59 protein-coding genes and 1 other RNA gene (2 of these 60 running past the window's edge) are annotated in these 54,932 nt (G+C 64.7%); 21 read left to right on the top strand and 39 right to left on the bottom strand.

Annotated features, from left to right (window positions below; genetic code table 11):
* The 13 genes from murC to rsmI all read right to left on the bottom strand — a co-directional run.
* Positions 1-1,086 carry the 5' portion of a UDP-N-acetylmuramate--L-alanine ligase gene (murC, locus tag WFQ67_RS08795; protein ID WP_337056608.1) on the bottom strand. It extends 372 nt beyond the left edge of the window, so only the first 1,086 of its 1,458 coding nucleotides appear in the window; it begins with the start codon at positions 1,084-1,086; its stop codon lies beyond the left edge, outside the window.
* Complete coding sequence (gene murG, locus WFQ67_RS08790; RefSeq protein WP_213628581.1) at positions 1,079-2,149, bottom strand: undecaprenyldiphospho-muramoylpentapeptide beta-N-acetylglucosaminyltransferase; 1,071 nt, start codon at positions 2,147-2,149, stop codon at positions 1,079-1,081. Before murG ends, murC begins: the two co-directional genes overlap by 8 nt.
* Entirely contained in the window at positions 2,146-3,354 is a 1,209-nt protein-coding gene (gene ftsW / locus WFQ67_RS08785) for a putative lipid II flippase FtsW (RefSeq protein WP_111262455.1), read from the bottom strand. The genes murG and ftsW overlap by 4 nt, the downstream gene beginning before the upstream one ends.
* Positions 3,354-4,700, bottom strand: a complete 1,347-nt coding sequence (gene murD, locus WFQ67_RS08780) for a UDP-N-acetylmuramoyl-L-alanine--D-glutamate ligase (RefSeq protein ID WP_337056607.1) — start codon at positions 4,698-4,700, stop codon at positions 3,354-3,356. The genes ftsW and murD overlap by 1 nt, the downstream gene beginning before the upstream one ends.
* A gap of 7 nt (positions 4,701-4,707) precedes the next feature.
* Complete coding sequence (gene mraY / locus WFQ67_RS08775; RefSeq protein ID WP_111262457.1) at positions 4,708-5,790, bottom strand: phospho-N-acetylmuramoyl-pentapeptide-transferase; 1,083 nt, start codon at positions 5,788-5,790, stop codon at positions 4,708-4,710.
* A 2-nt stretch (positions 5,791-5,792) separates the two neighbouring features.
* Entirely contained in the window at positions 5,793-7,157 is a 1,365-nt protein-coding gene (locus tag WFQ67_RS08770) for a UDP-N-acetylmuramoyl-tripeptide--D-alanyl-D-alanine ligase (protein ID WP_337056606.1), read from the bottom strand.
* The gene (locus tag WFQ67_RS08765; protein WP_337056605.1) at positions 7,150-8,613 is read right to left on the bottom strand and encodes a UDP-N-acetylmuramoyl-L-alanyl-D-glutamate--2,6-diaminopimelate ligase; all 1,464 of its coding nucleotides are present in this window, start codon (positions 8,611-8,613) and stop codon (positions 7,150-7,152) included. Before WFQ67_RS08765 ends, WFQ67_RS08770 begins: the two co-directional genes overlap by 8 nt.
* The gene (locus tag WFQ67_RS08760; RefSeq protein ID WP_111262460.1) at positions 8,613-10,346 is read right to left on the bottom strand and encodes a peptidoglycan D,D-transpeptidase FtsI family protein; all 1,734 of its coding nucleotides are present in this window, start codon (positions 10,344-10,346) and stop codon (positions 8,613-8,615) included. Before WFQ67_RS08760 ends, WFQ67_RS08765 begins: the two co-directional genes overlap by 1 nt.
* A complete protein-coding gene (gene ftsL / locus WFQ67_RS08755; RefSeq protein ID WP_111262461.1) occupies positions 10,343-10,636 on the bottom strand; it encodes a cell division protein FtsL in 294 nt (97 codons plus the stop codon). Before ftsL ends, WFQ67_RS08760 begins: the two co-directional genes overlap by 4 nt.
* Positions 10,633-11,580, bottom strand: a complete 948-nt coding sequence (gene rsmH, locus WFQ67_RS08750; RefSeq protein WP_111262462.1) for a 16S rRNA (cytosine(1402)-N(4))-methyltransferase RsmH — start codon at positions 11,578-11,580, stop codon at positions 10,633-10,635. The genes ftsL and rsmH overlap by 4 nt, the downstream gene beginning before the upstream one ends.
* Positions 11,577-12,032: a division/cell wall cluster transcriptional repressor MraZ gene (mraZ, locus tag WFQ67_RS08745; protein WP_031287485.1), complete on the bottom strand. Its 456-nt coding sequence runs from the start codon at positions 12,030-12,032 to the stop codon at positions 11,577-11,579. The genes rsmH and mraZ overlap by 4 nt, the downstream gene beginning before the upstream one ends.
* Before the next feature lie 304 nt (positions 12,033-12,336).
* Positions 12,337-12,694: RNase P RNA component class A (gene rnpB / locus WFQ67_RS08740), an RNA gene on the bottom strand.
* 40 nt (positions 12,695-12,734) lie between these two features.
* Positions 12,735-13,577 carry a 16S rRNA (cytidine(1402)-2'-O)-methyltransferase gene (gene rsmI, locus WFQ67_RS08735; RefSeq protein WP_173173585.1) on the bottom strand — a complete coding sequence of 281 codons (843 nt, stop codon included), beginning with the start codon at positions 13,575-13,577 and terminating at the stop codon, positions 12,735-12,737.
* Positions 13,578-13,729: 152 nt separating this feature from the next.
* On the opposite strand from rsmI, the gene WFQ67_RS08730 reads away from it, so the two are divergent.
* From WFQ67_RS08730 to WFQ67_RS08715, 4 genes are read left to right on the top strand one after another with little or no spacing between them, the layout of a single operon-like run.
* The gene (locus WFQ67_RS08730) at positions 13,730-15,541 is read left to right on the top strand and encodes a penicillin-binding protein activator (RefSeq protein WP_337056602.1); all 1,812 of its coding nucleotides are present in this window, start codon (positions 13,730-13,732) and stop codon (positions 15,539-15,541) included.
* Positions 15,538-15,906 carry a YraN family protein gene (locus WFQ67_RS08725; RefSeq protein ID WP_173173154.1) on the top strand — a complete coding sequence of 123 codons (369 nt, stop codon included), beginning with the start codon at positions 15,538-15,540 and terminating at the stop codon, positions 15,904-15,906. Before WFQ67_RS08730 ends, WFQ67_RS08725 begins: the two co-directional genes overlap by 4 nt.
* 28 nt (positions 15,907-15,934) lie before the next feature.
* A complete protein-coding gene (locus tag WFQ67_RS08720; protein ID WP_111262467.1) occupies positions 15,935-16,528 on the top strand; it encodes a phosphoheptose isomerase in 594 nt (197 codons plus the stop codon).
* Positions 16,525-17,055: a BON domain-containing protein gene (locus WFQ67_RS08715; RefSeq protein ID WP_111262468.1), complete on the top strand. Its 531-nt coding sequence runs from the start codon at positions 16,525-16,527 to the stop codon at positions 17,053-17,055. The genes WFQ67_RS08720 and WFQ67_RS08715 overlap by 4 nt, the downstream gene beginning before the upstream one ends.
* Before the next feature lie 48 nt (positions 17,056-17,103).
* Here WFQ67_RS08715 and WFQ67_RS08710 read toward each other — a convergent pair whose 3' ends face one another.
* The 7 genes from WFQ67_RS08710 to rplM all read right to left on the bottom strand — a co-directional run bounded on the left by WFQ67_RS08710 (position 17,104) and on the right by rplM (position 21,919).
* On the bottom strand, positions 17,104-17,526 hold the full coding sequence (locus WFQ67_RS08710) for a ClpXP protease specificity-enhancing factor (RefSeq protein WP_173173159.1): 423 nt from the start codon (positions 17,524-17,526) through the stop codon (positions 17,104-17,106).
* Between the two features lie 13 nt (positions 17,527-17,539).
* Positions 17,540-18,157, bottom strand: coding sequence for a glutathione S-transferase N-terminal domain-containing protein (locus WFQ67_RS08705; RefSeq protein WP_111262470.1), 618 nt, complete (start codon positions 18,155-18,157; stop codon positions 17,540-17,542).
* Between the two features lie 88 nt (positions 18,158-18,245).
* Positions 18,246-19,028 (bottom strand): cytochrome c1, encoded by a 783-nt coding sequence (locus WFQ67_RS08700; protein WP_111262471.1) that lies wholly within the window; start codon positions 19,026-19,028, stop codon positions 18,246-18,248.
* A complete protein-coding gene (locus WFQ67_RS08695) occupies positions 19,028-20,239 on the bottom strand; it encodes a cytochrome b (RefSeq protein WP_173173161.1) in 1,212 nt (403 codons plus the stop codon). Before WFQ67_RS08695 ends, WFQ67_RS08700 begins: the two co-directional genes overlap by 1 nt.
* On the bottom strand, positions 20,239-20,832 hold the full coding sequence (gene petA / locus WFQ67_RS08690; RefSeq protein ID WP_111262473.1) for a ubiquinol-cytochrome c reductase iron-sulfur subunit: 594 nt from the start codon (positions 20,830-20,832) through the stop codon (positions 20,239-20,241). The genes WFQ67_RS08695 and petA overlap by 1 nt, the downstream gene beginning before the upstream one ends.
* 251 nt (positions 20,833-21,083) lie before the next feature.
* The gene (rpsI, locus tag WFQ67_RS08685) at positions 21,084-21,476 is read right to left on the bottom strand and encodes a 30S ribosomal protein S9 (protein ID WP_111262474.1); all 393 of its coding nucleotides are present in this window, start codon (positions 21,474-21,476) and stop codon (positions 21,084-21,086) included.
* A gap of 14 nt (positions 21,477-21,490) precedes the next feature.
* Positions 21,491-21,919 (bottom strand): 50S ribosomal protein L13, encoded by a 429-nt coding sequence (gene rplM, locus WFQ67_RS08680; RefSeq protein ID WP_021217864.1) that lies wholly within the window; start codon positions 21,917-21,919, stop codon positions 21,491-21,493.
* Between the two features lie 273 nt (positions 21,920-22,192).
* Between rplM and WFQ67_RS08675 the strand changes: the two genes are divergently transcribed.
* Complete coding sequence (locus WFQ67_RS08675) at positions 22,193-23,230, top strand: NADP(H)-dependent aldo-keto reductase (RefSeq protein ID WP_337056601.1); 1,038 nt, start codon at positions 22,193-22,195, stop codon at positions 23,228-23,230.
* Position 23,231: 1 nt separating this feature from the next.
* Here the strand turns inward: WFQ67_RS08675 and nfi are convergent, their stop codons facing one another.
* The gene (gene nfi, locus WFQ67_RS08670) at positions 23,232-23,939 is read right to left on the bottom strand and encodes a deoxyribonuclease V (RefSeq protein WP_213628574.1); all 708 of its coding nucleotides are present in this window, start codon (positions 23,937-23,939) and stop codon (positions 23,232-23,234) included.
* Positions 23,940-24,024: 85 nt separating this feature from the next.
* Entirely contained in the window at positions 24,025-25,161 is a 1,137-nt protein-coding gene (locus WFQ67_RS08665; protein ID WP_173173167.1) for an acyl-CoA dehydrogenase family protein, read from the bottom strand.
* A gap of 247 nt (positions 25,162-25,408) precedes the next feature.
* Between WFQ67_RS08665 and WFQ67_RS08660 the strand changes: the two genes are divergently transcribed.
* Complete coding sequence (locus WFQ67_RS08660) at positions 25,409-26,308, top strand: GlxA family transcriptional regulator (RefSeq protein ID WP_178082980.1); 900 nt, start codon at positions 25,409-25,411, stop codon at positions 26,306-26,308.
* A 133-nt stretch (positions 26,309-26,441) separates the two neighbouring features.
* Positions 26,442-27,404 (top strand): hypothetical protein, encoded by a 963-nt coding sequence (locus tag WFQ67_RS08655; protein WP_213628573.1) that lies wholly within the window; start codon positions 26,442-26,444, stop codon positions 27,402-27,404.
* Between the two features lie 104 nt (positions 27,405-27,508).
* Here WFQ67_RS08655 and zapE read toward each other — a convergent pair whose 3' ends face one another.
* From zapE to WFQ67_RS08640, 3 genes are all read right to left on the bottom strand, one after another.
* On the bottom strand, positions 27,509-28,603 hold the full coding sequence (zapE, locus tag WFQ67_RS08650) for a cell division protein ZapE (protein WP_213628572.1): 1,095 nt from the start codon (positions 28,601-28,603) through the stop codon (positions 27,509-27,511).
* A 95-nt stretch (positions 28,604-28,698) separates the two neighbouring features.
* Positions 28,699-30,045, bottom strand: coding sequence for a tryptophan--tRNA ligase (locus WFQ67_RS08645; protein ID WP_337056600.1), 1,347 nt, complete (start codon positions 30,043-30,045; stop codon positions 28,699-28,701).
* Between the two features lie 30 nt (positions 30,046-30,075).
* Positions 30,076-30,705: an alpha/beta hydrolase gene (locus WFQ67_RS08640; protein ID WP_213628570.1), complete on the bottom strand. Its 630-nt coding sequence runs from the start codon at positions 30,703-30,705 to the stop codon at positions 30,076-30,078.
* Between the two features lie 126 nt (positions 30,706-30,831).
* Between WFQ67_RS08640 and WFQ67_RS08635 the strand changes: the two genes are divergently transcribed.
* Entirely contained in the window at positions 30,832-31,272 is a 441-nt protein-coding gene (locus WFQ67_RS08635) for a YhcB family protein (RefSeq protein WP_111262483.1), read from the top strand.
* A 173-nt stretch (positions 31,273-31,445) separates the two neighbouring features.
* On the opposite strand, the gene cysN is transcribed toward WFQ67_RS08635, so the two are convergent.
* From cysN to WFQ67_RS08615, 4 genes are all read right to left on the bottom strand, one after another.
* Positions 31,446-33,344, bottom strand: coding sequence for a sulfate adenylyltransferase subunit CysN (gene cysN, locus WFQ67_RS08630; RefSeq protein WP_213628569.1), 1,899 nt, complete (start codon positions 33,342-33,344; stop codon positions 31,446-31,448).
* Positions 33,345-33,397: 53 nt separating this feature from the next.
* On the bottom strand, positions 33,398-33,739 hold the full coding sequence (locus WFQ67_RS08625; RefSeq protein WP_111262485.1) for a four helix bundle protein: 342 nt from the start codon (positions 33,737-33,739) through the stop codon (positions 33,398-33,400).
* 55 nt (positions 33,740-33,794) lie between these two features.
* Entirely contained in the window at positions 33,795-34,712 is a 918-nt protein-coding gene (gene cysD / locus WFQ67_RS08620; RefSeq protein WP_271660121.1) for a sulfate adenylyltransferase subunit CysD, read from the bottom strand.
* Positions 34,713-34,863: 151 nt separating this feature from the next.
* Positions 34,864-35,622, bottom strand: coding sequence for a Nif3-like dinuclear metal center hexameric protein (locus WFQ67_RS08615; protein ID WP_213628568.1), 759 nt, complete (start codon positions 35,620-35,622; stop codon positions 34,864-34,866).
* 112 nt (positions 35,623-35,734) lie between these two features.
* Here WFQ67_RS08615 and algW point away from each other — a divergent pair, with 112 nt between their 5' ends.
* The 3 genes from algW to WFQ67_RS08600 all read left to right on the top strand — a co-directional run bounded on the left by algW (position 35,735) and on the right by WFQ67_RS08600 (position 39,853).
* Complete coding sequence (gene algW, locus WFQ67_RS08610; RefSeq protein ID WP_173173184.1) at positions 35,735-36,892, top strand: Do family serine endopeptidase AlgW; 1,158 nt, start codon at positions 35,735-35,737, stop codon at positions 36,890-36,892.
* Positions 36,893-37,023: 131 nt separating this feature from the next.
* Positions 37,024-39,111, top strand: coding sequence for a TonB-dependent siderophore receptor (locus WFQ67_RS08605; protein WP_337056599.1), 2,088 nt, complete (start codon positions 37,024-37,026; stop codon positions 39,109-39,111).
* A gap of 13 nt (positions 39,112-39,124) precedes the next feature.
* The gene (locus WFQ67_RS08600; protein ID WP_337056598.1) at positions 39,125-39,853 is read left to right on the top strand and encodes a DUF4198 domain-containing protein; all 729 of its coding nucleotides are present in this window, start codon (positions 39,125-39,127) and stop codon (positions 39,851-39,853) included.
* Between the two features lie 70 nt (positions 39,854-39,923).
* On the opposite strand, the gene hisC is transcribed toward WFQ67_RS08600, so the two are convergent.
* From hisC to WFQ67_RS08550, 10 genes are all read right to left on the bottom strand, one after another.
* Positions 39,924-40,976 carry a histidinol-phosphate transaminase gene (hisC, locus tag WFQ67_RS08595; RefSeq protein ID WP_337056596.1) on the bottom strand — a complete coding sequence of 351 codons (1,053 nt, stop codon included), beginning with the start codon at positions 40,974-40,976 and terminating at the stop codon, positions 39,924-39,926.
* A gap of 2 nt (positions 40,977-40,978) precedes the next feature.
* The gene (hisD, locus tag WFQ67_RS08590; RefSeq protein WP_337056595.1) at positions 40,979-42,292 is read right to left on the bottom strand and encodes a histidinol dehydrogenase; all 1,314 of its coding nucleotides are present in this window, start codon (positions 42,290-42,292) and stop codon (positions 40,979-40,981) included.
* 119 nt (positions 42,293-42,411) lie between these two features.
* The gene (gene hisG / locus WFQ67_RS08585) at positions 42,412-43,047 is read right to left on the bottom strand and encodes an ATP phosphoribosyltransferase (RefSeq protein ID WP_111262492.1); all 636 of its coding nucleotides are present in this window, start codon (positions 43,045-43,047) and stop codon (positions 42,412-42,414) included.
* Between the two features lie 85 nt (positions 43,048-43,132).
* The gene (gene murA, locus WFQ67_RS08580; protein ID WP_043241471.1) at positions 43,133-44,398 is read right to left on the bottom strand and encodes a UDP-N-acetylglucosamine 1-carboxyvinyltransferase; all 1,266 of its coding nucleotides are present in this window, start codon (positions 44,396-44,398) and stop codon (positions 43,133-43,135) included.
* A 23-nt stretch (positions 44,399-44,421) separates the two neighbouring features.
* Positions 44,422-44,661, bottom strand: coding sequence for a BolA family protein (locus tag WFQ67_RS08575; RefSeq protein WP_173173194.1), 240 nt, complete (start codon positions 44,659-44,661; stop codon positions 44,422-44,424).
* A 109-nt stretch (positions 44,662-44,770) separates the two neighbouring features.
* Positions 44,771-45,079, bottom strand: a complete 309-nt coding sequence (locus tag WFQ67_RS08570) for an STAS domain-containing protein (RefSeq protein ID WP_337056593.1) — start codon at positions 45,077-45,079, stop codon at positions 44,771-44,773.
* Complete coding sequence (locus tag WFQ67_RS08565) at positions 45,072-45,719, bottom strand: MlaC/ttg2D family ABC transporter substrate-binding protein (protein ID WP_173173198.1); 648 nt, start codon at positions 45,717-45,719, stop codon at positions 45,072-45,074. Before WFQ67_RS08565 ends, WFQ67_RS08570 begins: the two co-directional genes overlap by 8 nt.
* A gap of 11 nt (positions 45,720-45,730) precedes the next feature.
* Positions 45,731-46,198, bottom strand: coding sequence for an outer membrane lipid asymmetry maintenance protein MlaD (gene mlaD / locus WFQ67_RS08560; protein ID WP_021217841.1), 468 nt, complete (start codon positions 46,196-46,198; stop codon positions 45,731-45,733).
* The gene (mlaE, locus tag WFQ67_RS08555; RefSeq protein ID WP_111262495.1) at positions 46,198-46,995 is read right to left on the bottom strand and encodes a lipid asymmetry maintenance ABC transporter permease subunit MlaE; all 798 of its coding nucleotides are present in this window, start codon (positions 46,993-46,995) and stop codon (positions 46,198-46,200) included. Before mlaE ends, mlaD begins: the two co-directional genes overlap by 1 nt.
* The gene (locus WFQ67_RS08550) at positions 46,995-47,804 is read right to left on the bottom strand and encodes an ATP-binding cassette domain-containing protein (RefSeq protein ID WP_111262496.1); all 810 of its coding nucleotides are present in this window, start codon (positions 47,802-47,804) and stop codon (positions 46,995-46,997) included. Before WFQ67_RS08550 ends, mlaE begins: the two co-directional genes overlap by 1 nt.
* 245 nt (positions 47,805-48,049) lie before the next feature.
* Between WFQ67_RS08550 and WFQ67_RS08545 the strand changes: the two genes are divergently transcribed.
* The 10 genes from WFQ67_RS08545 to WFQ67_RS08500 form a co-directional block, all read left to right on the top strand.
* Entirely contained in the window at positions 48,050-49,024 is a 975-nt protein-coding gene (locus tag WFQ67_RS08545; RefSeq protein ID WP_213628562.1) for a KpsF/GutQ family sugar-phosphate isomerase, read from the top strand.
* Entirely contained in the window at positions 49,025-49,549 is a 525-nt protein-coding gene (locus WFQ67_RS08540) for a KdsC family phosphatase (RefSeq protein WP_213628561.1), read from the top strand.
* Between the two features lie 9 nt (positions 49,550-49,558).
* Positions 49,559-50,131: an LPS export ABC transporter periplasmic protein LptC gene (lptC, locus tag WFQ67_RS08535; RefSeq protein WP_213628560.1), complete on the top strand. Its 573-nt coding sequence runs from the start codon at positions 49,559-49,561 to the stop codon at positions 50,129-50,131.
* The gene (lptA, locus tag WFQ67_RS08530; RefSeq protein ID WP_111262500.1) at positions 50,118-50,663 is read left to right on the top strand and encodes a lipopolysaccharide transport periplasmic protein LptA; all 546 of its coding nucleotides are present in this window, start codon (positions 50,118-50,120) and stop codon (positions 50,661-50,663) included. Before lptC ends, lptA begins: the two co-directional genes overlap by 14 nt.
* Positions 50,663-51,388, top strand: a complete 726-nt coding sequence (gene lptB, locus WFQ67_RS08525; protein ID WP_021217834.1) for an LPS export ABC transporter ATP-binding protein — start codon at positions 50,663-50,665, stop codon at positions 51,386-51,388. The genes lptA and lptB overlap by 1 nt, the downstream gene beginning before the upstream one ends.
* 141 nt (positions 51,389-51,529) lie before the next feature.
* Complete coding sequence (locus tag WFQ67_RS08520) at positions 51,530-53,029, top strand: RNA polymerase factor sigma-54 (protein ID WP_337056592.1); 1,500 nt, start codon at positions 51,530-51,532, stop codon at positions 53,027-53,029.
* An 82-nt stretch (positions 53,030-53,111) separates the two neighbouring features.
* Positions 53,112-53,420: a ribosome hibernation-promoting factor, HPF/YfiA family gene (gene hpf, locus WFQ67_RS08515; protein ID WP_021217832.1), complete on the top strand. Its 309-nt coding sequence runs from the start codon at positions 53,112-53,114 to the stop codon at positions 53,418-53,420.
* Positions 53,421-53,433: 13 nt separating this feature from the next.
* On the top strand, positions 53,434-53,898 hold the full coding sequence (ptsN, locus tag WFQ67_RS08510) for a PTS IIA-like nitrogen regulatory protein PtsN (protein ID WP_111262502.1): 465 nt from the start codon (positions 53,434-53,436) through the stop codon (positions 53,896-53,898).
* 9 nt (positions 53,899-53,907) lie between these two features.
* Complete coding sequence (rapZ, locus tag WFQ67_RS08505) at positions 53,908-54,765, top strand: RNase adapter RapZ (protein WP_173173210.1); 858 nt, start codon at positions 53,908-53,910, stop codon at positions 54,763-54,765.
* A gap of 15 nt (positions 54,766-54,780) precedes the next feature.
* A protein-coding gene (locus tag WFQ67_RS08500; RefSeq protein WP_337056589.1) for an HPr family phosphocarrier protein crosses the window boundary here: on the top strand, positions 54,781-54,932 show its 5' portion. The gene runs 121 nt beyond the window's last position; only the first 152 of its 273 coding nucleotides appear in the window; it begins with the start codon at positions 54,781-54,783; its stop codon lies off the right edge, out of view.

Genomic DNA, 54,932 nt, shown 5'->3' with positions numbered 1-54,932 from the left:
CCAGCCACCACGTACCGCCTTGATCACCGCCGCGACTTCGCGCGGGTGGTGGCCATAGTCGTCGACCAGCATCACGCTGCCGCCTTCGACCTGCAGCTCGCCGTAGACCTGGAAGCGTCGGCCCACGCCCTGGAAGCCCGACAGGCCGCGCACGATGGCGTCGTCGTCGATGCCTTCATCGGTGGCGATGGCGATGGTCGCCAGCGCGTTCAATACGTTGTGGTTGCCCGGCATGTTCACCGAGACGTCCAGCGGCACACGGTCCTTGCGCAGCACGGTGAAGAAAGTCTGCATGCCCTGCTGGCGGACGTTGATGGCGCGCAGGTCGGCATCCTCGGCGAAGCCGTAGGTCACGGTCGGGCGGGCCACCTGAGGGAGGATCTCGCGCACCACCGGGTCATCCACGCAAAGCACCGCCAGCCCGTAGAACGGCAGGTTGTGGAGGAACTCGACGAAGGTCTTCTTCAGCTTGTTGAAGTCGCCGCCATAGGTGCTCATGTGGTCGGCGTCGATGTTGGTGACCACCGCGACCATCGGCTGCAGGTGCAGGAAGCTGGCGTCGCTCTCGTCGGCCTCGGCCACCAGATACCGGCTGGTACCCAGCTGCGCGTTGGTGCCGGCGGCGTTCAGGCGCCCGCCGATGACGAAGGTCGGGTCCAGGCCGCCCGCGGCGAACACCGAGGCGATCAGGCTGGTGGTGGTGGTCTTGCCGTGGGTCCCGGCGACGGCGATGCCGTGGCGGTAGCGCATCAGCTCGGCCAGCATCTCGGCACGCGGCACCACGGGGATACGGCGCTCCAGGGCGACGGCGACCTCCGGGTTGGCCTTGTTCACCGCGCTGGAAACCACCAGCACGTCGGCGTTCTCGGCGTTCTCGGCACGGTGGCCGATGAAGATCTGCGCACCGAAGCTCTCCAGGCGCGCAGTCACGGGCGAGGCCTTGAGGTCGGAACCGGAGACGTTGTAGCCGAGGTTCAGCAGCACTTCGGCGATCCCGCACATGCCCACGCCGCCGATGCCGACGAAGTGGATGCGACGGATGCGGCGCATTTCCGGTTGCGGCATGGCTTTCTGGCTCTCAACCATGGGCCACCTCCAGGCAGATATCGACCACGCTGCGGGTGGCATCGGGCTTGGCCAGACTGCGGGCGATCGCGCCCATGGCCTTGAGTCGTTCGGGTTGCATCAGTACCTCGGTCAGCCGGGCGGCGAGTGCGGCCGCGTCGGTGGCATGTTGCGGGAGAAGGAAGGCCGCGCCCTCCTTCGCCAGATAATCGGCATTGCGCGACTGGTGGTCGTCGATCGCATGGGGCAGCGGCACCAGGAAAGACGGCAACCCGGCGGCAGCGAGTTCGCTGACAGTCAGCGCGCCGGAGCGGCAGATGACCAGATCGGCCCAGGCATAGGCCCGTGCCATATCCTTGATGAAGGGTGCGACCTCCGCTTCGACACCGGCTTCGCGATAACGCTCCGCGGTGACCCCATCGTGATTCTTGCCGGCCTGGTGGAACACCTGCGGGCGAAGTTCGGCAGGCAGCAGCGCGACGGCTGCCGGCAGCAGCTTGTTCAGTGGCTCGGCCCCCAGGCTGCCGCCCAGCACCAGCAGGCGCGGCGTGCGACCGGCCAGGGCGTCGCGCGGGGTTTCCAGGAACAGCTCCTCGCGCACCGGGTTGCCCGTGGTGCGGCGCTTGTCGCTGGACCCGAAGGTATCCGGGAAGGCCTCGCAGACGCGGCTGGCGAACGGCGCCAGGCTGCGGTTGGCGGTGCCGGCGACGGCGTTCTGCTCGTGGATGACCAGCGGTACGCCGGCCAGGCGCGCAGCCAGGCCGCCGGGGCCGGTGACATAGCCACCCATGCCCAGCACGCAGACGGGCTTGAGCTCGCTGACCACGCGCCGCGCCTGGAACAGCGAACGCACCAGGGAGAACGGCGCCTTGAGCAGCGACTTGATGCCCTTGCCGCGCAGGCCGGTGACCTGGATCAGGTGCAGCGGCAGGCCGGCCTGGGGTACCAGTTCGTTCTCGATGCCACGCGGGGTGCCCAGCCAGTGCACGCTGTAGCCACGGGCCTGGAACTCGCGGGCGCAGGCCAGTGCCGGGAAAACGTGGCCGCCGGTGCCACCCGCCATGATCAATACATTGCCGCTCATGGGCGTACCTCCTCTTCGAGGAAGTCGCTCTCGACGAACTCGATGTCTTCGTTGCCCAGGTGCGTGCGGCTTTCCCATTCTATCCGCAGCAGCAGGCCGAGGCAGACGCAGCAGATCACCAGGGAGCTGCCGCCGTAGCTGAGGAACGGCAGGGTCAGGCCCTTGGTGGGCAGCAGGCCGACATTCACACCGATGTTGATCAGGACCTGGCCGATCCACTGGAAGGCCAGACCATAGGCCACGTAGGCCGAGAAATATTGCCGCGCGCGTTCCGCGCAGAGGCCGATGTGCAGCGCCCGGACGCTGACGAACACGAACAGGGCGACCGTGGCCAGCGCCCCGACCATGCCCAGTTCTTCCGCCAGTACGGCGAAGACGAAGTCGGTGTGCGCCTCGGGCAGGTAGAACTGCTTCTGGATGCTGTTGCCCAGGCCGACGCCGAACCATTCGCCACGGCCGAAGGCGATCAGCGCCTGGCTCAACTGGTAGCCGGCGCCGTACTGGTCGGCCCAGGGGTCGATGAAGTTGGTCAGGCGCTGCATGCGGTAGCTCTGGCTGGTCATGACCAGCACCCCGGCACCGAGCACCGCGCCGACCAGCGGGACGAAGCGAACCAGGTTGATGCCACCGAGGAACAGCATGGCGATGCAGGACCCCACCAGTACCACGGTGGCGCCGAAGTCCGGCTCCGCCAGCAGCAGCACGGCGATGGGGCCAAGCACCAGCATCGGCTTGATGAAGCCGGTGAGCTTCTCGCGCACCTCGTCCTGGCGGCGCACCAGGTAGCCGGCGATGAACATGACGGTGAACAGCTTGGCCAGTTCGGACGGCTGCAGGTTGAACAGGCCGAAGCCGATCCAGCGCTTGGCGCCGTTGACCTCGCGGCCGATGCCCGGCAGCAGCACCATGATCAGCAGGACGAAGGCGACCAGCATCAGGCGCGCGCCATAGCGCTGCCAGAAGCTCATGGGCACCTGCAGGGTCAGCACGCAGGCGACCCCGCCGATGGCCAGGTAAATGAGGTGGCGGATGCTGTGGTAGAGCGGGTTGCCGGACAGCGCGGCGGCCACTTCCGAGGACGCCGAGGTGATCATCACCAGCCCCAGGCCGAGCAGCGCCAGGCAACCCGCCAGCAGCGGGAAGTCCATGTCGAGGCCACGGCGACTGCGCAGCGGCGACTGCAGGGCGAACAGGCGGGCCAGCATCAGGTGAGCCCCTCCACGGCCTGGGCGAAGAGGCGTCCGCGCTCTTCGAAGTTCTTGAACATGTCGAGGCTGGCGCACGCGGGCGACAGCAGCACGGCGTCCCCCCGGACGGCCAGTTCGGCGGCACGGCTCACGGCCTCGTCCAGAGTCCGCACGCGCACCAGCGGCACGGCATCGCCCAGGGCCTGGGCGATCAGTTCGGCGTCACGCCCCAGCAGCACCACGGCGCGGCAGAAACCCGCCACCGGCTCGCGCATCCCGGAAAAATCGGCGCCCTTGCCATCACCACCGGCGATCAGCACCAGCTTGCCGTCGATGTCCGCACCCAGGCCTTCGATGGCGGCCAGCGCCGCACCGACATTGGTGGCCTTGGAGTCGTCGTAGTACGCCACGCCTTCGCGCTCGCGCACCCACTGGCAGCGATGGGCGAGGCCGGTGAAGGTCTTGAGGGTCTCCAGCATCGGCTCCATGGGCAGGCCGACGGCGTGCCCCAGGGCCAGGGCCGCCAGGGCATTGGCCTGGTTGTGGGCGCCACGGACCTTGAGTTCGCGCACGGGCAGCAGCTTCTCGAACTGGAACGCGAGGTACTTCTCGCCCTCTTCCTCGATCAGGCCGAAGCCCCTGAAGTCCGGCTTGTTCAGGCCGAAGGTCCAGCAGGGTAGCTGGTCGGCGACCAGGGGCCGGGACAGCGCATCGCCACGGTTGACCACCACCTGCCGGGCGCCGCGGAAGATGCGGTGCTTGGCCAGGTGATAGGCCTGCATGTCGGCGTAGCGGTCCATGTGGTCTTCGCTGACGTTGAGCACGGTGGCCACTTCGGCGTTCAGGCGATCGGTGGTCTCCAGCTGGAAGCTGGACAGCTCCATCACGTAAAGCTCGATGTCATCGGCCAGCAGGTCGAGCGCCGGGGTCCCCAGGTTGCCACCGACGGCGACCCTGCGACCGGCCGCCTGCGCCATCTCGCCCACCAGGGTGGTGACGGTGCTCTTGGCGTTGGAGCCGCTGATGGCGACGATGGGCGCCTTGGCGTGACGGGCGAACAGCTCGATATCGCCGGACAGCTTGACGCCGCGCTTGGCCGCCTCCTGCAGCGCCGGCGTGGCGATGGCTAGGCCGGGGCTCACGTAGAGCTCGCTGGCGCGGCAGAGGAAATCGACGTCGAGTTCACCACAGCGCACTTCCACCTCCGGGTACTGGGCACGCAGGGTGGCCAGTTCGGGCGGGTTCTCGCGCGTGTCGGCCACGGCGAAGCGCACGCCCTGGCGCGCCAGGAAGCGCACCAAGGACATGCCGCTCTTGCCGAGGCCGACAACGATGCGGAACTGGTCGGAAGCGATCAGGCTCATGGTCTCCTCAACGCAGCTTCAGGGTGGCGAGGCCGATCAGCACGAGGATCACGGTGATGATCCAGAAACGTACGATCACGCGGGGCTCGGGCCAGCCTTTCAGTTCGAAGTGGTGGTGGATAGGGGCCATGCGGAATACACGACGGCCGGTCAATTTGAACGAGGCGACCTGGATCATCACCGACAGCGTCTCCATGACGAACACGCCCCCCATGATGAACAGCACCACTTCCTGGCGCACGATCACGGCGATGGTGCCCAGGGCAGCGCCGAGCGCCAGCGCGCCGACGTCACCCATGAAGACCTGGGCCGGGTAGGTGTTGAACCAGAGGAAGCCGAGGCCGGCGCCCACCAGGGCGGCGCAGAACACGATCAGTTCACCGGCGCCCGGCACATAGGGGATGAACAGGTATTCGGCGAATTTGATGTTGCCCGACAGGTAGCAGAAGATCCCCAACGCGCCGCCGACCATCACGGTCGGCATGATGGCCAGGCCATCCAGCCCGTCGGTCAGGTTGACCGCGTTGCTGGAGCCGACGATCACGAAATAGGTCAGCACGATGAAGCCGACACCCAGCGGGATCCCGACATCCTTGACCATCGGCAGGATCAGGGTGGTCTCCACCGGGCTGGTCGCGGTCATATAAAGGAAGACCGCAGCGCCGATGCCGAACACCGACTGCCAGAAATACTTCCAGCGGCTCGGCAGCCCACGGGAGTTCTTCTCGATCACCTTGCGATAGTCGTCGACCCAACCGATGGCGCCGAACAGCAGCGTCACGCCCAGCACCACCCAGACGTAGCGGTTGGACAGGTCGGCCCAGAGCAGGGTGCTGATGCCGATGGCGGTAAGAATCAGCGCGCCACCCATGGTCGGCGTACCGGACTTGGAGAGGTGCGATTGCGGCCCGTCGTTGCGCACGGACTGGCCGATCTGGCGCACCTGCAGGGTGCGGATCATCCAGGGCCCGAGCCAGAGCGACAGCGACAGCGCCGTAAGGACGCCGAGAATCCCGCGCAGGGTCAGGTACTGGAACACCCCGAACCCCTTATGGAACTGTTGCAGGTACTCAGCGAGCAGCAGCAGCATGATTAGTGAGCCTCCCCCGTTCCGCAGATGGCCGCGACGACCTTGTCCATCGCCGCGCTGCGGGAACCTTTGATCAGAATGGTTGTGTTGGCGTCCTGCTCATCGACCAGGGCCTGGATCAGGCTGGACTGATCGGCGAAATGGCGGCCATCGTCGCCGAAAGCGGCGACTGCATGAGCCATCTGAGGACCGACTGCATAGAGCGCGCTGACCTTGCCGCGGGCGTGGAGCCCCACGTCGCGGTGGCCTTGCTCGGCCCACTCGCCCAGCTCGCCCATATCCCCGAGCACCAGGACGGTGCGGCCGGAAAAGCCGGCGAGTATATCAACGGCCGCGATCATCGAAGCCGGGTTGGCGTTGTAGCTATCGTCGATCACCCGCATGCCACTGGGCGCCAACTGCGCTACGGTGCGGCCCTTGACCGGTTGCAGGTTCTGCAGGCCGTCGCGAATACCGACCAGCGGTACGCCCAGCGCGTGGGCGGCAGCGGCGGCGGCCAATGCATTGGCGACGTTATGCAGGCCCAGCAGGTTGAGCTGGATGTTGGCTTCACCAGCCACGCCCTTGAGGATGAAGGCCATGCAGCCACGAGCATCACGCACGATGGACTCGGCGCGCAGGTCGGCATCGGCGGCATCGAGGCCGAAGCTCAGTACCCGGCGGGCGCCATTGCGCTGGCGCCAGGTATCGAATGCCTTGTCGTCGCGGTTGAGCACGGCGATACCGTTGTCGGCCAGGCCTTCGAGGATCTCGCCCTTGGCCAGGACGATCTTCTCCGGGCCGCCGAACTCGCCCACGTGGGCAGTGCCGGCGTTGTTGATGATCGCAACCTGGGGCCGGGTCAGGCCGACGGTGTAGGCGATCTCGCCCACCCGGGAAGCGCCCAGTTCGATCACGGCGCTGCGGTGCTCCGGCGCCAGTTCGAGCAGGGTGAGCGGCGCGCCCAGGTCGTTGTTGAGGTTGCCGCGGGTAGCCAGGACGGGGCCCTGGGTGCGCAGGATGCTGGCGAGCATCTCCTTGACCGTGGTCTTGCCGCTGGACCCGGTAACCGCGGCCACCTTGCCGGTGAAGGCGTCACGGTTGAGCGCGCCGAGCCGACCAAGGGCGAGGCGGGTATCGGCCACCAGCAACTGCGGCAGCGGCGTGCCCGGGACCTCGCGCTGCACGAGCGCGGCGACGGCCCCTTTGGCGGCGACGTCGGCCAGGTAGTCATGGCCATCGAAATTCGGTCCGACCAGCGCGATGAACAGTTGCCCGGGCTCGACGCGCCGGCTGTCGGTGGACACCGCCGAGAATGCGGCATCCGCCCCGATCAAGCGGGCCTGCAACGGAGCCAGCAGGGCGGAAAGACGCATCGGTTCAAGCATGGCTGGCTCCCCAGGCGCCCAGGGCGGCCTCGGCTTCCTGCAGATCGGAGAACGGCAGGCGCTCGCCGTTGATTTCCTGGTAATCCTCATGCCCCTTGCCGGCCAGCAACACCACGTCGTCGACGCCAGCGGTGGCGATCAGGCGGGCGATGGCGACGCCACGACCGTGGACGAACTCGGCCCTTGCCGCATCGGCGAAGCCAGGGCGGATGTCGTCGAAGATCTGCGCCGGGTCCTCGCTGCGCGGGTTGTCGTCGGTGACCAGTACATGGTCGGCCAGGCGCTCGGCCAAGGCCGCCATCAGCGGGCGCTTGCCACGGTCGCGATCACCGCCGCAGCCGAACAGGCACAGCAGGCGGCCCCGAGCGTGGGGGCGCAGGGCTTCGAGTACCTTTTCCAGGGCGTCGGGGGTGTGGGCGTAATCCACGACCACCAGCGGCTTGTCACCACCGCCCAGGCGCTGCATGCGGCCGGCCGGCCCCTGGAGGCCGGGCAGCGCGCGAAGGATTTCGTCCAGCGGGTAGCCCATGCCCAGCAGGGCACCGACCACCGCCAGCAGGTTGCTGAGGTTGAAACGCCCGAGCAGCGGGCTGCGCAGCAGGCCTTCGCCTTGCGGCGTAACCAGGCTCGCACGCACGCCATCGTCATCGAAATGTGCTTCGCGGCAATAGATGAAGGCGGACGCGTCTTCCTGGCTGTAGCCGATGAGACGGGACTCATGGGTACGCGAGGCGAGTTCGCGGCCGAACGCATCGTCGAGGTTGATCACCCGGCAACGCAGCTCGGGCCAGTCGAACAGGCGAGCCTTGGCAGCGCCATAGGCCTCCATCGAACCGTGGTAGTCGAGATGATCGCGGGACAGGTTGGTGAACACCGCGACATCGAAGGCGAGTGCGGCCACGCGCCCCTGCTCCAGTCCATGGGAGGAAACCTCCATCGCCACGGCGCGGGCACCGGCCTGCTTGAGGTTTGCCAGGGTGGCCTGCACCGCCAACGGGTCGGGGGTCGTATGGCGGCCGCTCTCCAGCTCGCCGTGGAAGCCTGTCCCCAGGGTCCCGACGATGCCGCAACGCTCGCCGAGCAGGTCCAGGGCCTGGGCGATCAGTTGGCTGACGCTGGTCTTGCCATTGGTTCCGGTGACGCCCACGAGATTCAGGCCGCGGCTGGGCTCGCCATAGAAGCGCCCGGCGATGGCCGAGAGCTGGCCAGCCAATCCCTTGATGGCCAACAGTTCGGCACCGCTGGCATCGACAGCCGGGGCGCCTTCCGCTTCGTACGCGACAGCACTGGCGCCGCGAGCGATGGCATCGGCGATATGGTCGCGGCCGTCGTGCTGGGCGCCGGGAACCGCCAGGAACAGGTCACCCGGGCGCACCTTGCGGCTGTCCAGGGTCAGTTCACGGATCAGGGTGGCGCTTTCGGCCTGGGGCAACAATTGATTCAGTGGCATGGGCATCAGATCCGCCCTCCTTTGCCGGTAGCCGCTTCCGCGGTCTGTTGTTCCTCGGTGGGCAGGTTGTCCGGTGCGATGTTCATCAGGCGCAACGCGCCAGCCATGACCCTGCCGAATACGGGTGCCGAGACCAGGCCACCGAAGTAGCCGGCCTTGCTGGGTTCATCGATCACCACCACCATCGCCAGACGCGGATTGGTGGACGGACCGAAGCCCGCGAAGAGCGAGCGGTAGGCGTTCTGGGTGTAGCCCTTGGCACCGACAGTGGCCTTGCGCGCCGTGCCGCTCTTGCCGGAAACGTGATAGCCCGGCACCTGGGCGCGGAACACGCCGCGCGGCGCCTCGACCACTTGCTGGAGCATGCCCTGCATGGTCTTGGCGACATCCCCGGGGATCACCTGGGTCCCGACAGGCAGGCTGTCGACCCGGGTCATCGAAAGGGGCACGGCCTGGCCGTTGTTGGCCAGCGTGGCGTAGGCATGGACCATCTGGATGGCGGTCACCGAGAGGCCGTAGCCATAGGACAGGGTCGCGGTCTCGGCCTTGCGCCACTCACGGTGGTTGGGCAGGTTGCCCACGCGCTCGCCGGGGAAGCCGAGGCCGGTATCCTGGCCGAGGCCCAGCTGGCGCATGGTCTCGTAGATGGTCTCGCCGCCGATGTCGAAGGCGATCTTGCTCATGCCGACGTTGCTGGAATTGATCAGGATGCCGGTCAGGTCGAGGATCGGGCCCTCGGTCTTGGAGACGTCCTTGATGGTGTAGCGGCCGATCTGCAGCGAACCGGGGTAGACCTCGACCTTGTCCTCGGGCTTCCAGCGCCCGCTCTGCAAGGCGGCGGACATGGAGATCGGCTTGACCGTCGAACCCGGCTCGAACACGTCGATCATGGCGCGGTTGCGCATGGCCGCCGGCTGCAGGTTGCGGCGGTTGTTCGGGTTGTAGGTGGGCTGGTTGGCCATGGCCAGCACTTCGCCAGTCTTGACGTCGACGATCACCAGGCTGCCGGCCTTGGCACCGTTCTCCACCAGCGCGTTGCGCAGCTCGCGGTGGGCGAGGTACTGCAGGCGCAGGTCGATGGACAGGGCCAGGGTCTTGCCAGGCTTGGCGTTCTTGGCGACCTGGACGTCCTTGATCAGGCGACCACGGCGATCCTTGAGCACCTGGCGCTTGCCGGGTACGCCGGCCAGCCACTGGTCGAAGGACAGCTCGACGCCCTCGCGACCGCGATCGTCGACGTCGGTGAAGCCGACCACATGGGCGGTCACCTCGCCGGCCGGGTAGAAGCGACGGAACTCTTCGATGGCGTACACGCCCGGCAGCTTGCGGGCAAGGATCGCCTGCCCCTGCTCAGGCGTCAGGCCACGAGCGAGATAGAGGAATTCGCGACCGGCGTTCTGCTCGATGCGCTCGGCGAAGATCTTCGGGTCCTGCCCCAGGGTCGCAGCGATGACCGGCCATTGGTCACGCACGGCCATCAGGTCCTTGGGGTTGGTCCAGAGGGTGGTGACCGGGGTGCTGACTGCCAGCGGCTCACCGTTGCGATCGGTGATCAGGCCACGGTGTGCCGGAATCGGGATGTGCCGCACGCTGCGCGCATCGCCCTGCCCCTTGAGGAAGTCGCGATCAATCACGTGCAGGTCCACGATACGCCAGGAGATGGCCGCGACCATGAGGGCGAGCAGCACCAGGACCACCCGGAAGCGCCAGGGGTAGAGCGCCCCCTCAAGGTTGATCATGGCGCCACCATGCGGATTTCCGCAGGTTCGGGGATACGCATCTTCAATTGCTCGCTGGCCAGCGACTCGATGCGGTTGTGCGCAGTCCAGGTGCTCTGCTCCAGCACCAGGCGGCCCCACTCGGCCTGCGCCTTGTCGCGCACGCTGAGTTCGGTATAGAGCTTGTTGAGCAACTGCCTGTTCCAGTGCGCGCTGTAGGACACGCCGATGGCGGAAACCAGCACGGCGATGAACAGCAACAGCATCAGGAAGCTGCCGCCCGGCAGGGGCTTGGCGTAGATACGGCTCATCTGAGCTTCTCCGCCACACGCATGACGGCGCTGCGCGAACGCGGGTTGGCCTTCAGCTCTTCTTCGGATGCGAACTGCGGCTTGCCCAGCAGCTTCAGCCGGGGATCGAAGGCCGGGGGACGGATCGGCAGGTTGCGCGGCAGTTTGTCTGCCTCGCCTTTCGCATGCTTGCGCATGAACAGCTTGACGATGCGGTCTTCCAGGGAGTGGAAGCTGATAACGACCAGTCGGCCGCCAACGGCGAGATTCTCCAGGGCAGCCTCGAGGCCACGCTCCAGATCACCCAGCTCGTTGTTCACATGGATGCGAATGCCCTGGAAAGCACGGGTAGCCGGATTCTTGCCTTTTTCCCAGGCGGGATTGGCCACCGTGAGCACGGCAGCGAGGTCGGCGGTGCGCTCGAAGGGCTTCTCGGCCCGGCGCTGCACAACGGCACGCGCCATGCGCTTGGCGAAGCGTTCCTCGCCATATTCCTTGAGCACGCGGGCGATCTCATCCTCGGGCGCGGTGGCGATCCATTGCGCGGCACTGACGCCGCGAGTGGGGTCCATGCGCATATCGAGGGGACCGTCGTTGAGGAAGCTGAAGCCACGCTCGGCGTCATCCAGCTGCGGCGAGGAGACACCGAGATCGAGCAGGACGCCATCGACCTTGCCGGCCAGGCCTCGCTCGGCGAGCTCGCCCGCCATCTCGGCGAAACTGCGCTGCACAATGACAAAGCGGCCGTCTTCGGCCGCCAGCGCTTGCCCTGTAGCTATGGCTTGGGGGTCCTTGTCGAAACCGAGCAGCCGGCCCTCCTCACCAAGATGCCGGAGGATCAACCGACTGTGCCCCCCGCGACCGAAGGTGCCGTCCAGGTAGCAGCCGTCCGCACGCACGGCGAGGCTGTCTACGGCCTCGTCGAGCAGGACGGTGATGTGGCGGAAGCTGCTTTCGGTACTCACAGGATAAGGTCACGCAGTTCGTCCGGCAGGCCGCCGGGTTGTTTGATTGCCATCAGGTCCGCATCGGAAATCGCGTTCCAGGCGTCTTCGTCCCATATCTGGAACTTGTTCAACTGGCCAACCAGCATCGCCTTCTTGTCCAGGCCCGCGTACTCGCGCAAGCGCGGCGGGACCAGGAAACGACCGTTGCCGTCCAACTCGAGGTCGACGGCGTTACCGATCAGGAGGCGTTGCAGGCGGCGGGTTTCTTCACGCAGGGACGGCAGCTCGCGAAGCTTGGCTTCGATGAGCTCCCATTCGGGGAGCGGGTAGAGGGTCAGACAGCGGTCGACGGCATCGATGGTGACGATGAGCTGGCCATCACAACGCGAAAAAAGCTCATCACGATACCGACTCGGCATCGCGATGCGCCCTTTGGCGTCGAGACTGATGGCATTTGCTCCGCGAAACACGGCTGCGCTTCCCCTGTTTTAGGCTTCCCGTACCAATTGATCCCACTTTGTCCCACTTTGCACCACTTCCGCACACTATAGAAATGCGCGCGCCCCACCGTCAAGGCGGGCAAAGACGGAAAATTCCTTACAGGACGGAGATTTAGCGAGCTTTTGGGAGGGGGCGGGAGAGATATTGCAGCGGATTTCAGGCACAAAAATAAGACGCACCAGAGAGCTGAAGCGCGAACTTAAAGTAATTTCTCAAGAGTAAGATTTTTTCGGTATTTCAGACGTGGAGCAAATAAAGCGGAAGTGGGGAGAAGTGGAGAGTCGATCTGTAAGCCGGGTTCTGTCGTGGACAGTCATTCATCTACGGCTGCCATCACTGACAGCCTTTAGCAACCTACCCGAATCCGACGCGGGCCACGCCAAGGATTCCTATTTGGTCTTGCTCCGAGTGGGGTTTACCTAGCCACGAACTGTTGCCAGTCGCGCGGTGCGCTCTTACCGCACCTTTTCACCCTTACCGGCGCTTGCGCGCTTAGGCGGTTATTTTCTGTGGCACTTTCCGTAGGCTTTCGCCTCCCAGGCGTTACCTGGCACTCTGCCCTGCGGAGCCCGGACTTTCCTCCCTCTCAAAATCGCGAACGAAATGAGACAGCGACTGTCCGATCGACTCTCCGCCGCCAAGGGTAGCGGCAGGCCAGCAGAAGAACAAGCTCAAGAATCGCGCTGGCGCTCCAGCGCAGCCTGGTAGAGCAGGTTCTTGCGCACCCCGGTTATTTCCGCAGCCAGCGCCGCCGCTCGCTTCAGGGGTAGTTCGGCAAGCAGCAGATCGAGCACACGCAACGCTTCACCACTGATCGCATCTTCGCCCTCGGGCGCCTGCCAGCCAGCCACCAGCAGCACACACTCACCCCGCTGCTGATTGCTATCACTCGCAACCCAATCGCGCAGCGCGGCCAGCGGGCTGCCCTTCAGCGTTTCGAACGTCTTGGTCAACTCGCGCGCAAGCACCGCCTGACGCTCTGCCCCGAAGATCGAAACCATGTCCTCCAGGCATTCGAGTATCCGATGCGGAGCCTCGTAGAAGATGAGGGTGCGCGACTCCTCCTTTACCGACTCCAGGCGCGAGCGACGGCCGGCCGTCTTCGCGGGAAGAAAGCCCTCGAATATGAAGCGATCCGAGGGGAGGCCCGCCGCAGAAAGCGCCGCGATCAGGGCGCTGGGCCCCGGCACAGGCACCACGGCGATGCCGGCCGCCCGAACCTGCCGCACCAGGTGATAGCCAGGATCGGATATCAGCGGGGTACCAGCATCGGAAATCAACGCGACATCCTCGCCAGCCTGCAGGCGCGCCAGAAAACGGCCGCCCTCCTCGCGCTCGTTGTGATCATGGCAGGCCGCCAACGGCGTATCGATGCCGAAGTGCTGAAGCAGGCGCATGGAGTGCCGGGTGTCCTCGGCGGCGATGAGGGACACCTCGCGCAGCACTCGCAGCGCACGAGCACTGATGTCATCGAGATTCCCGATGGGCGTGGCCACCACGTAAAGCTTGCCCAAGGTGGCAACAGAGCCTGGGGAAACGGTCACAAGACACCTCGGAATTCACTTAAAGGCGCGCATTGTAGCCCGTTTCTGACCTCCAACATCGCACCCCGGGCGGGCCTTGGGTACAATCCGACGCTTCTTTGATCGAGTACCGGGATCGTTAAATGATCGCTTGCCTGCGCCCGCTTTCCGCACTCTGCCTCGTCGGCCTGCTGGCCGCCTGTGGCAGTTCGCCCACCTCAACTCTCGGCGAACTGCCCCGCACGCCCCAGGCCAGCATCGAGCAGATGCTTCAGCAAGCGAACGACAGCAAGCCGGAGCAGGCTGCCCTCCTGCGCCTTGCCGCTGCCGACCTGGCGTACAAGCAGCAGGATATAGGCCGCTCGGCCCGCATTCTCGAACAGGTCCCGCTGGACGGCCTCAAGCCCGCCCAGCAGGTATACGCCAGCACCCTGGCGGCCGAACTCGCCATGGCACGCAACCAGCCCAAGAGCGCCCTCAAGGCCCTGAGCCATCCGAGCCTGGAGCGTCTGGCCGAGCTGCCGGTGGAACAGCAGGTCCGCACCCAACTGATCCGCGCCCGCGCCCTGGAGGCCGACGGCCAGAACCTCGCCGCCGCACGTGAGCGCGTATTCATCGCCCCGCTGCTCAACGGCGAAGCCGAGAAGACCAACCACGAAGCGATCTGGGCCCTGGTGTCCAACCTGCCAGCCGACCAGTTGCAGGCCGGCGGCGATGCCGATCTCGCCGGCTGGATGGAACTGGCGCGCGTGACCAAGAGCGCCGGCACCCTGGAGCAACAACAGGCGGCCATCGAAACCTGGCGCACCCAGAATCCGCAACACCCAGTTGCCGAGCAGCTCCCTGCCCCCCTTCTCAAACTGAAGGAACTGGCCAACCAGCCCCTGACCAAGATCGCCCTGCTGCTGCCCCAGGAAGGCCCGCTCGCCTCGGTGGCCCGCGCCCTTCGAGACGGCTTCCTCGCCGCTCACTACCAGGCTCAGCAGGCCGGCCAGAACCCGCCGGCCATCCAGCTCTACGACAGCTCGCACCTCAGCTCCCTTGATGACTTCTATCGCCAGGCACAGGCCGACGGCGTACAACTCGTGGTCGGGCCGCTGGAGAAACCGCTGGTCAAGCAGATGAGCGACCGCGAGCAACTGCCCATCACCACGCTTGCCCTCAACTACAGCGACGCCGGCCAGGAAGGCCCCGCCCAGTTGTTCCAGTTCGGTCTTGCCGCCGAGGACGAAGCCCGTGAAGTGGCCCGCCGCGCCTGGGGTGACGGCATGCGTCGCGCCGTGGCACTGGTGCCGCGTGGCGAATGGGGCGACCGTGTACTCAATGCATTCCGCCAGAACTGGGAACAGTCCGGCGGCAGCCTGATCGCCGCCGAGCACGTCGATCAGCCGGTGGAACTGGCCCAGCAGATCGCCGACCTCTTCCAACTGCGCCAGAGCGAATCGCGCGCCAAGCGCTTGCAGAGCACCCTCGGCACGCAGGTCGCCGCTCAACCCTCGCGCCGCCAGGATGTCGACTTCATCTTCCTCGCCGCCACGCCGCAGCAGGCCCAGCAGATCAAACCCACCCTGGCCTTCCAATACGCCGGCGACGTGCCCGTGTATGCCACCTCCCACCTGTACACCGGCAGCAACGACCAGGCCCAGTACCTGGACCTGAACGGCATCCGCTTCTGCGAAACCCCCTGGCTGCTCAACAGCAACGACCCGCTGCGCCAGCAGGTCGATCGCCAGTGGCCGCAAGCCGGGGGCAGCCTGGGCCGCCTCTACGCCATGGGCGTGGACGCCTATCGCCTCGCCCCGCGCCTCAACCAGCTCAAGGCCCTGCCGGAAAGTCGTGTCGACGGCCTCTCCGGCAGCCTGAGCCTGAACCCCGCTCAACGCATCGAGCGCCAACTGCCCTGGGCCGAATTCCGCGACGGCCAGGTGCAGCGTCTCCCCGACAGCGATTCTTGAACCAGCGACAGAGCAGCGGGCAAGCGGCAGAAGCCCTTGCCCGCACCCACCTCGAAGGTCATGGCTTGCGCCTGCTGGCCAGCAACTGGCGGTGCCCGCGAGGCGAGCTCGATCTGGTCATGCTGGACGGCGATACAGTAGTATTCGTCGAAGTACGCTACCGACGGCATGCCGCCTGGGGCGGCGCCCTGGAGAGCGTCGATGCGCGCAAGCGCGCCAAGCTGATCACCGCAGCCCAGCACTTCCTCCAGAAGGAATCCCGCTGGTCTCGATACCCGTGCCGATTTGACGTGGTCGCCATCAACTCGATGGATGGCGACTCACCCCCGCGACTGACATGGCTGCAGAACGCCTTTGATACCTGAGCAGTCGCTCCCACTTAAGGTCAACCCGATGGACATGCAACCCCGAATCCGCCAGCTCTTCCAGGCCAGCATCGACACCAAGCTGCTCGCCATGGAGATGCTCGCTCCGCACATCGAGCATGCGAGCATGGTGATGGTCAACGCGCTGCTCAACGAGGGCAAGATACTCTCGTGTGGCAATGGCGGCTCCGCCGGCGACGCCCAGCACTTCTCCTCGGAGCTGCTCAATCGCTTCGAGCGCGAACGCCCCAGCCTGCCCGCGCTGGCGCTGACCACCGACAGCTCGACCATCACCTCCATCGCCAACGACTACAGCTACAACGAGATCTTCTCCAAGCAGATCCGCGCCCTGGGCCAACCCGGCGACATCCTGCTGGCGATCTCAACCAGCGGGAACTCCGCGAACATCATCCAGGCCATCCAGGCCGCACATGACCGCGAAATGATTGTCGTAGCCCTGACCGGCCGCGACGGCGGCGGCATGGCCTCGCTGCTGCTGCCCGAAGATGTCGAGATCCGTGTACCCGCCAAGTCCACGGCGCGTATCCAGGAAGTTCATCTGCTGGCCATCCATTGCCTTTGTGACCTGATCGATCGTCAACTGTTTGGGAGTGAAGAATGACGCGTTCCCCCCTGATCCTCGCCTGCCTCGCCGTCACCCTGGTTCTGGGTGGCTGCGGTGGCCGTACCATCGGCAAGACCATCGACGACCAGTCCACGCCCTCCAAGGTGCGGGCCAAGATCGAAGCGGCGAACCCTGATCTCAAGACCAATTCGCACATCGTCGTGACCAGCTACAACGGCGTCGTGCTGCTGGCCGGACAGACCCCCAACGACAACCTCAAGGCCCAGGCCGAACAGGCCGCGCGTACCGCACAGGGCGTGAAGAAGGTGCACAACGAACTGCATGTCGGGCAGAACTCCTCGACCCTGGCCCGCATGAACGACAGCACCATCACCACCAAGATCACCACCCAGCTACTGGCCGACAGCCAGATTCCCAGCTCGCAGATCAAAGTCGTGACCGAGAACGGCATCGTCTACCTGCTCGGCCTGGTGACCCGCCAGGAAGCAGCCAAGGCCACCAGCGTGGTCCAGGGCGTCTCCGGCGTACAGCGCATCGTCAAGCTGTTCGAGTACACCAACTGACCGAACTGCGGACACAAAAAAGGCGATCCAACCGGATCGCCTTTTTTATTACTTGACCACCTTGAGGCTGGGGCGCCCGCTGGGTCGCGGCGAGCCTCCGGACGGATCGCCGCCGGAAGGGCCATCATCCTCGGGCCCCAGGTCCTCGTCGTCTACCACCGGCGGCTCCAGATCGAAGACCATGCCCTGCCCGTTCTCCCGCGCATAGATGGCCATGATCGCCGGCGCAGGAATGTAGAGGGTGTGGGCGACGCCCCCAAAACGCCCCTCGAAGCTCACCGCCTCGTTATCCATGTGCAGGTGACGCACGGCACTGGGAGAAACGTTGAGCACGATCTGGCCATCGTTGGCATAACCGGCCGGCACCTGAACACCGGCATGCTCCGCATTGACCAGCAGGTGCGGGGTGCAATTGTTGTCGACTATCCACTCGTAGAGCGCACGGACAAGGTAGGGACGACTGGAGTTCATCAGGTGCTCCTCATCAGCGCATGTCGCGCTCGACGGCTGACAGACTGGCCTGGAAGCCGTCGCGTACGAACAGGCGCTCCATGTAGTCCAGCAGCGGCTTGGCAGGGCGAGGCAACTCGATTCCCAGCACCGGCAGGCGCCAGAGGATCGGCAGCAGACAGCAGTCTACAAGACTGAGGTCTTCGCTCAGGAAAAATGGCTTGTCGGCGAACAGTGGCGATACACCGGTGAGACTCTCGCGCAGCTCCTTGCGAGCGACGGCCTTGGCAGCCTCCTTCACCCGGGAGTCGAGAATCTGGTCCACCAGGCTGCACCAATCACGCTGAACGCGGTGCATGAGGAGACGGGTGTTGCCCCGCGCAACCGGATAGACCGGCATGAGCGGCGGGTGCGGATAGCGTTCCTCGAGGTATTCCATGACCACGGTGGGCTCATAGAGCGCCAGGTCACGATCAACCAGGGTCGGCACACTGCCGTAGGGGTTGACCTCGGCCAGCCTGGGCGGACAGCGCCCCGGCTCGACATCGATGATGTCCGCAGCGACACCCTTCTCGGCGAGCACGATGCGTACACGATGGGAATAGTGGTCTGCGGGGTCGGAGTAACAGGCCAACCTGTTGGTCACGGCCATGGCGCCCTCCTCGCTTGAAGTTATGCAGTAGTAGAAAAACGCGCGCGCCCATTAAGGGCGCGCGAGTATACAACGATGGAGCCAGCTATCAGTGCACGTCTTTCCAGTATTCGCGCTTGAGCAGGTAGGCGAACACGAAGAAGAAGGCCAGGTACAGCAGAACGTAGGTGCCGATGCGCTGCATGTGCAGCTTGTTCGGGTCAGCGGAGTAGGCCAGGAAGGTCACAAGATTCTGCACCTTCTGGTCGAACTCGGCTTCGCTCAGCTTGCCGGTCTTCGGCACGATGGTCAGCTGGTCGCACGCTTCATGGGTGATGGGAGCGCCCGTCAGCGGATCGTACTGCTTCTTGCCTTCCTCGACCGCCTGGACCTGCTTGCAACCCACGACCTGGCGACCCTGCAGGCCGACCAGCACGTTGGGCATGCCGACGTTCGGGAAGATCTTGTTGTTCACGCCCCAGGGACGCGCCGGATCTTCGTAGAAGTTGCGCAGGTAGCTGTACAGCCAATCGGTACCACGAACACGGGCGACCAGGGTCAGGTCCGGCGGCGCGGCGCCGAACCAGGTCTTGGCATCGCTCGGCTTCATGCCGATCTGCATGTGGTCGCCGATCTTGGCACCGGTGAACACCAGGTTTTCCAGCATCAGCTCTTCGGGAATGCCCAGGTCCTTGGCCACGCGCTCATAGCGCTGGAACTTGGCACTGTGGCAGCCCATGCAGTAGTTGGCGAAGGTACGAGCGCCGTCCTGCAGTGCAGCCTTGTCGGTCAGGTCGATATCGACATGATCCAGTTCTACATCATGGCCACCGGCGGCGAAGGTCAAGGCCGGCAGTGCAGCGATAACAAATGCAGCGAATAGCTTTTTCATCAGCCTGTCACCCTTTCCGGAACCGGTTTGGTTTTTTCCATCCTGGTGTAGAAGGGCATCAGGATGAAGTACGCGAAGTACAGGATGGTGCACACCTGCGACAGCAGCGTACGGCCCGGGGTCGGCGCAAGAACACCCAGCACGCCGAGGATGACGAAGGACACGCAGAAGACCAGCAGCCAGATCTTGCTCAGCCAGCCCTTGTAGCGCATCGACTTGACGGGGCTGCGATCCAGCCACGGCAGGACGAAGAGCACAGCAATGGCAGCGCCCATGGCGATGACGCCCATCAGCTTGTCCGGAACCGCGCGGAGAATCGCGTAGAACGGGGTGAAGTACCACACCGGCGCGATGTGCTCAGGGGTCTTGAACGGGTTCGCCTGTTCGAAGTTCGGCTTCTCGAGGAAGTAGCCGCCCATCTCCGGGAAGAAGAACACCACGAAGCAGAACACGAAGAGGAAGACCACCACACCGACGATGTCTTTCACGGTGTAGTAGGGGTGGAAGGCGATGCCGTCGAGCGGAATGCCGTTCTCGTCCTTCTTCTTCTTGATGTCCACGCCATCGGGGTTGTTCGAACCCACTTCGTGCAGGGCAAGGATGTGCAGCACGACCAGGCCGAGGATCACGATCGGCAGGGCGATCACGTGCAGCGCGAAGAAGCGGTTCAGGGTGATGCCGGAGATCAGGTAGTCACCGCGGATCCACTGGGTCAGGTCACCACCGATGACGGGGATGGCACCGAACAGCGAGATGATCACCTGGGCACCCCAGTAGGACATCTGGCCCCAGGGCAGCAGGTAGCCCATGAAGGCCTCGGCCATCAGGGCGAGGTAGATCAGCATGCCGAAGATCCAAACCAGCTCACGCGGCTTCTGGTAGGAGCCGTAGAGCAGGCCGCGGAACATGTGCATGTAGACCACGATGAAGAACGCCGAGGCGCCGGTGGAGTGCAGGTAGCGAATGATCGCCCCGTACTCGACGTCGCGCATGATGTACTCGACGGAGGCGAAGGCTTCTTCCGCGGACGGCGTGAAGCTCATGGTCAGCCAGATGCCGGTGAGGATCTGGTTCACCAGGACCAGCAGGGCCAGGGAGCCGAAGAAATAGAAGAAGTTGAAGTTCTTCGGAGCGTAGTACTTGCTCAGATGGTCTTCCCACATCTTGGTCGCGGGGAAGCGCGCATCGATCCATTCCATGAATTTGCTCATTAGGCCTTCTCCTGGTCCACACCGATGACGATGACATCATCCGACTCGTAGGAGTGGGGCGGCACCGGCAGGTTCAAGGGAGCGGGCTGCGCCTTGTAGACACGGCCAGCGAGGTCGTAGCGCGAACCGTGGCAGGGGCAGAAATAGCCACCCACCCACTCGGCGCCCAGGTCGGCAGGCGCAACTTCCGGACGGAAGGAGGGCGAGCAGCCGAGGTGGGTGCAGAGACCGACCAGAACCAGGATCTCCGGCTTGATCGAGCGGTTATGCGGATCGACATAGGTCGGCTGCACGGATGCTTCGGACTTCGGGTCAGCCATGCGCTCGTCGATCTTGCCCAGGTTGCCGAGGATCTCCTCGGTACGGCGAACGATGAATACCGGCTGACCGCGCCATTCAGCAATCATCTGCTGACCTGCTTCGATCTTGCTGATATTCACCTTCACCGGTGCCCCTGCGGCCTTGGCCTTCGCACTGGGCTGCCATGACCCCACGAACGGGATCGCAGCACCCACCGCTCCTGCAGCACCCACCACGGATGTGGCTGCTACGAGGAAGCGACGCCGGCCTGCATTCACGCCGTCATTGCTCATTCAGTCGTCTCCCATCAGCTTTTGTGGCCTGTTGTTCAGGCCTCTACTAAGTAAAAATCGAGCCGCGCAAAAAATTCGCCAAATGGTAAAGAAAACCCCCTCTCCTGACAAGGTAATAGCCGGATACAAAACTGCTGAAAGCCTTGAGAGATAAGGGTTACGCGCGTGCGACAAGCTGTCGCAGGGCGTTTTCGCGGGCATAAAAAAACGCCCAGATCCACAAGGGCCTGGGCGTTTTTCGAAGCGTCGTATTAACGCTTGGAGTACTGCGGACGCTTACGCGCTTTACGCAGACCGACCTTCTTACGCTCGACTTCGCGGGCATCGCGAGTCACGTAGCCGGCCTTGCGCAGCGGGCTGCGCAGGGCTTCGTCGTAGCTGATCAGGGCACGGGTGATACCGTGACGGATCGCACCGGCCTGACCGCTGACACCACCACCGAGCACGGTGACGTAGATGTCGAACTTCTCGACGGTCTCGGTCAGCTCCAGCGGCTGACGCACGACCATGCGAGCGGTTTCGCGGCCGAAGAACTGATCCAGGCTGCGGTTGTTGATGGAAATCTTGCCAGTACCCGGACGCAGGAATACGCGTGCGGTTGCAGTCTTACGACGGCCAGTGCCGTAGTTTTGAGTCGCCGACATAATGAACTATCCCGTTAAATCTTCAGTTCTTGGGGCTGCTGAGCGGTGTGCGGGTGAGCAGAACCCTTGTACACCTTCAGCTTGCGATACATGTCGCGACCCAGCGGGTTCTTCGGCAGCATGCCTTTGACCGCGGTCTCGATCACGCGCTCAGGGGCCTTGGCAATCAGCTTCTCGAAGTTGATTTCCTTGATGCCGCCCGGGAAGCCGGAGTGCGAGTAGTACATTTTGTCGGTAGTCTTGGCACCGGTCACACGTACCTGCTCGGCGTTGATCACGACGATGTAGTCGCCGGTGTCAACGTGCGGGGTGTATTCCGGCTTGTGCTTGCCGCGCAGGCGGCTAGCAATTTCGGTGGCCAGACGACCCAGGGTCTGACCGGCAGCGTCGACGACATACCAGTCGCGCTTAACAGTTTCCGGTTTTGCAGTAAAAGTCTTCATTCGCTATAGCCTCAGGGGCCGCCCTGAAAATAAGACGGCGGATCTTACTGAATAGTGCTCGCCCTGGCAACACAGGGCAGCCGGAAACAGACGCTATCGGGGGCTCGGGTCAGCGCGTCCGCACACGGCATGGGGGTTTCGGCGGGCTAGGCATCCCCACCTTCCTTCTTCGCGAGCTAGGCATCCCCGCAAAGAAAGCCGCGGAATTATGCCGATTGCGTGGAAAATTTCAACCTGATTTGATAGCTATCTTTGCCACCAGAGGAGCGCTGCATGGAATTCCGCCAACTCGGCAACACCGATATCAAGGTCAGCAGCCTGTGCCTGGGCACCATGACCTGGGGCGAACAGAACACCGAGGCAGAAGCATTCTCGCAGATCGAGCGTGCCAAATCCTACGGCATCAACTTCCTGGACACCGCCGAGATGTACCCGGTCCCGCCCCGCGCGGAAACCGACGCTGCGACCGAAACCATCATCGGCAACTGGTTCGCCAGGAACAGGGACCGCGCCGACTGGGTGCTCGCCAGCAAGGTGGCCGGGCCGGGCAACGGCATCACCCATATCCGCGACGGCAACCTCAAGCACAACCGCCAGCACATCACCGCGGCACTGGATGCCAGCCTCAAGCGCCTGCAGACCGACTGGATCGACCTCTACCAGTTGCACTGGCCAGAGCGCAGCACCAACTTCTTCGGCCAGCTGGGCTACCAGCACCGCGACGAAGACTTCACCCCGCTCCAGGAAACCCTCGAAGTCCTCGCCGAACAGGTGAAGGCCGGCAAGATCCGCCATGTCGGCCTGTCCAACGAAACGCCCTGGGGCACGATGAAGTTCCTGCAACTGGCCGATCAGCTTGGCCTGCCCCGCGCCGCCTCCATCCAGAACCCCTACAACCTGCTCAACCGCAGTTTCGAAGTGGGCCTGGCGGAAGTGGCGATCCGCGAGCGCTGCGGCCTGCTGGCCTATTCACCGCTGGCGTTCGGCATGCTCTCCGGCAAGTACGAGAACGGCGCGCGCCCGGCCAACGCCCGCATCAGCCTGTTCAGCCGCTTCGCCCGCTACACCAACCCGCAGGCCCAGGCCGCCTGCTCGCGCTACGTGGCGCTGGCCCGTGGACATGGCCTGGACCCTGCACAGATGGCCCTGGCCTTCGTCACCGCGCAGCCTTTCGTCACCAGCAACATCATTGGCGCCACCACCCTGGAGCAACTGGAGAGCAACCTCGCCAGCAGCCAGCTGACGCTGCCAGGTGCGGTACTTGAAGGCATCGCCGAGATCCATCGGAGCCAGCCCAACCCCGCCCCCTGACCTAGTCGAACAGACCCGGCGCGACATCCCGTGCAATCGGCATGTCGCCCCGCCGGGAGGCCAGCCGATCCGCCAGCCGGGTCGGCTCAGGCAGCCGATAGCCGCAGCAACTGCGCAGCACCAGCTCCAGTGCGCTGCGCATGGATACACGATGCCCCGGCGAAACCACCAGCGGCGCGACCCGATCGCGACTGCGCAGCATCCAGCCGATCTGCTCGCCGTCGTGCTCCAGCGGCACATGATCGCCACGCATGAGTCCCGGCTCCTCGTGATGCCCCACCAGCACCTTCTTCGCGACCCCGATGGTCGGCAGCCCGGTGACCACGCCCAGGTGCGAAGCGATGCCGAGTCGGCGCGGATGGGCGATGCCCTGCCCGTCGCAGAACACCAGGTCCGGCCGCTGCGGCAGCCCGGCCAGCGCCTCCAGCAGAGCAGGCAGCTCACGGAAGGACAACAGCCCCGGCACGTAGGGCATGGACGTCGGCACCCGCGCCACCACCTGGCCCAGCAGGCGGTAGCCATCGGCATCCAGCAACACGGCGGCGGCCCGGGTGATCTGGCCACCCTCCTCGAAGCCGACATCGAAGCCCGCCACCACCTTCAGCGGCGAGAAATCGTCGACCAGCAGCACCCGCGCTGCCAGATCGCCCTGCAGGCGCTTGGCGTGGCGGACGCTGCCGTCCCAGTCATCGAAGGGGGAAGAACTCATGGGCAGGCTCCGAAAGAACGACATAAGGTAGACCCGGAGCCCGCAGGAAGGGTCCGCCGCGTAGCCCGGCGGCGGACCAGGGGACTTACAGCGAGCGCGCGATGATCTCTTTCATGATCTCGTTGGTGCCCGCATAGATGCGCTGCACACGGGCATCGGCCCAGGCGCGCGCCACTGGGTACTCCCACATGAAGCCGTAACCGCCGTGCAGCTGGACGCATTCGTCCAGCACCTTGCATTGCAGGTCGGTGCCCCAGTACTTGAGCATCGCCGCAGTGGGCACATCCAGCTTGCGCTGCAGGTGCAGCTCCAGGCAGCGGTCGACGAACACGCGGCCTACCTGGATCTCGGTCGCCATCTCCGCGAGCTTGAAGCGGGTGTTCTGGAACTCGGCGATGGCCTTGCCGAAGGCCTTGCGATCGCGGGTGTAGTCGAGGGTCCACTTCAGCGCCGCCTCGGCCGAGGCCAGCGCGCCGATACCGACGGTCAGGCGCTCCTGGGGCAGTTCCTGCATCAGGTAGGCGAAGCCCATGCCGGCCTGGCCCAGCAGGTTCTCCTTGGGTACGCGCACGTCCTGGAAGAACAGCTCGGAAGTGTCCTGGGCCTTCATGCCCACCTTCTCCAGGCGCTTGCCCTTGGAGAAGCCCGGCGTGCCCGCCTCAACCAGGAACAGGCTGGTGCCCTTCGCGCCGGCCTTGGGATCGGTCTTGGCGACCACGATCACCAGGTCGGCCAGGTAGCCATTGGTGATGAAGGTCTTGGAGCCGTTGATCACGTATTCGTCGCCGTCCAGCACCGCAGTTGTCTTCACGCCCTGCAGGTCCGAGCCCGCGCCAGGCTCGGTCATGGCGATGGCGGTGACCAGCTCGCCGGTCACCATGCGCGGCAGGTACTTCTGCTTCAGCGCCTCGGAGCCGTAGTGGAGGACATAGGGTGCGACGATGTCCGAATGCAGCGAGAAGCCGATACCGGTCAGACCCAAGCGACCGATCTCCTCGATCACCACCGTGCTGTAGAGGAAGTCGGCGCCCATGCCGCCGTACTCCTCGGGGATGTGCGAGCAGAGCATCCCGGCCTCCCCCGCCTTGTTCCACAACGCGCGGTCGATGTAACCGTCCTTCTCCCACTGGTGATGGAAGGGCACCGCCTCCTGTTCGAGGAACTTGCGCACGCTGTCGCGGAAGAGTTCGTGATCGGAGCTGAACAGGGTTCTGGGGATCATGCGGTCACCTTGGCGGATGCGTCTGGGTTCGAAGTTGGAAGGCCAGAGACTGTAGGACAGTCGCACCAGACGCACACTGGACAGTTGCGACAAAAAATAAGACGATCCAGCCGGCTAATGACCGCTTTCCCCTTATAAGAACAAGACCATGACCAACCAGCAGTCCCCCATCCTAAGGCGGGTGAGCATCCTCGCCACCGAAGGTGTCTTCGCTTCCACCCTGATGCAGGCCAAGGATTTCTTCCACATGGCCAGCCTCCGCTACAGCAAGCTCCAGGGCCTCGGCCTCAAGCCCGCGTTCGAGATCCACCTGGTCAGCCCGGACGGCCTGCCCGTGCGCAGCTTCAGCGACGTGATCATGCCGGTCGACGGTGCGCTGGACGAGGCCGACATCATCATCCTTCCAGCCTTCTGGGACGACTTCGACGCCCTCTGCGAGCGCCACCCGCAGGTCCTGCAATGGCTGCGCGAGCGCCATGCCGCCGGCAGTTCCATCTGCGGCGAGGCCACCGGCGTGTTCTGGATGGCCCAGGCCGGGCTGCTCGATGGCAAGGAAGCGACCACCTACTGGCGCTTCTTCCGCGAGTTCGGCGAACGCTTCCCCAAGGTGCTGCTCAACCAGGAAAAGCACCTGTCGGATGCCGACAACCTCTACTGCGCCGGCGGCGTCACCTCCGCCTGCGACCTGTACATCTACCTGATCGAACGCTTCTGCGGCGCCAGCATCGCCCAGGCCGTCTCCCGCGACATCCTCTACGAAGTGCAGCGCAGCTACGCCCCCGGGCGCATCGGCTTCGGCGGGCAGAAGCTGCACCAGGACGTGACCATCCTGCAGATCCAGCACTGGCTCGAGGAGCACTTCGCCGACAAGTTCCGCTTCGAGGACGTCGCCCGCGACCACGGCATGAGCATCCGCAACTTCATGCGGCGCTTCCAGGCCGCCACCGGCGACAAACCCCTGCACTACCTGCAACGGTTACGCATCGAAACAGCCAAGGGCCTCCTTTCGGCGACCCGCAAGAGCATCAAGACCATCAGCTACGAAGTGGGTTACGACGACGCCAGCTTCTTCGCCCGACTGTTTCGCCAGCACACCAATCTCTCCCCCAACCAGTACCGCAGGCAGTTCCAGCACAAGGGCGACTGAGGCGGCCATCCCAAGGATGGGTTGGCCGGTGGCGGCAGCGAATTATGATCCGGGCATGGTCCCCAGAGGGGTGTCCGAACCTTTTCCGTCAGCGGTACGGCGGATGAAGAACAACAATAAAAGGTACTCAACCATGCGCCGTTACCTGCTTGCCCTGCTGGCTGCCGCCAGCTTCACAGCCGTCGCAGACGACTGGAAACCCTTCCCCTACGACCAGGCCGCCTACGACTACTCCGGCGACAAGCTGCGCCAGGCCTGGCCCCAGCTGACCCGTGGCTTCGGCCCTGACTACCCCTTCCCGGATGCCGACTGGGTGGTGACCATGGCCACCCAGAACCCCAAGGCGCTGGAAATGACCGTGACCGGCAACACCGGCTTCACCGGCAAGCCCGAGGAAGCCGAGGCCTATGCCGCCAGGCTGCAGGATGTGTGGCGCCTGATGTTCAAGGGCGATTTCGCCGAAGCCAAGAAGCAGGGCCTGGCGCTGGGCGTCGGCGGCCAGGTACCGGCGATGTTCGCGCAGGTGATCTACGCGATGTTCCTCGCCCCCAACCAGGAGGAGAAGCACCGCCTGCTGGAGGAAGTGATCAAGTACACCGACGAGGCCGGCGAACTGGTACAGGCCGATACCGTGGCCCAGTTCGGCCGCGTCTACGCCAAGGCCCGCCTGGGTGAAGAGCTGTCGGTACCGGTGGTACTCAAGCGCGGCTACACCAGCCAGATCCCCGAGGAACTGGACGCCCTGCTGCAGAAGCAGCCGCGCCAGCCCTTCGCCCTCGCGCTCTACGGCGGCTACGAAGCCGGCGTGATCCGCAAGGTCGGCAAACTGGTCGGGAAAATGACCTATGGGGTCAGCTCGGACAAGATGGAGCAGTACTTCACCCGCTCCTTCAGCGCCAGGGATGACCTGCCGATCGGCCACTACGAGTACGCCAATGCACTCGTCTACGTCTACGGCGACGACGAAGAGCAGAAGGTCATGGAGCACCTGAAGAAAGCCGTGGCGATCAAGCCGATCAACGCCATGGAAGCCCTGGAAGTGGCCCATGCACAGCAACTGCTGAAGCAGTTTGAGAAGGAAGTGGCGCAGCGCTAAAGCAGCAAGCTGCAAGCTGCAAGCTGCAAGACAGGGTGCGGACCGGTTGAATCGGTCCGCACTTTTTCTTGAGGCTTGAAACTTGCGGCTTGCCGCTTATGCCCTCAAGGCTTATGCGGCCGCGAGAGGAATTCGTGGGACTGCATCTCCAGCAATCGGCTGAGGGTGCGCTGGAACTCGAAGGTCAGGCGACCACCGGTGTACAGGTCCTTCAGCTCCACTTCGGCGGAGATGATGAGCTTGACGTTGCGGTCGTAGAATTCATCCACCAGGTTGATGAAGCGCCTCGCCATGTCGTCCTTGGCCACGCCCATCTGCTCGACGTTGGCCAGGATCACCGCGTGGAAGATCTTGCCCAGCTCGATGTAGTCGTTCTGGCTGCGCGGGCCATCGCAAAGCTCGCGGAACTCGAACCAGGCGACGTCCTCGCACACGCGGATCGCACGGATCTCGCGGTTCTCGATCATCAGCGCCTCGTTCTCCTGGGCCTGGGTGCAGTCGGGCAGCAGGCTCCTAAAGCTCTTCTTCAGGCTGGCCTCGGCCTCGTCGCCCAGAGGCCAGTGGAACAGTTCGGCCTGCTCGAGGGCGCGCAACCGGTAGTCCACGCCACTGTCGACGTTGACGATGTCGGTGTGCTGCTTGAGCAAGGCGATGGCCGGCAGGAAGCGAGCGCGCTGCAGGCCGTCCTTGTACAGGCCATCCGGGACGATGTTGGAGGTCGCCACCAGGCTCACGCCGTTCTTGAACAGCTCATCCAGCAAGGTGGCGAGGATCATCGCGTCGGTGATGTCGGAGACGAAGAACTCGTCGAAGCAGATCACCCGGGCCTCGTCGGCGAAGCGCTTGCCGATGATGGTCAGCGGGTTCTTCTCGCCCTTGAGAGTACGCATCTCTTCGTGCACGCGCTTCATGAAGCGGTGGAAGTGGGTGCGCATCTTCTCCTTGAACGGCAGGGCATCGAAGAAGGTGTCGACCAGGTAGGTCTTGCCGCGCCCTACGCCGCCCCAGAAGTACAGGCCCTTGACCGGCCCCTGGCGCTTCTTGGCGAACAGGCTGCCAAACAGGCCGGGCTTGCTCTGGCTGTCGGCGATCAGGTCGTCGTACAGGCGCTGCAGATGGCGGACGGCAGTTTCCTGCGCGGCGTCGTGGAAGAAGTCCGGCCGCTTGAGATCGGCCTGGTAACGCTCGAGGGGGGTCATGATCGGTAGCAAGGCAACGAAAAACGGGGTCGTCACTTTAGCGACGGCCCCGTTTCTTGGCAATCGGCCAGCTACGCCGGCCGTAAGAAAGCGCCTTACTCCTGGGGAGCAAGGGCCTCACGCAAACGCTGCACGGCGGCGTCACGGGCATCGGAATCAGCGAACTCGCCGCCCTGCCCCACAACCTCGCCATCGAGCCACAGGCCGTAGCTGGAGCCTTCGGCGCGGATATCCAGGACGCTGCCGTCCTGCAGGCGCTTGGTCACCAGGCCCGAGGACTTGCCATCGGCGAAGGTCCGGGACAGCAGCAACTGCTCGCCATCGGCAGCCAGCAGGCGGAAGCGGAAGCTGCCGTCGTCTTCGCGGAAGCTCACGAAGCGCGCACTCTTGGCCGCTTTCTTCTTGCCGGCATCGGCGCTCTGCACGTTGCTGCGGAAGGAGCGCAAACCGACCGCCTCGCGCAGCTCGTTGAGGAAGGGCGTCGCGGTCTTGCGGGCCTTGGCTGCACCGGCAAGGAGGATGTCTTCCAGATCGGCCGGGCGCTCGATAAGCGCGTGATAACGCTCGCGGGCTTCACCCAGCTCGTTGTCCAGCAGCTGGAACAGACGCTGCTTGGCTTCGCCCCAGGCCAGGCCATCGAGCAGCTCGGCACGGAAGGCCGCCAGCTGGGCCGGCGTGGAGAAGGCCTGGTAGAGGGTGTACAGGTGGGAGCTGTCCGGGTCCTTTGGCTCGCCGGGGGCGCGCGAGTCGGTGACGATGCGGGCGATGGCGTCCTTCAGCTGCTTGGCGCTGCCGAACAGCGGGATGGTGTTGTCGTAGCTCTTGGACATCTTGCGACCGTCCAGGCCCGGCAGGGTCGCCACCTCTTCCTCGATCACCGCCTCCGGCAGGGTGAAGAGCTCGCGCCCGGCGCCGAACAGGTGGTTGAAGCGCTGGCCGATGTCGCGGGCCATTTCCACGTGCTGGATCTGGTCACGGCCGACCGGCACCTTGTGGGCGTTGAACATGAGGATGTCCGCCGCCATCAGCACCGGGTAGCTGTACAGGCCCATGGTGACACCGGCATCCGGGTCCTCGCCGTTCTCCACGTTCTTGTCCACCGACGCCTTGTAGGCGTGTGCGCGGTTGAGCAGGCCCTTGGCCGCGACGCAGGTGAGCAGCCAGGTGAGCTCGGGGATCTCGGGAATGTCCGACTGGCGGTAGAAGGTCGCCTTGTCGGTGTCCAGGCCGCAGGCCAGCCAGGTGGCGGCGATCTCCAGGCGCGAGCGCTGGATACGCGCCGGGTCGTCGCACTTGATCAGCGCGTGGTAGTCGGCCAGGAAGTAGAAGGAATCGACGTCGGCATCACGGCTGGCGACGATGGCAGGACGGATGGCGCCGGCGTAGTTGCCGAGGTGCGGGGTACCGGTGGTGGTGATGCCGGTGAGGATACGAGTGGTCATGGGGGATCGCTTGTCGGACGGCTGTCGGGGTCAGAGGCGCGGCAGGACCAGATCCTTCAGATCGGTCAGCTTGCCATGAAAGAAGTGCCCGCATTCTGCCACTTTCAGCAGCTCATGGGAGCGTTGCAGGGATGCAGACCAGTCATACACCGCCTGCGGCTCGACGACCTCGTCGGTGTCCGGCTGGATCACCGTCAGCTCGCCATGCGCGGGCAGCGGCGTCTCGACGGTCAGGCGCTTCACCGCTGGCGCCACCATGAACAACCGGGGCACGTCGATGCCCTGCCGTTCCAGGCGGCCGGCCAGGCTCGCCGCGACGAAACCGCCGAAGGAAAAACCGAACAGCGTCAGCGCCAGTTCCGGACGCTGGGCGCGGAACCAGTGGGCGGCCGCTTCGGCGTCATCCACCTCACCGGTGTTCATGTCATGGCTGCCGGCGCTGGCGCCGACGCCGCGGTAATTGAAGCGCAGGGTGCTGTAGCCGGCATCGCGGGCGGTGCGCTGCAGGGTGGAGACGACCTTGTTGAGCATGGTCCCGCCCTGGATCGGGTTCGGGTGGCAGATCAGCGCCAGCCCCTTGGCATCGGGCAGGTCGAGATGAAGCGCTTCCAGCTGGCCACTTGGCCCCTGGAGCAGAATGGGATTTTCACGATTGGACAACGGGAACTCCGTGACCCCGGACCGGGTCGACTCGTCTTGGTTAAGCACCACAGGGCTTGCGTCGCGGTATACAGCGCGGATTCGAGCCGTTAACGTAATGCAAAGCTGCTTATAGAGGAAGGACTCGTGGAACAGTCGCTCACGGCCTGGTTGTTGCCAGCACTCGCTCTGCTCGCCGGTATCGGCATCGGTTTTCTGGTCGCCCGACTGCTGCCCGGCACCGCGCCGAACCGCACGCAGCGGCAACTGGATGACCTGCAGGCACGCTTCGATACCTATCAGAGTGAAGTGGTCACCCACTTCAACACCACCGCCAGCCTGGTGAAGAAACTCACCCAGAGCTACCAGGAAGTGCAGGAACACCTGTCCGATGGCGCCAGCCGCCTGGCCCTGGACGAACTGACCCGCCAGCGCCTGCTCGCCGCCCTGCACACGGACGACGCCCCCGGCCCGCGCGAACGCCTGACCCCGCCGCGCAGCCACGAGGCGCCCAAGGACTACGCGCCCAAGTCGCCGGATGGCCCGGGCACCCTGGATGAGAACTTCGGCCTCAAGGGCAAGTACTGATCCCTGGATGCGTCGAAAGAAGCCCCGCCCCGGCGGGGCTTCTTCATTTCAGCACCAGCCCGTTTCCCCGGACTGAAGTCCGGGCACATCCGAGCCACCTGGGCGGAAATTGCGGCCCTGGATGGCGCAAAGAAAAAGCCCCGCATCAGCGGGGCTTTCTCATTGCGGTGCGATCAGATCGCGCCGCGACTGCGCAGCAGGTCGAGTACCGCCTTGACGCCCTCTTCCACCGACTGGCTCTGGGTATCGATCACCAGGTCGGCATTCAGCGGCACGTCGTAGGGGAAGGACTCGCCCGGGATGTTGTCCTGGTCGGCCGCGTAGAGCCCTTGCGGGTCACGCTCGCGGCAGACCTGCGGGGAGGCCTGGACGTATACGGTGATCAGGCGATCGCTGCCGATCAGCACCTTGGCCTGTTCACGTCCCTCGGCGTCCGGCGCGACGAAGGCGGCCAGGGTCAGCAGGCCGGCTTCGTTGAACTGGCGCGCCACATGGGCGGCACGGCGCCAATTCTCGGTGCGCCCGGCGCGATCCTGCGGCAGGCCCTTGTTCAGGTCGTGACGCAGGTTCTGGCCATCGAGGACGTAGACCGCGCGGCCCATGTCGAACAGCTTGCGCTCGACGGCATAGGCCAGGGTGCTCTTGCCGGCGCCGGAGAGGCCGCTGAACAGCACGGTGGCCGGTTTCTGGCCGAAGCGCGCGGCACGCTCCTCGGTGGAAACGTGGGCAGACTCGCCATGAATGCCCTGGCCACCGGCAGCAACCGGCGCGGCGATGATCATGCCGGCGCCGACGGTGCCGTTGGTGAGGCGGTCGATGACGATGAAAGCGCCGGTGGTGCGATTGCGCTCATAGCCGTCGAGGGCGATGGGCGCATCCAGGCTGACCTTGACCTTGGCGATCTCGTTCAGTTGCAGGTCACTGGCGGCCCCCTCTTCCAGGGTGTTCACGTCCACCTTGTGGGTGATGCTGGCGATGGAGCCCGGCACATAGCTGGTGGCGCGCTTGATGTCGTATTTCTTGCCCGGGAGCATCGGTTCCTCGGACATCCACACCAACATGGCCTCGAAGCCGTCGGTGACCTGCGGACGGTTGTCGGCATGCACCAGCATGTCGCCACGGGATACGTCGATCTCGTCTTCCAGGGTCAGCGTGATGGCCTGGCCGGGGCCGGCCTGCTCCAGCTCGCCTTCGAAGGTGACGATGGACTTGATCTTGCTGCCCTTGCCCGAGGGCAGCACGACGACCTCGTCGCCCTTGTGCACGATGCCGCTGGCCAGGGTGCCGGCGAAGCCGCGGAAGTTCAGGTTGGGGCGGTTGACGTACTGCACCGGGAAGCGCATGTCGTCGAAGTTGCGATCACCGGAAACCTCGACGGTCTCGAGGATTTCCATCAGCGACTGGCCGGTGTACCAGGGCGAACGCTCGCTCTTGTTCACCACGTTGTCGCCCTTCAGCGCCGACATCGGCACGAAGTGGATGGAGGTCGGGTTGAGCTTGATGCGCTCGGCGAACTGCAGGTAGTCGGCCTTGATCGACTCGAACACGCCCTGATCGAAATCCTTCAGGTCCATCTTGTTGATGGCGACGACGATGTGCTTGATGCCCAGCAAGGACGCGATATAGCTGTGGCGGCGGGTCTGGGTCTGCACGCCGTAGCGGGCATCGACCAGGATGATCGCCAGGTCGCAGGTGGACGCGCCGGTGGCCATGTTGCGCGTGTACTGCTCATGGCCGGGGGTGTCGGCGATGATGAACTTGCGCTTGGCGGTGGAGAAGTAGCGGTAGGCGACATCGATGGTGATGCCCTGCTCGCGCTCGGCCTGCAGGCCATCCACCAGCAGCGCCAGGTCCACTTCGTCACCCGTGGTGCCGACCTTCTTGGAATCGCGGGTGATGGCTTCCAGATGGTCTTCGTAGATCATCTTGGAGTCGTGCAGCAGGCGCCCGATCAGGGTGCTCTTGCCGTCGTCGACGTTGCCGCAGGTGAGGAAGCGCAGGAGTTCCTTGCGCTCGTGCTGGGCCAGGTACGCGAGGATGTCCTGGCTGATCAGATCGGATTGATGGCTCATTTCACTCAAGCTCCAAGCTGCAAGCCTCAAGCGGCAAGCTCGTCGGCGTCCAGCTAGACAGAAATTTTGTTGATCAACCCCGTGAGCATTCTCGACAGCTCGCGGGTTTCGACTACCCAATCAGCGGCAAGCGATTCCGCTATGTACCCGATTTCAGCTCCGATCATCAGCTGGGTTCGCAGCTCACCGCAGGATGCCTTGGCTATCCACAGATACCGGCATTTCTCCTTGGCGCTTCCGCGTTCCATACCCTCGGCGATATTGCTGGGTACGGACAGCGCCGAACGGGTTACCTGATCCTTGAACCCGGCATCGCGGCACTCCGCGAACGCCCTGTAGATGCTTACCGTGAGCTGCTTGGATCTTCGCCAGACATCGAGTCGCTCGAAATCCATTCGAACTCCAATCTTCCCTGCTTGAAGCTTGTCGCTTGCTGCTTGCAACCGCTTTCTAGAAATACCCCTGCCGCTTTTTCTCTTCCATCGAACCGGCGCCGTCATGGTCGATGACGCGGCCCTGGCGTTCGGAAGTCCGGGTCAGGAGCATTTCCTGGATGATGTCGGTGAGGCTGGTGGCCTCCGACTCGACCGCACCGGTCAGCGGGTAGCAGCCCAGGGTGCGGAAACGCACCATGCGCTTCTCGATGCGTGCCTTCTCTTCGTCCGAGAGGTGCTCGAGGATGCGGTCGTCGTCGATCATGATCAGCGTGCCGTTCTTCTCGATGACTTCGCGCTCGGCGGCGAAGTACAGCGGCACGATCGGGATCTGCTCCAGGTAGATGTATTGCCAGATGTCCAGCTCGGTCCAGTTGGAGAGCGGGAACACGCGGATCGACTCGCCCTTCTTGACCTTGCCGTTGTAGACGCTCCACAGCTCGGGGCGCTGGTTCTTCGGGTCCCAGCGGTGCTTGCTGTCGCGGAAGGAGTACACGCGCTCCTTGGCGCGGGATTTCTCCTCGTCGCGGCGGGCGCCACCGAAGGCCGCATCGAAGCCGTACTTGTCCAGGGCCTGCTTGAGGCCCTCGGTCTTCATGATGTCGGTGTGTTTGGCACTGCCGTGGGTGAAGGGGTTGATGCCCTGTGCCTTGCCCTCGGGGTTCACGTGGGTGATCAGCTCGAGGCCCAGGTCGGCGACCATCTTGTCGCGGAACCGGTACATCTCCTGGAACTTCCACTGGGTATCGACGTGCATCACCGGGAACGGCAGCTTGCCCGGGAAGAAGGCCTTGCGCGCCAGGTGCAGCATGACGGCGGAGTCCTTGCCGATGGAGTACAGCATCACCGGGTTATCGAATTCGGCGGCCACCTCACGAATGATGTGGATACTTTCCGCCTCCAGCTGTTTCAGGTGCGTCAGTTTGTCGAGCATGGCTACTCACGGATTTCTTATCTGATACGACGGCCTGCGGGCCGTGGACGAGGGCGCACTCTAGCACAGCGCCTTCTTCTATTCAGGGGCCCGCTTAGAACGAAACGATCTAGCTTTATACCTGCCGGAATGGGCGTTCCGGGGCGGCTTTCTAGATGGGATTGGGGCAATCGATGAACAGGTGTTCGATGGCGAAACGCCGCGCCAGGTAGTCCCCCAGCGCCTGCACGCCATAGCGCTCGGTGGCGTGGTGGCCGGCGGCGATGAAGCTGATGCCGTTTTCCCGCGCACTGTGGAAGGTCTGCTCCGAAGCCTCGCCGGTCAGGTAGAGATCGACGCCGGCGGCGATGGCCGTGTCGATGTAGCCCTGGCCGCCGCCGGTGCACCAGCCGATGCGGCGGATCATCTCCGGGCCCTCCACCAGCAGCGGTTCGCGACCGAGCACATCCTGCACGCGGCGGGCGAAGTCGCGTGCGGTGAGGGGCTCGGCCAGGGAGCCGACGAGGCCGACGGTGCGAGGGTTGTCCGACTCCAGCGGACCTTCGACGACGATGTCCAGCTGGCGGGCGAGCTGCACGTTGTTGCCCACTTCCGGGTGCACGTCCAACGGCAGGTGGTAGGCCAGCAGGCTGATGTCGTTGGCCAGAAGGGTCTTCAGGCGCCGCTGCTTGATGCCGACTACGCAGGGGTTCTCCCCCTTCCAGAAATAGCCATGGTGCACCAGCACCACATCGGCCTCGGCTTCCACCGCCGCATCCAGCAATGCCTGGCTCGCGGTCACCCCGCTGACGATGCGTCGAACCTGCGGCCGCCCCTCGACCTGGAGGCCGTTTGGGCAGTAGTCCGAGATCCGCGAAGCCCCGAGAAAACGCTCCGCTTCCTCCACCAGGGTGGTCAGTGCAATGGCCATCTGCCTCTCCTCACAAGCTGTTGCGAGCGGCTATTTTATTGGCGGCCGCCCCGTATAATGGCGCCACCTTAAGGGGCACCCTCGCCCCTCGCAACCCTCAGGATTCCCCTCGATGCTCAAGGCCCTGCGTTTCTTCGGCTGGCCCCTGCTTGTCGGCGTACTCGTAGCACTGCTGATCATCCAGCAATACCCCGAGCTGGTGGGCCTGCCCCGCCAACAGGTGCACCTGCAGGAAGCGCCCAAGTACAGTTTCTCGCGCCAGGGGCCGGAGTCCTACGCGGAGGCGGTCAACAGCGCCTCCCCCGCCGTGGTCAACCTCTACACCACCAAGGTGGTGAGCAAGCCGGCCCATCCGCTGTTCGAGGACCCGCAGTTCCGCCGCTTCTTCGGTGACAACCTGCCCCGCCAGCGGCGCATGGAATCCAGCCTGGGCTCGGCGGTGATCATGAGTCCCGAGGGCTACCTGCTGACCAACAACCACGTCACCGCCGGTGCCGACCAGATCGTGGTCGCCCTCAAGGACGGCCGCGAGACCCTCGCCCGCCTGGTGGGCAGCGACCCCGAGACCGACCTCGCGGTGCTCAAGATCGACCTCGACAACCTGCCCGCCATCACCCTCGGGCGCTCCGACAACATCCGCATCGGCGACGTCGCCCTGGCCATCGGCAACCCCTTCGGCTTTGGCCAGACCGTGACCATGGGCATCATCAGCGCCACCGGCCGCAACCAGCTCGGCCTCAATACCTACGAGGACTTCATCCAGACCGACGCCGCCATCAACCCGGGCAACTCCGGCGGCGCGCTGGTGGATGCCGGCGGCAACCTGATCGGCATCAACACCGCGATCTTCTCCAAGTCCGGCGGCTCCCAGGGCATCGGCTTCGCCATCCCCGCCAAGCTCGCCCTCGACGTGATGAAGGCCATCATCGAGCACGGCCAGGTGATCCGGGGCTGGCTCGGCATCGAAGTGCAGCCCTTGACGCCCGAACTGGCCGAATCCTTCGGTCTCGAAGGCCGCCCGGGCATCGTCATCGCCGGCATCTACCGCGACACCCCCGCGCAGCGCGCCAACCTGCAGCCGGGCGACATCATCCTCAGCATCGACGGCGAGCCCGCCGGCGACGGTCGCCGCTCCATGAACCAGGTGGCGCGTACCAAGCCGGGCGAAAAGGTCAGTGTCGAGGTGATGCGCAACGGCAAGATCATCGAGCTTTCCGCCGAGGTTGGCCTTAGGCCCCCGCAACAGACCGCACCTGCGGACAACGACTGACCCGAACGGCGCCTGATGGCGCCGTTCTTGTTTCTGCCCCCCAACGCCCTCTCCCTCGAACGCAGCAGATGAAAGATGAAAAAATAAAATGTTATGTTATTACATATTTAACGCCCTGAGACCCACCGACAATGAAGTCACGCAGCATCGCCTCGGTCGCCGGACTGGCCCTTGGCCTGGCCAGCGGCAGCGCCCATGCCACCCCGCTTGAACTCGAAGAAATCACCATCGAATCACGCCACGAACGCGCCGACGGCCCCGTCACCGGCTATCGCGCCACCCGCTCGGCGAGCGCCACACGAACCGACACCGACCTGCGCGACGTCCCCCAATCCGTCGCCGTCGTCCCCGCCCAGGTGCTGGACGATCTCGGCACCACCCGCATCGACCGCGCGCTGGATTTCGCCAGCGGCGTCTCCCGGCAGAACAACTTCGGCGGCCTGACCTTCCTCAACTACAGCGTGCGCGGCTTCACCACCGGCGAGCTGTACAAGAACGGCTTCGCCATCAACCGCGGAAGCTACAGCTCGCCGGACGCCAGCGGCATCGAGCGCATCGAGGTGCTCAAGGGCCCGGCGGCGAGCCTCTATGGGCGTGGCGACCCGGGTGGCCTGGTCAACATCGTCACCAAGAAGCCCGAGGAGGAAGCCTTCGCCCGCTTCCAAGCCAGCGCAGGCAGTTGGGATCGCTACCGCAGCAGCCTCGACGTCAACACGCCGCTGGATGACGCCGGCACCCTGTTGTCGCGCATCAACCTCGCGGTGGATGACAACCAGAGCTTCCGCGACCACGTCGGCAGCGAGCGCCTGGTGATCAGCCCATCCCTGAGCTGGCAGCTGAGCCCGGACACGCGCCTGCTGATCGAGAGCGAGTTCGTGCGCCATGAATCGGTGTTCGATCGCGGCATCCCCGCCCCTGGCAACCAGCTCGGCACGGTCAAGCGCTCCACCTTCCTCGGCGAGCCCAACGACGGCGAGATCCGCAACCGCAACCAGATGCTGCAGGTCAGCCTCGAGCACTACCTGAACGACGACTGGAAGCTGCGCCTGGCCAACCACTACGCCCAAGGCCACCTCGCCGGAGACTCCTCGGAGACTTCGCGCCTGTCCGGCGACCTCGCCAGCCGCTTCTACCGCCAGCGCGATTTCGAGTGGAACACCAGCATCACCCAGGCCGAGCTGCACGGCAGCTTCGCCACCGGCACCTGGCAGCACCAGACCCTGATCGGGCTCGAGTACGAGAACTACCGCAACAGCCAGAAGTACCCCCAGAGCGACACCCTGTTCAGCTACGGCGTGGATATCCACAACCCCATCTACGGCCAGCCCAAGCCCGCGCTCACCCGCAAGAACGACTTCTTCGAGCGGGTGGAAAGCCATTCTCTGAACCTGCAGGACCAGATCGCCATCACCGATCGGTTGCGCGGGCTGGCCGGCGTGCGCCTCGAACGCTTCGGGCAGGCGGCGCTGGATCGCTCCACGCGCATCCGCAACGCCCAGCACAAGGATGTCGTCACCCCGCGTCTCGGGTTGCTCTACCAGCTCACCCCGGAAGTCGGCGTGTTCGCCAACGCCTCCACCTCGGTCAAGCCCAACGCCATCAGCAGCCAGGGCACGGTGTTCAAGCCGGAGAAAGGCGTCGGCTATGAGAGCGGGGTCAAGCTGGACCTGCTCGAGAGCCGCCTTGGCGCCACGATCGCGCTCTTCCATATCGAGAAGGAGAACGTGCTGACCGCCGACCCCAGCGACCCGGGCCAGAACATCGCCGCCGGCAAGGCACGCAGCCAGGGCCTGGACATGCAGGTCGCCGGCCAGCTCACCGACGCCGTCCGCCTGATCGGCGCCTACGCCTATATCGATGCCGAGGTGACCGAGGACAACACCCTCCCCAAAGGCAGCCGCCTGCTCGGTATCGCCAGGCACAGTGGCAGCCTGATGGGCGTCTACGAGTTCCAGGACGGCTGGCTGCGCGGCGCGGATGTCGGCGCGGCCGCCAATCATGTCGGCGATCGCTCCGGCCAGGCCGGCAGCCAGTTCAAACTGCCCGCCTACAGCACCCTCGACCTGCTCGCCCACTACAAGGCCAGCGATGACCTCAGCATCGGCCTGAACCTCAACAACGTCTTCGATCGCAAGTACTACGAGCGCTCCTACAACAGCGTCTGGGTACTGCCCGGCGACCCGCGCAACCTGACCCTCAGCCTTACCCTCAACCTCTGACAAGGACTCCCCCATGCGACTCCACAGCAAACTGCTGCTCACTGCCGCCCTCGGTGCCCTGCTCGCCGGCCAGGCACAGGCCCACGGCCTCTGGACCGAACAGCGGCGCGGCAACATCGAAGTGATCTACGGGCACGGCGCCGAGGACGACGCCTTCAAGGCCGAAAAGGTCAGCGGCGCCTGGGCCTATGACGCGGCCGGCAAGATGATTCCCGTCACCATCCAGCGCCTGGACGACCACGCCCGCCTGCAACCGCTGACACCGCCTGCCAGCCTCACCGTGGCGCTGGACAACGGCGCCTGGTCGCAGACCGCCTACAAGCAGTGGATCAACAAGGGCCGCGACCAGGTGAAAGACGCCGTCGCCTCCATCCACACCTGGAAGTACAGCCTGGCGATCTACCGTGAAGGCGCGAAGCTGCCGACGCTGGAGCGCCTGCGACTGGTCATCGTGCCGCAGGTCGACCCGCTTGCCGTCGGCCCGGGCAAACCGCTGCCCGTGCAGGTACTGATGGACGGCAAGCCAGCGGCGGGCATCGAGCTGTTCGGCGACTACCGCAGCGATCCGCACACCGTCAGCGCCACCACCGATGCCCAGGGCAAGGCCAAGGTACTGGTGCGCAACGCCGGCCTCAACGTGATCGCCGCCCAGGCCACGATGAAGAGCGACAAGGACCCGGAGGCGGAGGAGCACGGCTTCTTCACCTCGCTGACCTTCGTCGGCGAAGCGCATCACGAGTGACGGCCGCACCCGCCCATGAAAAAAGCCGAGGCGGTGTCCCGTCTCGGCTTTCTTGTTCACAGCGCCGTAATCAACCGGCGTCGAGCGCGTCCAGCAATGCCTGGTTCTGCTCCGGCGTGCCGATGGTGATGCGCAGGAACTGGGCGATGCGCGCCTGCTTGAAGTGACGCACGATCACGCCCTTCTCGCGCAGGCCGGCGGCGATGCCCGCCGCGTCCTTGTCCGGGTGGCGGGCGAAGACGAAGTTGGCCGCAGAAGGCAGCACCTCGAAACCACGCTTGGCCAACTCGCTCACCACCCACTCGCGGCTGTCGATGACCTTGCGGCAGGTGTGCTCGAAGTAGGGCCTGTCTTCGAAGGCGACGGTGGCGCCGGCGATGGCCATGCGATCCAGCGGGTAGGAGTTGAAGCTGTTCTTGATGCGCTCCAGGGCCTCGATCAGGTCCGGGTGCCCCACCGCCAGGCCCACGCGCAGGCCAGCCAGGGAACGGGACTTGGACAGGGTCTGGGTGACCAGCAGGTTCGGGTAGCGATCCACCAGGGCGATGGCACTCTGGCCGCCGAAGTCGATGTAGGCCTCGTCGACCACCACCACCGAATCCGGGCTGCCCTGCAGCAGCTTCTCCACGGCCTCCAGCGCCAGCAGGCAGCCGGTGGGGGCGTTCGGGTTGGGGAAGATGATGCCGGCATTGGGGCGCGCGTAGTCCTCGACGCGGATCTGGAACTGCTCGTCCAGCGGCAGCGCCTCGAAGGGGATGCCGTAGAGGCCGCAATAGACCGGGTAGAAGCTGTAGGTCACGTCCGGGAACAGCAGCGGGCGGCCGTGCTGGAACAGGCCGTGGAAGATGTGCGCCAGCACCTCGTCCGAGCCGTTGCCGACGAACACCTGGGCGGTCGTCACGCCGTAGTGCTCGGCCACCGCCTGCTTGAGGCGGTCGCTGTTCGGGTCCGGGTACAGGCGCAGGCTGTCACCCAGTTCCGCCTGCATGGCGGCGATGGCCTTCGGCGACGGACCGTAGGGGTTCTCGTTGGTGTTCAGCTTCACCAGGTTGGCGATCTTCGGCTGCTCGCCCGGAACGTAGGGCACCAGCTCCTTGACGAAGGGACTCCAGAATTTGCTCATCGTCATTCTCCCTTGATCCGGTATTCGGCGCTGCGGGCGTGGGCGGTCAGCGACTCGCCACGGGCCAGCACGGACGCGGTCTTGCCCAGCTCGGAGGCACCGTCTGCAGAGCAGAAGATGATCGACGAGCGCTTCTGGAAGTCATACACGCCCAGCGGCGAGGAGAAGCGCGCGGTGCCGGAGGTGGGCAGCACGTGGTTCGGGCCGGCGCAGTAGTCGCCCAGCGCCTCGGCGGTGTAGCGGCCCATGAAGATGGCGCCGGCATGGCGGATCTGCGGCAGCCAGGCCTGCGGGTCGGCAACCGACAGCTCAAGGTGCTCGGGAGCGATGCGGTTGGCGACGGTGATCGCCTGTTGCATGTCGGCGACCTGGATCAGCGCGCCACGGCCGGTGAGGGAGGTGCGGATGATCTCGGCACGTTCCATGGTCGGCAGCAGTTTTGCGATGCTGGCGGCCACCTTGTCGAGGAACTCGGCATCGGGGCTGACCAGGATGGACTGGGCGTCTTCGTCGTGCTCGGCCTGGGAAAACAGGTCCATGGCGATCCAGTCCGGGTCGGTCTGGCCGTCGCAGACGACGAGGATCTCCGAGGGACCGGCGATCATGTCGATGCCCACCTGGCCGAAGACGTGGCGCTTGGCGGTGGCGACATAGATGTTGCCGGGGCCGACGATCTTGTCCACCTGGGGCACGCTCTCGGTGCCATAGGCCAGCGCGGCCACGGCCTGGGCGCCGCCGATGGTGAAGACGCGATCGACGCCGGCCACGCAGGCGGCGGCGAGGACGATCTCGTTGATCTCGCCACGCGGGGTCGGCACCACCATCACCACTTCGGCGACGCCTGCGACCTTCGCGGGGATGGCGTTCATCAGCACGGACGACGGGTAGGACGCCTTGCCGCCCGGCACGTAGAGGCCGGCACGGTCCAGCGGGGTGACCTGCTGGCCCAGCACGGTGCCATCGGCCTCGGTGTAGGTCCAGGAATCCTGTTTCTGTTTCTCGTGGTAGAGGCGCACGCGCTCGGCGGCGGTCTCCAGGGCCTGGCGCTGCTCGGCGGTGATGCGGGTCAGGGCCAGTTCCAGGCGCTCGCGCGGCAGGATCAGGTCGGCCATGGAGTCGACGGCCAGGCCATCGAAACGCTGGGTGAACTCGACCAGGGCGGCATCGCCGCGCTTGCGCACGGCCTTGATGATGTCGAGGACGCGCTGGTTGACCGACTCGTCGGATACGCTTTCCCAGCTCAGCAGATGATCCAGATGACGGGCGAAGTCCGGATCAGCGGCATTGAGTCGGCGAACAGCGGTTTGAACGGTCATAGCGGGCCTCATTATTGGCAAATGCTCGGGCGCCGCTAGAGTAGCAAGCCCACCGTGCGGGCACCCGAGATTATTGGCTATGACACGGATAGGCGGGTGCGGCCGGGGCCGCACGGGTGTCAGTCGTGGTGTCGCGACTCGACCGCCTGGCGCAGGGTGTCGATCAGCGCCTGGATACGGGCGTGCTGCATCTTCATCGAGGCCTTGTTGACCACCAGGCGGGAGCTGATGGTGGCGATCAGTTCCTGGGGTTCCAGGCCATTGGCGCGCAGGGTGTTGCCGGTGTCGACCACGTCGATGATCTTGTCGGCCAGGCCGACCAGCGGGGCCAGCTCCATGGAGCCGTAGAGCTTGATCACTTCGACCTGGCGACCCTGTTCGGCGTAGTAGCGCTTGGCGACGTTGACGAACTTGGTGGCCACGCGCAGGCGCCCCTTGGGTTCGGGCACGCCGACCGCGCCGGCGGTCATCAGCTTGCAACGGGCGATGCGCAGGTCCAGGGGCTCGTAAAGGCCCTGGCCGCCGTACTCCATCAGCACATCCTTGCCGGCCACGCCGAGGTCCGCCGCGCCATGCTCGACATAGGTCGGCACGTCGGTGGCACGGACGATCAGTAGGCGCACGTCATCCTGGGTGGTGGGGATGATCAGCTTGCGGCTCTTGTCCGGGTTCTCGGTGGGGACGATGCCCGCTTCCGCCAGCAGCGGCAGGGTGTCGTCGAGGATGCGGCCCTTGGATAACGCGATGGTGAGCATGGAACTGGATGTCCTTGGCTTCGGCCCTCTGCGGGCCCTTGAGGGAGCATGCGGGCCGACCGGCAGCGGTCGGCCCGAGCGTCACCTAACCCGGCACGCGGCGGATCTTGGCGCCGAGCAGCTGCAGTTTTTCCTCGATGCACTCGTAACCACGGTCGATGTGGTAGATGCGGTCGATCAGGGTGTCGCCCTCGGCGACCAGGCCGGCGATGACCAGGCTGGCGGACGCCCGCAGGTCGGTGGCCATGACAGGAGCGCCCTTGAGCTGCGGAACGCCGGTGACGATGGCGGTGTTGCCCTCGACCAGGATCTGCGCACCCATGCGGTTCATCTCATAGACGTGCATGAAGCGGTTTTCGAACACGGTCTCGATGACCGCGCCAGTGCCTTCGGCCACGGCGTTCATGGAAATGAACTGGGCCTGCATGTCGGTGGGGAACGCCGGGTACGGCGCGGTGCGCACATTGACCGCTTTGGGGCGGTTGCCCTTCATGTCCAGCTCGATCCAGTTGTTGCCGGTGCTGATGTGGGCCCCGGCCTCTTCCAGCTTCAGCAGCACGGATTCGAGGATGGTCGGATCGGTGTCCTTGAGCTTGACGCGGCCACCGGTGGAAGCGGCGGCCACCAGGTAGGTGCCGGTCTCGATGCGGTCGGGCATCACGCTGTAGCGCGCGCCGCCGAGGCGCTTCACGCCGTCGATGATGATGGTGTCGGTACCGGCGCCCTGGATCTGCGCGCCCATGGCGATCAGGCAGTTGGCCAGGTCGACCACTTCCGGCTCGCGAGCGGCGTTTTCCAGCACGGTACGGCCGTTGGCCAGGGTGGCGGCCATCATGATGTTCTCGGTACCGGTCACGCTGACGGTATCGAAGAAGAAGTGCGCGCCACGCAGGCCACCGGCCGGTGCGCGGGCCTTGATGTAGCCGCCGTCGACGTCGATCAGCGCGCCCATGGCCTCGAGGCCGCGGATGTGCAGGTCGACCGGGCGGGAACCGATGGCGCAGCCGCCGGGCAGCGCCACTTCGGCTTCACCGAAGCGCGCGACCATCGGGCCGAGCACCAGGATCGAGGCGCGCATGGTCTTCACCAGCTCGTAGGGCGCGACCAGGGTCTTGATGGTGCTGGCGTCGACTTCGACGCTGAGCTTCTCGTCGATCACCGGCTGCACGCCCATGCGACCGAAGAGTTCGATCATGGTGGTGATGTCGTGCAGGTGCGGCAGGTTGCACACGGTGACCGGGGTATCGGCCAGCAGGGTGGCCGCGAGGATCGGCAGGGCCGAGTTCTTGGCGCCCGAAATACGGATTTCGCCATCGAGGCGTTGGCCGCCGGTAATAATCAGTTTGTCCATTTGGAATCTCGTCGCCCGTAGGCTCAGGAACGCTCGGCCCAGCCAGCGAGGCTGAAGAATTTCATGGTGACCGCGTGGATGCTGCCATCGGCGATCCAGGCGTTCAGATGGGCATAAACCTGCTGCTGGCGCTTGACCGGGCTCATGCCGGCCAGCTCGTCGCTGATCAGATTCAACTGGAAGTTGCAGCCTTCCCCTTCAACTACCACCTCGGTTCCGGGCAGCTTCGCCTCCAGGAGGCTTTTCACTTCTACGGCCTGCATGCTCAACCTCAATCGGCGCCCTACGCGCGCGGGTCGGCCATGATACAAAAAAGCCCTCCGCCTGCGAACCCCGCGCGAGCAAGGTCTGACGGAGGGCTTTCGACGTCTTTCACACTTCCAGCGGCAGCAGCTCGTCGAGCCCGGAGACGCCGGCGATCTGCCGCATGTCCTCGGGCAAGGCGCGGATGCTCAGCGTCTTGCCGGCCTTGCGTGCATCCCGCATGAAGGCCAGCAGCAGCGACAGGCCGACGCTGCTGGACTTCTCGACGCCAGAGCAGTCCAGCACCAGGTCGCTCAGGCCGTGCTCGCGGATCAGCCGAGCGCCGGTCTCGCGCAATTCGGGGCCGCTACGGAAGTCCAGCACGCCGGAGAGCTTCAACTCCCCGCCAGTGCCGGCGCTGAGGGTTGCGTCACTCATGACCGGCGGCCTTCTGGCCTTCCTCGGTCTGCTTGGCCTTGGCCACCACCTCGGCCCAGCCGTCGATGGTCTTGTCCAGGTCGTTGCCGTTCTTCTGCATGGTGTCGGCGAACTGGTCGCGGAACAGCTTGCCGATGTTGATGCCGTTGATGATCACGTTGCGCAGCATCCACTGGCCATCGAGGTTGACCATGGTGTAGGACACCGGATAGACCGTGCCCTTGCTGTCCTTCACTTCCATGCCGACGCTGGTGCGCTCGGGATCTTCCTGCTTGGCGGGCAGCACGCGGATGTCCTGGTTGTCGTACTCCAGGAGGGCGTTGCCGTAGAACTGCATCAGGCTGCGCTTGAAGTTCTCCTGGAAGCGGGTCATCTGCTCCGGGGTCGCCTTGCGCGAGTATTTGACCGTCATGATGCTGCGGGAGATGCCATCGGCATCCACCACCGGACCGAGGATATTGTTCAGCGCATCGTAGAAGGCGCCCGGGTTGCTGCGGTACTGCTGCTTGTTGGCCTTGAGGTCGCTGAGCAGCTTGTCGGTGGTCTGCTGCACCACATCGCGCGCGCTCGGCGCCGCGTTGGCCAGCAGGGGCAGCGCGGCGAGCAGAACCAGCAGGCCGTTACGCATTGCTTTGATCATGTCGAAGGTCCTCACTTGCTTTCCTTATTCACCGTGTTGAGCAGGAACTTGCCGATCAGGTCTTCCAGCACCAGCGCGGACTGGGTGTCGCGGATGGTGCCGCCGTCCTTCAGCAACTGGTCGTCGCCACCGACGCTGATGCCGATGTACTTCTCGCCCAGCAGGCCGGCAGTGAGGATGGAAGCGGTGGAATCGGTCGGCAGGTTGTCGACGCGCTTCTCCAGTTCCATGGTGACCCTGCCGGTGTAGCTTTCGCGGTCCAGATCGATGGCGGTGACCTTGCCGATGGTCACACCGGCCATGGTCACTTTTGCTCTGACAGTCAAACCGGCGATATTGTCGAAATGCGCATAGACCTTATAGGTTTCGCTGGCGCCACCGACCGACAGGCCGCTCACGCGCAACGCCAGGAGCAGCAGGGCGAGCAACCCGGCCAGGAGGAACAGGCCGACACCAATTTCCAGGGTGCGGATTTGCATCAGAAATCTCCAAACATCAAGGCGGTCAGGATGAAGTCGAGCCCCAGCACGGCCAGCGAGGCATAGACCACGGTTTTAGTCGTTGCGCGGCTGATCCCTTCGGAGGTCGGCTCGCAGTCATAACCCTGGAACACGGCGATCCAGGTCACCACGAAGGCGAAGACCACGCTTTTCAGCACGCCATTCAGCACATCTTCGGTGAATTCGACACTGTTCTGCATGTTGGCCCAGAAGGAGCCATCGTAGACCCCCAGCCAATCGACGGCGACCATCGCACCGCCCCAGATTCCCACCACGCTGAAGATCATCGCCAGCAACGGCATGGAGATGAAGCCGGCCCAGAGCCGCGGGGCGATGATGTACTTGAGCGGGTCGACGCCGATCATCTCCAGGCTGGAGAGCTGCTCGGTGGACTTCATGTTGCCGATCTCGGCCGCCAGCGCGGAACCGGCACGCCCGGCGAACAGCAGCGCGGTGACCACGGGTCCCAGCTCACGCAGCAAGGTCAGCGCGACCATCTGGCCGACCGCCTGCTCGGAGCCGTACTCCACCAGGATGTTGTAGCCCTGCAAGGCCAGCACCATGCCGATGAAGACACCGGACACGACGATGATCGGCAGCGACAGCACGCCGACGAAATACAGTTGCTTGACCAGCAGCTGGAAACCCGCGCCGGTGCCGGTACGGCCGAACAGCGCACGCAGCAGGAACAGGGTGGAACGGCCCAGCGCCTCGACGACGTCCAGGCCGGCACGCCCGAGCAGGCGGATGCGCTCGAGCGGAGACTTCTTGCGCATCAACGCTCTCCCAGCAAATCGTTGCGGTAATCGGGTGCCGGGAAGTGAAAGGGCACCGGCCCGTCGGGGATGCCTTTCATGAACTGGCGGATCCTCGGGTTATCCGACTCCATGAGCTCGGCGGGGGTCCCCTGCCCCAGCACCTGGGCATCCCCCACCACATAGATGTAGTCGGCGATGCTGGCGGTTTCCGCCAGGTCATGGGAGACCACGATGCTGGTGATGCCCAGGGCATCGTTGAGGAGGCGGATGAGCCGCACCAGTACGCCCATGGCGATGGGGTCCTGACCGACGAAAGGCTCGTCGTACATGAGGATCTGTGGGTCAAGTGCGATGGCGCGGGCCAGGGCCACACGGCGCTTCATGCCACCGGAGAGTTCGTCGGGCATCAGGTCGATGGCGCCGCGCAGGCCGACCGCCTGCAGCTTCATCAGGACAATGTCACGAATCATTTCCTCGGGCAGCTTGGTATGCACCCGAAGCGGGAAGGCGACGTTCTCGAACACATCGAGATCGGTGAACAGCGCACCGCTCTGGAACAGCACGCCGAACTGCTTGCGCATGTCGAACAGGTCGGCCCGGGACAGCGTCGGCAGGTTCTGACCGTTGACCCAGACCTCTCCAGCCGCTGGCTTGAGCTGCGCGGCGATGAGGCGCAGCAGGGTGGTCTTGCCACAGCCGGACGGCCCCATGATCCCGGTGACCTTGCCACGCGGGATACGGATATCGACGTTCTGGAAAATACTGCGTGTGCCGCGATTGAAGGTGACGCCCTTCAACTCGACGGCGTAAGCGTTATCAGCGCTCATCTGTACTCCTTGCGATGCGGCCATCCCTGCTGAAGACGTCGCCTCCGGCAGCCGGGACACGATGCCTGAGGGGTGGCCGAACAGGCGGCGAACTATAGCATCGCAGCACAATGCCACCCAAGGCCGCAGCGCCCCATTGTTCAGGCCTGAGACAGGTTTCTCCACCGGGGCATGCAATGAAGGGTGAGCGAACGACTCTTTGCCGGTATAATCCCCGCCTTTTCCTCGGCAACTGCACTCTCGACATGAGCCAGTCCAGCGATCTGATCCAATCCGCACACCGCACCATCCGCCTGGAACGTGAAGCCATCGACACCCTGCTCGGCAGGATCGACGCCGACTTCGTCCGTGCCTGCGAGCTGATCCTCGCCTGCAAGGGCCGCGTGGTGGTGGTGGGCATGGGCAAGTCCGGCCACATCGGCAAGAAGGTCGCCGCGACCCTGGCCAGCACCGGCACACCCGCCTTCTTCGTCCACCCCGCCGAGGCCAGCCACGGCGACATGGGCATGATCACCCCGGACGATGTGGTGCTGGCCCTGTCGAACTCGGGCTCCACCGCCGAGATCGTCACCCTGCTGCCCCTGATCAAGCGCCTCGGCATCACCCTCATCAGCATGACCGGCAACCCGCAGTCTCCGCTGGCCAAGGCCGCCGAAGCCAATCTCGACGCCCGCGTCGAGCACGAAGCCTGCCCGCTGAACCTGGCCCCGACCTCCTCCACCACCGCATCGCTGGTACTGGGCGACGCCCTGGCCATCGCCCTGCTGGAGGCCCGTGGGTTCACCGCCGAGGACTTCGCCTTCTCCCATCCCGGTGGCGCCCTGGGCCGCCGCCTGCTGCTGAAGGTCGAGAGCATCATGCACGGCGGCGACAGCCTGCCCCGCGTCGAGCGCGGCACCTCGCTGCGCGATGCGCTGCTGGAAATGACCCGCAAGGGCCTGGGCATGACCGCCGTGCTGGAAACCGACGGCAGGCTGGCCGGGATCTTCACCGACGGCGACCTGCGCCGCACCCTGGACAAGGGCGTGGACGTGCGCCAGGCCAGCATCGACGACGTGATGACGGCACACGGCAAGACCGTGCGGGCCGAGATGCTCGCCGCCGAAGCCCTGAAGATCATGGACGACCACAAGATCAACGTACTGGTGGTGGTGGACGACAACGACACCCCCATCGGCGCCCTGCACATCCACGACCTGACCCGCGCCGGGGTGATCTGAATGAGCGACGACCTGCTGCAACGCGCCAAGGGCATCCGCCTGGCGGTCTTCGACGTCGATGGCGTACTCACCGACGGCAAGCTCTACTTCCTGGTCGACGGCAGCGAATTCAAGACCTTCAATACCCTGGATGGCCACGGCATCAAGATGCTGATCAACTCCGGCGTACGCACCGCGATCATCTCCGGCCGCAGCACCCCGGTGGTCGAGCGCCGCGCCCGCAACCTCGGCATCCAGCACCTCTACCAAGGCCGCGAGGACAAGATGGTGGTGCTCGACGAACTGCTCGCGGAGCTGGGCCTGGACTACCAGCAGGTCGCCTACCTCGGCGATGATCTGCCCGACCTGCCGGTTATCCGCCGCGTCGGCCTGGGCATGGCCGTCGCCAGCGCCGATGGCTTCGTCCGCCAGCACGCCCACGGCACCACCCGGGCACGCGGTGGCGAAGGCGCCGCACGCGAATTCTGCGAACTGATCATGCGCGCCCAGGGCAGCCTCGACGCTGCACAGGCCGCCTACCTCTAGGTCCGGAACATGTCGAAGAACTTCCGCCTCGCCCTGATCCTGATCCCGGTCGCCGCCCTGCTGATCGCGCTGGGCTACTGGAACATCCGCCCGGAAAGCTTCATGGAGCGCCAGGCCAGCGCACAGGCGGACGAGAACGCCATCGACTTCTACGTGGTCAATGCCTCCAGCGTGCAGTACCAGGAAGACGGCAAACGTCACTACGAGATGACCGCCGCCAAGCTGGAACACGTCAAGGCCAGCGACGTGACGCTGCTGACCAATCCGGACCTGCAGCTCTACCGCGGCACCGAATTCCCCTGGCACGTGCAGAGCGAGCACGGCGAGGTCGGCCCCGAAGGCGAGCAAGTGGAACTGATCGACAAGGTCCGCGTGGCGCGCACCGATGCCAAGGGCCGGCCGACCATTCTCACCACCAGCCGCCTGACCGTGTTCCCGGACAAGCAATATGCGGAAACCCAGCAAGCCGTTAGAATCGACGCCGCCAACGGGGTTACCACGGCACAAGGAATGAAAGCGTACTTGAATGACAGCAGGATGATCCTGCAGTCCAACGTAAGAGGCCAGCATGAGGTTCGTTAAAACCCTCCCCCTACTGCTCAGCCTGGGTGCCGCACTCGGAAGTGCCAGCGCCTGGGCGCTGCCCAGCGACCGTGATCAGCCGATCCGGGTCCAGGCCGACAGCGCCGAACTCGACGACAAGCAAGGCGTGGCGGTCTATCGCGGTGATGTCGTGATCACCCAGGGCACCCTGAAGATCACCGGCGACACCGTGACCATCACCCAGAACGCCCAGGGCGAACTGGAGGTCTTCACCTCGGTCGGCAAACCTGCCTACTACGAGCAGAAGCCTGCGGTGGACAAGCAGATCGTCAAAGCCTACGGCATGACCATCCAGTACTTCGCCGCCAACGAGCGCATCGTGCTGATCGACCAGGCCAAGGTGATCCAGGAAGGCAACACCTTCGAAGGCGAGAAGATCGTCTACGACACCCAGCGCCAGATCGTCAACGCGGGTCGCGCCACCGGCACCAATGTCGGCACCCCGCGCCCGCGCATCGACATGGTCATCCAGCCGAAGAAGAAAGAGCAGCAAGCGGGACAAGCACAGTAATGGCGACCCTCAAAGCCCAGCACCTGGCGAAGAGCTACAAGAGCCGCCAGGTGGTACGTGATGTCAGCCTGTCCATCGACAGCGGCCAGATCGTCGGCCTGCTCGGCCCCAACGGCGCCGGCAAGACCACCTGTTTCTACATGATCGTGGGCCTGGTGAAGGCCGACCAGGGCCGCGTACTGATCGATCAGCAGGACGTCACCCACCAGCCCATGCACGGCCGCGCCCGCGCCGGCATCGGCTACCTGCCTCAGGAAGCCTCGATCTTCCGCAAGCTCAGCGTGGCCGACAACATCATGGCCATCCTCGAGACCCGCAAGGAACTCGACCGCGCCGGCCGCCATCGCGAGCTGGAGAGCCTGCTCCAGGAATTCCACATCAGCCACATCCGCGACAGCATCGGCATGAGCCTGTCCGGTGGTGAGCGCCGCCGCGTCGAGATCGCCCGCGCCCTGGCCACCGCCCCCAAGTTCATCCTGCTCGACGAACCCTTTGCCGGTGTCGACCCCATCTCCGTGGGCGACATCAAGCAGATCATCCACCACCTCAAGGCGAAGGGGATCGGCGTGCTGATCACCGACCACAACGTCCGCGAGACCCTGGATATCTGCGAAACCGCCTACATCGTGAATGACGGCCAACTCATCGCCGAAGGCAGTGCGGAAGAGATCCTGGCCAACCAGTTGGTCAAGGAAGTCTACCTGGGGCACGAATTCCGCCTCTGAAGGCCAGCCCTGCACGCAGAAGTTGCGAGCAGTAGAAAAATCATTCAAGGTCAGGCATATAATTTGCTTCCTGGTGGCGCCTCGGCGCCCTGTAGTGGATGGCGCATGCGCGCCGGCGAATAAGGTGCTAAGCCCCCTGCCATGAAACCATCGCTAGTCCTGAAGATGGGCCAGCAGCTGACGATGACTCCGCAGCTGCAACAGGCCATCCGCCTACTCCAACTGTCCACCCTGGATCTGCAGCAGGAAATCCAGGAGGCGCTGGAGTCCAATCCCATGCTTGAACGCCAGGAGGAAGGAGAGGACTTCGACAACTCCGACCCCATGGCCGAAAGCGAGCAGCAGCCCAACTCCGCCAGCCAGGAATCCAGCTTCCAGGAATCCAGCGCCCCCACTTCCGAGAACGAGAGCCTCGAAGACGGGGAGTGGCACGAGCGCATCCCCAGCGAGCTGCCCGTCGACACCGCCTGGGAAGATGTCTACCAGACCAGCGCCAGCAGCCTGCCCAGCTCCGACGACGACGAGTGGGATTTCACCTCCCGCACCTCGGTCGGCGAGAGCCTGCAGAGCCACCTGCTGTGGCAGCTCAACCTGGCGCCCATGTCCGATACCGATCGCCTGATCGGCGTCACCCTCATCGACTGCATCAACAATGACGGCTACCTGGAGGAAACCCTCGAGGAAGTCGTGGAAGCCTTCGACCCCGAACTCGAGGTCGAGCTCGACGAAGTCGAGGTTGTCCTGCGTCGTATCCAGCAGTTCGAGCCGGCGGGTGTGGGCGCTCGCGACCTGCGCGAATGCCTGCTCCTGCAACTGCGCCAGTTGCCGCCCAAGACTCCCTGGCTGAGCGAAGCGCAGCGCCTGGCGGGCGACTATCTCGACCTCCTGGGCAGTCGCGACTACAGCCAGCTGATGCGCCGCATGAAGCTCAAGGAAGACGAGCTGCGCCAGGTGATCGAGCTGATCCAGGGCCTCAATCCGCGTCCCGGCTCGCAGATCGAGGCCAGCGAACCCGAATACGTCGTGCCGGATGTCATCGTGCGCAAGCACAACGAACGCTGGCTGGTGGAGCTGAACCAGGAAGCCGTCCCTCGCCTGCGCGTGAACCCGCACTACGCCGGCTTCGTCCGCCGGGCAGACTCGAGTGCCGACAACACTTTCATGCGCAACCAGTTGCAGGAAGCACGCTGGTTCATCAAGAGCCTGCAAAGCCGCAACGAGACCCTGATGAAGGTGGCGACCCAGATCGTCGAGCACCAGCGCGGTTTCCTCGAGTACGGCGACGAGGCGATGAAGCCCCTGGTACTGCATGACATCGCCGAAGCGGTGGGCATGCACGAGTCGACCATTTCGCGCGTCACCACCCAGAAATTCATGCACACCCCCCGTGGCATATACGAGCTGAAATACTTCTTCTCCAGCCACGTCAGCACCTCCGAAGGCGGTGAATGCTCGTCCACCGCCATCCGCGCGATCATCAAGAAACTGGTCGCTGCGGAAAATGCCAAAAAGCCGTTGAGCGACAGCAAGATCGCTGGTTTACTGGAAGCACAGGGTATCCAAGTGGCCCGCCGCACAGTCGCCAAGTACCGGGAATCCCTCGGGATAGCGCCTTCCAGCGAACGCAAGCGGCTGATGTGACGCGGATTGATCCACGCCAAAGTGTTCCGGTGGCAGGCCCGTTAGCCTGTCTCTTACACACGGGCAATAAGGAGAAAGCGGTATGCAAGTCAACATCAGTGGACATCAACTGGATGTGACCGACGCCCTGCGCGACTATGTCGTCGAGAAGTTCGACAGACTGGAGCGCCACTTCGACAAGATCACCAATGTGCAGGTGATCATGCAGGTGGAGAAACTGAAGCAGAAGATCGAAGCCACCCTGCACATCGCCGGTGGTGAGGTCGTGGCCAATGCGGAGCATGAAGACATGTATGCGGCCATCGACCTGCTTACGGACAAACTCGACCGCCAACTGATCAAACACAAGGAAAAGCAGCTGAACCGCCAGCAGGGCGCAACCGCCCGCTGACATTCCCCTTCCTATGATCCGACTTGAGCAAATCCTGACCCCCGGCCGTTCCCTCGTGAACGTGCCGGGCGGCAGCAAAAAACGTGTCCTGGAACAGATCGCCAACCTGGTTGCTCGCGAACTTCCCGACCTCGACTCGCAAGATATCTTCGAAAGCCTGATCGCCCGGGAGAAACTCGGCTCGACAGGTTTCGGCAACGGTATCGCCATCCCCCATTGCCGGCTTCCCGGCTGCGCCGCGCCCATCAGCGCCGTGCTGCGCCTGGAGGCCCCCGTCGACTTCGACGCCATCGACGGCGCCCCGGTGGACCTGCTGTTCGTACTGCTGGTCCCCGAAGCCGCCACCGACGAGCACCTGGAATTGCTCCGCCAGATCGCCAGCATGCTGGACCGCACCGAAGTGCGCGACCGCCTGCGCGTGGCGCAGAGCAGCGACAGCCTGTATCAGGTGGTAGTGGACGTCCAGAACGGACGCTAGGACCTTGCCATGCGCCTGATCATCGTCAGCGGCCGTTCAGGCTCAGGCAAGAGCACCGCCCTCGACGTCCTCGAGGACAACGGCTTCTACTGCATCGACAACCTGCCCGCCGGCCTCCTCCCCGAGCTGGCCGAACGCGCGCTGTTGCAGACCGAGCTGCTGCATCCGCAGGTCGCCGTTTCCATCGACGCGCGCAACCTGCCCAGCCAGCTCAAGCGCTTCCCCGAATTGCTCGAAGAGGCCCGCGCCCGCCACATCCAGTGCGACGTGCTGTACCTGGACGCGGATGACGAGACCCTGCTCAAGCGCTTCTCCGAAACCCGCCGGCGACACCCGCTGACCAACGAGGACCGCTCCCTGGCCGAGGCCATCCTCGACGAGTCGAAGCTGCTCGCGCCCATTTCGGACCTGGCCGATCTGAAGATCGACACCACCCACCTCAACCTCTACCAGCTGCGCGACAGCATCAAGCTGCGCCTGCTGAACAAGCCCGAACCGGGAACCGCCTTCCTCGTCGAATCCTTCGGTTTCAAACGCGGCATGCCGGTCGACGCCGACCTGGTGTTCGACGTGCGCTGCCTGCCCAACCCCTACTGGAAGCCCGAGCTGCGCGACCACTCCGGCCAGGATGCCGTCGTCGCCGAATACCTGGCCGCCCAGCCGGATGTCGAGGAGATGTACCAGGACATCCTCGGCTACCTGAACAAATGGCTGCCGCGCTTCGCCGCCAGCAACCGCGCCTATGTCACCGTCGCCATCGGCTGCACCGGCGGCCACCACCGCTCCGTGTACCTGGCCGAACGCCTCGGGCAGGCACTCAAACCCAACCTGAAGAACGTCCAGGTTCGCCACCGCGACCTCAGTTAAAGGATCCCCGCCGCGATGCCAGCCTGCGAAATCACCATCATCAACAAACTGGGGCTGCATGCCCGTGCCGCCGCCAAGTTCGTCGGCGTCGCCGGCCGCTATCCCTGCCAAATCCGCGTCGGTCGCAACCCGGAAAGCCTGGTGGACGGCAAGAGCATCATGGCCGT

This window comes from Pseudomonas sp. USHLN015 (genome assembly GCF_037153275.1).
GTDB lineage: Bacteria > Pseudomonadota > Gammaproteobacteria > Pseudomonadales > Pseudomonadaceae > Metapseudomonas > Metapseudomonas tohonis.
This window is presented reverse-complemented; position numbering and strand designations above follow the sequence as displayed.

Bases quoted from the DNA above. Each gene is read 5' to 3' on its own strand.
- WFQ67_RS08520 (WP_337056592.1), top strand. From the start codon at position 51,530: ATGAAACCATCGCTAGTCCTGAAGATGGGCCAGCAGCTGACGATGACT.
- cysD (WP_271660121.1), bottom strand. From the start codon at position 34,712: ATGCTCGACAAACTGACGCACCTGAAACAGCTGGAGGCGGAAAGTATC.
- WFQ67_RS08715 (WP_111262468.1), top strand. From the start codon at position 16,525: ATGACGCGTTCCCCCCTGATCCTCGCCTGCCTCGCCGTCACCCTGGTT.
- WFQ67_RS08655 (WP_213628573.1), top strand. From the start codon at position 26,442: ATGCGCCGTTACCTGCTTGCCCTGCTGGCTGCCGCCAGCTTCACAGCC.
- WFQ67_RS08600 (WP_337056598.1), top strand. From the start codon at position 39,125: ATGCGACTCCACAGCAAACTGCTGCTCACTGCCGCCCTCGGTGCCCTG.
- WFQ67_RS08700 (WP_111262471.1), bottom strand. From the start codon at position 19,028: ATGAAAAAGCTATTCGCTGCATTTGTTATCGCTGCACTGCCGGCCTTG.
- WFQ67_RS08720 (WP_111262467.1), top strand. From the start codon at position 15,935: ATGGACATGCAACCCCGAATCCGCCAGCTCTTCCAGGCCAGCATCGAC.
- WFQ67_RS08550 (WP_111262496.1), bottom strand. From the start codon at position 47,804: ATGAGCGCTGATAACGCTTACGCCGTCGAGTTGAAGGGCGTCACCTTC.
- rapZ (WP_173173210.1), top strand. From the start codon at position 53,908: ATGCGCCTGATCATCGTCAGCGGCCGTTCAGGCTCAGGCAAGAGCACC.
- WFQ67_RS08675 (WP_337056601.1), top strand. From the start codon at position 22,193: ATGGAATTCCGCCAACTCGGCAACACCGATATCAAGGTCAGCAGCCTG.
- nfi (WP_213628574.1), bottom strand. From the start codon at position 23,939: ATGAGTTCTTCCCCCTTCGATGACTGGGACGGCAGCGTCCGCCACGCC.
- hisD (WP_337056595.1), bottom strand. From the start codon at position 42,292: ATGACCGTTCAAACCGCTGTTCGCCGACTCAATGCCGCTGATCCGGAC.
- murG (WP_213628581.1), bottom strand. From the start codon at position 2,149: ATGAGCGGCAATGTATTGATCATGGCGGGTGGCACCGGCGGCCACGTT.
- ftsW (WP_111262455.1), bottom strand. From the start codon at position 3,354: ATGCTGGCCCGCCTGTTCGCCCTGCAGTCGCCGCTGCGCAGTCGCCGT.
- petA (WP_111262473.1), bottom strand. From the start codon at position 20,832: ATGAGCAATGACGGCGTGAATGCAGGCCGGCGTCGCTTCCTCGTAGCA.
- murA (WP_043241471.1), bottom strand. From the start codon at position 44,398: ATGGACAAACTGATTATTACCGGCGGCCAACGCCTCGATGGCGAAATC.
- mlaE (WP_111262495.1), bottom strand. From the start codon at position 46,995: ATGCGCAAGAAGTCTCCGCTCGAGCGCATCCGCCTGCTCGGGCGTGCC.
- WFQ67_RS08760 (WP_111262460.1), bottom strand. From the start codon at position 10,346: ATGATCAACCTTGAGGGGGCGCTCTACCCCTGGCGCTTCCGGGTGGTC.
- hisG (WP_111262492.1), bottom strand. From the start codon at position 43,047: ATGCTCACCATCGCGTTATCCAAGGGCCGCATCCTCGACGACACCCTG.
- WFQ67_RS08645 (WP_337056600.1), bottom strand. From the start codon at position 30,045: ATGACCACTCGTATCCTCACCGGCATCACCACCACCGGTACCCCGCAC.
- WFQ67_RS08570 (WP_337056593.1), bottom strand. From the start codon at position 45,079: ATGAGTGACGCAACCCTCAGCGCCGGCACTGGCGGGGAGTTGAAGCTC.
- rpsI (WP_111262474.1), bottom strand. From the start codon at position 21,476: ATGTCGGCGACTCAAAACTACGGCACTGGCCGTCGTAAGACTGCAACC.
- WFQ67_RS08625 (WP_111262485.1), bottom strand. From the start codon at position 33,739: ATGGATTTCGAGCGACTCGATGTCTGGCGAAGATCCAAGCAGCTCACG.
- WFQ67_RS08605 (WP_337056599.1), top strand. From the start codon at position 37,024: ATGAAGTCACGCAGCATCGCCTCGGTCGCCGGACTGGCCCTTGGCCTG.
- cysN (WP_213628569.1), bottom strand. From the start codon at position 33,344: ATGAGCCATCAATCCGATCTGATCAGCCAGGACATCCTCGCGTACCTG.
- WFQ67_RS08575 (WP_173173194.1), bottom strand. From the start codon at position 44,661: ATGCAGGCCGTAGAAGTGAAAAGCCTCCTGGAGGCGAAGCTGCCCGGA.
- WFQ67_RS08660 (WP_178082980.1), top strand. From the start codon at position 25,409: ATGGCCAGCCTCCGCTACAGCAAGCTCCAGGGCCTCGGCCTCAAGCCC.
- ptsN (WP_111262502.1), top strand. From the start codon at position 53,434: ATGATCCGACTTGAGCAAATCCTGACCCCCGGCCGTTCCCTCGTGAAC.
- WFQ67_RS08665 (WP_173173167.1), bottom strand. From the start codon at position 25,161: ATGATCCCCAGAACCCTGTTCAGCTCCGATCACGAACTCTTCCGCGAC.
- WFQ67_RS08770 (WP_337056606.1), bottom strand. From the start codon at position 7,157: ATGCTTGAACCGATGCGTCTTTCCGCCCTGCTGGCTCCGTTGCAGGCC.
- mraY (WP_111262457.1), bottom strand. From the start codon at position 5,790: ATGCTGCTGCTGCTCGCTGAGTACCTGCAACAGTTCCATAAGGGGTTC.
- lptA (WP_111262500.1), top strand. From the start codon at position 50,118: ATGAGGTTCGTTAAAACCCTCCCCCTACTGCTCAGCCTGGGTGCCGCA.
- WFQ67_RS08710 (WP_173173159.1), bottom strand. From the start codon at position 17,526: ATGAACTCCAGTCGTCCCTACCTTGTCCGTGCGCTCTACGAGTGGATA.
- WFQ67_RS08545 (WP_213628562.1), top strand. From the start codon at position 48,050: ATGAGCCAGTCCAGCGATCTGATCCAATCCGCACACCGCACCATCCGC.
- WFQ67_RS08540 (WP_213628561.1), top strand. From the start codon at position 49,025: ATGAGCGACGACCTGCTGCAACGCGCCAAGGGCATCCGCCTGGCGGTC.
- hisC (WP_337056596.1), bottom strand. From the start codon at position 40,976: ATGAGCAAATTCTGGAGTCCCTTCGTCAAGGAGCTGGTGCCCTACGTT.
- ftsL (WP_111262461.1), bottom strand. From the start codon at position 10,636: ATGAGCCGTATCTACGCCAAGCCCCTGCCGGGCGGCAGCTTCCTGATG.
- WFQ67_RS08730 (WP_337056602.1), top strand. From the start codon at position 13,730: ATGATCGCTTGCCTGCGCCCGCTTTCCGCACTCTGCCTCGTCGGCCTG.
- rplM (WP_021217864.1), bottom strand. From the start codon at position 21,919: ATGAAGACTTTTACTGCAAAACCGGAAACTGTTAAGCGCGACTGGTAT.
- algW (WP_173173184.1), top strand. From the start codon at position 35,735: ATGCTCAAGGCCCTGCGTTTCTTCGGCTGGCCCCTGCTTGTCGGCGTA.
- WFQ67_RS08695 (WP_173173161.1), bottom strand. From the start codon at position 20,239: ATGAGCAAATTCATGGAATGGATCGATGCGCGCTTCCCCGCGACCAAG.
- WFQ67_RS08615 (WP_213628568.1), bottom strand. From the start codon at position 35,622: ATGGCCATTGCACTGACCACCCTGGTGGAGGAAGCGGAGCGTTTTCTC.
- murD (WP_337056607.1), bottom strand. From the start codon at position 4,700: ATGAGCCTGATCGCTTCCGACCAGTTCCGCATCGTTGTCGGCCTCGGC.
- WFQ67_RS08705 (WP_111262470.1), bottom strand. From the start codon at position 18,157: ATGGCCGTGACCAACAGGTTGGCCTGTTACTCCGACCCCGCAGACCAC.
- hpf (WP_021217832.1), top strand. From the start codon at position 53,112: ATGCAAGTCAACATCAGTGGACATCAACTGGATGTGACCGACGCCCTG.
- mlaD (WP_021217841.1), bottom strand. From the start codon at position 46,198: ATGCAAATCCGCACCCTGGAAATTGGTGTCGGCCTGTTCCTCCTGGCC.
- WFQ67_RS08565 (WP_173173198.1), bottom strand. From the start codon at position 45,719: ATGATCAAAGCAATGCGTAACGGCCTGCTGGTTCTGCTCGCCGCGCTG.
- WFQ67_RS08765 (WP_337056605.1), bottom strand. From the start codon at position 8,613: ATGCCCATGCCACTGAATCAATTGTTGCCCCAGGCCGAAAGCGCCACC.
- lptB (WP_021217834.1), top strand. From the start codon at position 50,663: ATGGCGACCCTCAAAGCCCAGCACCTGGCGAAGAGCTACAAGAGCCGC.
- lptC (WP_213628560.1), top strand. From the start codon at position 49,559: ATGTCGAAGAACTTCCGCCTCGCCCTGATCCTGATCCCGGTCGCCGCC.
- zapE (WP_213628572.1), bottom strand. From the start codon at position 28,603: ATGACCCCCCTCGAGCGTTACCAGGCCGATCTCAAGCGGCCGGACTTC.